Here is a 57,671-nt window from a genome sequence, read left to right on the forward strand (position 1 = left end):
CCCGGTGTAGAACGGGATCTCCTCGCGGACGTGCATGCGGGCCTCGGAGCCGCGCAGGTGGCGCATGAGGTCGACGATGCGGTCCAGCTCGTCGGGGCGAGCCGGAACCAGCTGCGCCAGTCGTCGGGAGCCGCCTCCGTCTCGGCCTTGCGGCGGGCGAAGACCTCGTCGGCCGAGTCACGGTCGATGCGGCCGCTGGGGGTGCGCTTCAGCTCGTCGACGGGCAGGCCGCCCTCGGCGTCCAGTTCGGCGGCGAGCTGGTTGGCCCGGCGGACGAACTGGGTGTTCTTCCACAGGAACCACAGGCCGATCGCCGGCAGCACCAGCACCGCCACACCGAGGGTGACGGTGAGCGGGGTGCCGGCGTCGATGAGCATCACGCCGCGGCTGCCGACCAGGACGAAGTAGAAGACCAGGACGACGGCCGTGATGAGGTAGGTGATCTTCGCGCGCATGGCTCAGCCCAGGTCCAGGAAGTGTTCCAGGCCGAAGGTGAGGCCCGGAGTGGTCACCACGCGCCGGGCGCCGAGCAGGATGCCCGGCATGAAGCTGCTGTGGTGCAGGGAGTCGTGCCGGACGGTGAGGGTCTCGCCCTCGCCGCCGAGCAGGACCTCCTGGTGTGCGAGCAGGCCGCGCAGGCGGACCGCGTGCACGGGGACGCCGTCCACGTCCGCGCCGCGCGCTCCGTCGAGGGCGGTGGCAGTGGCGTCGGGCGCCGGAGCGGCGCCTGCCTTCTGCCGGGCCTCGGCGATGAGCTGCGCGGTGCGTGTGGCGGTGCCGCTGGGGGCGTCCACCTTGTTCGGGTGGTGCAGCTCGACGACCTCGACGGACTCGAAGTACGGGGCGGCGATCTGCGCGAACTTCATGGTCAGCACGGCGCCGATGGAGAAGTTGGGCGCGATGAGCACGCCCGTCTCCGGGGAGGCGTCGAGCCAGCCCTTGAGCTGCGCGAGGCGCTCGTCGGTCCAGCCCGTGGTGCCGACGACGGCGTGGATGCCGTGCCGCACGCAGAACTCGAGGTTGTCCATGACCGACGCCGGGGTGGTCAGCTCGACCGCGACCTGCGCGCCGCTGTCGGTCAGCGCGTCCAGCGAGTCGCCGCGGCCCAGGGCGGCGACCAGTTCCATGTCCTCGGCGGCCTCGACCGCCCGCACCGCCTCGGAACCGATCCGGCCCTTGGCGCCGAGGACGGCCACGCGCAGCTTGCTCATGTCTTCTGACTTCCTTACCGGGGGTTAGGCGACGGCGTCGTGCAGCCGGGACGCCTGCTTGTCCTTCAGCGGGCCGATGACCGACAGCGAGGGCCGCCGGCCCAGGACGTCGCGGGCGACGGCGCGGACGTCGTCCGGCGTGACCGAGGCTATCCGGGCCAGCATGTCGTCGACGGACATCTGCTCTCCCCAGCACAGCTCGCTCTTGCCGATACGGTTCATCAGCGCGCCGGTGTCCTCCAGGCCGAGGACGGTGGAGCCCTGGAGCTGGCCGACGGCGCGGCCGATCTCCTCGTCGGACAGCCCGTTCTCGGCGACGTGGTCGAGTTCGTCGCGGCAGATCTTCAGCACGTCGTGGACCTGGGAGGGCCGGCAGCCCGCGTACACACCGAACAGGCCGCAGTCGGCGAAGCCCGAGGTGTACGAGTACACGCTGTAGGCCAGGCCGCGCTTCTCGCGGACCTCCTGGAACAGGCGCGAGGACATGCCGCCGCCGAGGGCGGTGTTGAGGACGCCCAGTGCCCAGCGGCGCTCGTCGGTGCGGGCCAGGCCCGGCATGCCGAGGATGACGTGGGCCTGCTCGGTCTTGCGGCCGATCAGCTCGACGCGGCCCGCGGTGCGCAGGGTGCGCCGGCCCTCGCGCGGGGCGACGGGCGCGGCCACCGGGTCCTTGAAGGCGCCGGCCTTCTCGAAGGCGGCGCGGACCTGGCGTACGACCTTGTTGTGGTCGACGTTGCCGGCGGCGGCGACGACCAGGTGGGTGGGGTCGTAGTGCTTCTTGTAGAAGCGGCGGATGCGGTCGGCGGTGAGGGCGTTGACCGTGTCGACGGTGCCGAGGACGGGGCGGCCGAGGGCGTTGTCGCCGAACATGGTGTGCGCGAACAGGTCGTGCACGCAGTCGCCGGGGTCGTCCTCGGTCATCGCGATCTCTTCGAGGATGGCGCCGCGCTCGACGTCGACGTCCTCCTCGCGGATCAGGGAGCCGGTCAGCATGTCGCAGACGACGTCGATGGCGAGCGGCAGGTCGGTGTCGAGCACGCGCGCGTAGTAGCACGTGTACTCCTTCGCCGTGAACGCGTTCATCTCGCCGCCGACCGCGTCGACGGCGGAGGAGATGTCCAGGGCGGACCTGCGGTTCGTGCCCTTGAAGAGCAGGTGCTCCAGATAGTGGGTGGCGCCGTTCAACGCGGGCGTCTCGTCGCGGGAGCCGACGTGCGCCCAGATGCCGAAGGTCGCCGAGCGGACCGAGGGCAGCGTCTCGGTGACGATGCGCAGGCCGCCCGGGAGGGTGGTCTTGCGGACCGTGCCGATGCCGTTCTCGCCCTTGATCAGGGTTTGGGTACGGGCGACGGCCCGCGCCTCCGAGGAGGTGCGGGCCGTCGCCTTGTTGCCACGGGACGTCACTGGTCGGCGTCGTCCTTCTTCGTCTCGTCGCCTTCCTCGCCCTCGATCACGGGGATCAGGGAGAGCTTGCCGCGGGAGTCGATCTCGGCGATCTCGACCTGGACCTTCTGGCCCACGCCGAGGACGTCCTCGACGTTCTCCACGCGCTTGCCGCCGGCGAGCTTGCGGATCTGCGAGATGTGCAGCAGACCGTCCTTGCCGGGCAGCAGGGAGACGAACGCGCCGAAGGTGGTCGTCTTCACGACCGTGCCCAGGTAGCGCTCGCCGACCTCGGGCATCGTCGGGTTGGCGATGCCGTTGATCGTGGTGCGGGCGGCCTCGGCGGCCGGGCCGTCGGCGGCACCGATGTAGATCGTGCCGTCGTCCTCGATCGTGATCTCGGCGCCCGTGTCCTCCTGGATCTGGTTGATCATCTTGCCCTTGGGGCCGATGACCTCACCGATCTTGTCGACGGGGATCTTCACGGTGATGATCCGCGGCGCGTTCGGGGACATCTCGTCCGGCGTGTCGATCGCTTCCATCATCACGTCGAGGATGTGGAGGCGGGCGTCACGGGCCTGCTTGAGGGCGGCGGCCAGGACGGAGGCGGGGATGCCGTCCAGCTTGGTGTCGAGCTGGAGGGCGGTCACGAACTCCTTGGTGCCGGCGACCTTGAAGTCCATGTCGCCGAAGGCGTCCTCCGCACCGAGGATGTCGGTGAGGGCGACGTAGTGCGTCTCGCCGTTGATCTCCTGGGAGATCAGGCCCATGGCGATGCCGGCGACGGGGGCCTTCAGCGGCACACCGGCGTTCAGCAGCGACATGGTGGAGGCGCAGACCGAGCCCATGGACGTCGAGCCGTTGGAGCCGAGGGCCTCGGACACCTGGCGGATCGCGTAGGGGAACTCCTCGCGCGTCGGCAGCACCGGCACGATGGCGCGCTCGGCGAGGGCGCCGTGGCCGATCTCGCGGCGCTTCGGGGAGCCGACGCGGCCGGTCTCACCGACGGAGTAGGGCGGGAAGTTGTAGTTGTGCATGTAGCGCTTGCGGGTCACCGGGGAGAGGGTGTCCAGCTGCTGCTCCATGCGGAGCATGTTGAGGGTGGTGACGCCCAGGATCTGGGTCTCGCCACGCTCGAACAGGGCGGAGCCGTGGACCCGCGGGATGGCCTCGACCTCGGCGGCCAGGGTGCGGATGTCGGTGACACCGCGGCCGTCGATGCGGGTCTTCTCCTTGATGACGCGCTCGCGGACCAGGGACTTGGTCAGCGCGCGGTACGCGGCGGAGATCTCCTTCTCGCGGCCCTCGAACTCCGGCAGGAGCTTCTCGGCGGCGAGCGCCTTGACGCGGTCCAGCTCGGCCTCGCGCTCCTGCTTGCCGGCGATGGTGAGCGCCTGGGCGAGCTCGGGCTTGACCGCGGCGGTCAGCGCCTCCAGGACGTCGTCCTGGTAGTCCAGGAAGATCGGGAACTCGCCGGTCGGCTTGGCGGCCTTCGCGGCGAGGTCGGCCTGGGCGCGGCACAGCACCTTGATGAAGGGCTTCGCGGCCTCGAGACCGGCGGCGACGACCTCCTCGGTGGGGGCCTCGGCACCGCCCTCGACCAGCTTGATGGTCTTCTCGGTGGCCTCGGCCTCGACCATCATGATCGCGACGTCGCCGTCCTCCAGGACACGGCCCGCGACGACCATGTCGAAGACGGCGTCCTCGAGCTCGGTGTGCGTCGGGAAGGCCACCCACTGGCCGCGGATCAGCGCGACGCGGACGCCGCCGATCGGGCCGGAGAAGGGCAGGCCGGCCAGCTGCGTCGACGCGGAGGCGGCGTTGATCGCCACGACGTCGTACAGGTGGTCGGGGTTGAGCGCCATGATCGTGGCGACGACCTGGATCTCGTTGCGCAGGCCCTTCTTGAAGGACGGGCGCAGCGGGCGGTCGATGAGGCGGCAGGTGAGGACGGCGTCCTCGGACGGCCGGCCCTCGCGGCGGAAGAAGCTGCCGGGGATCTTGCCGGCGGCGTACATCCGCTCCTCGACGTCCACCGTGAGCGGGAAGAAGTCGAGCTGGTCCTTGGGGTTCTTGGAGGCGCTGGTGGCCGACAGCACCATGGTGTCGTCGTCCAGGTACGCCACGGCGGAACCGGCGGCCTGCTTGGCCAGGCGGCCCGTCTCGAAGCGGATGGTGCGGGTGCCGAAAGCGCCGTTGTCGATCACGGCTTCGGCGTAGTGGGTCTCGTTCTCCACTAGTGTTTTCTCCTCGTCTTCGTCCCTCCTCGCCCGTGTGGCGGGGGGACGGTGGCGGAGAAGCGCTCCGTCCTGTGCGGGCCGGTCTTCGATCGAAGCACCCGGGATTCCTCTCCCGGGGGCCACTACCGAGGACCGGCGGCGGCGAGGCGCGCTTCTCCTCGTTTCGTTCGGTGTGCGTGGTGTGCGCCGCCTGTGCGGGCGCCCCTCACGCTGTGTCGTACGTCCTGCGTTGTGTTACCACACTACAAAGCCGCGGTGACACCTCGCACGTACAGCAAAGGGAGCGGCCCCCGAACGATGGGAACCGCTCCCTCCACGGCGTCTTACTTGGCGCCCGCCGCACCGCGGCGGATGCCGAGGCGCTCGACCAGCGCACGGAAGCGCTGGATGTCCTTCTTGGCGAGGTACTGCAGCAGCCGGCGGCGCTGACCGACGAGGATCAGCAGGCCACGGCGGGAGTGGTGGTCGTGCTTGTGCGTCTTCAGGTGCTCGGTCAGGTCGGAGATCCGACGGGACAGCAGCGCGACCTGGACCTCGGGGGAGCCGGTGTCGCCCTCCTTGGTACCGAACTCGGAGATGATCTGCTTCTTGACGGCGGCGTCGAGCGACACGCGTACTCCTCTTTGGACTGTGACTGGCCTTCGAGTGCCCCCGGTCTGCTTCTCGGGGGATCTTCCGTGACTCGGAAGGCGGGGATCCGCTGGGCGCGGCCTCCAGGGCACTGGGCTCCGGGGGCGCGTACACAAACGGCCGTCACACAGCGTACCAGCCTGGGCGGACGCCGTTGTCCGCGGCCTCCGCGGCCGGGGCGTCACCCGTGTCGGTACGGACATCGGCAAACCGCTGAGCTGGGAGAACCCCGCGAAGTAGGGTGACCGCGCATCCGTTGGCACGCAGGAAGGACCGAGCCCGATGGCCGACGCCGAGAACACCGGGAACGCCGAAGTGAAGGCGCGCAAGGAGCGGGAGAGGGACGAGCTGTACTCCCTCGACATCTCCGGCGTCGAGTGGCACAGCGCGCCCGGCACCGAGGAGCACGAGGAGCGGGTCGAGATCGCCCACCTTCCCGGCGGCGCCGTGGCCATGCGGTCGTCGCTCGACCCGGACACCGTGCTGCGGTACACCGAGGCGGAGTGGCGGGCGTTCGTCCTCGGCGCGCGGGACGGCGAGTTCGACCTGGAGCCGGCGCCGGGCAACGGCGCGGGGTGAGGCGGGCGGGGCGGCACGGTGTGCGCCGCCCCTCGGACCGGGGCGGGGTGCGCGCCCCGCTCCCCGCGGCGGGCGCCGGTCAGTCGCTCGTCATCGACCGCGCCGAGGCGTAGACGTCGAAGACCGCCAGCGCGAGGGGGATCAGGGTCAGGAGGACGAAGGCCTCCGCGATCTCCGTGAAGCGGCCCCAGAACGGTGTGACACCCCGCCGGGAGGTGATCAGGCCGATGGCCGTGACCAGCACGACGGCCGCAGCGACGGCCGCAGCGAGCCACACGCTGCGGATGTCGAGGGCGGCGGTGTCGCCCTGGAGCGCGTCACGCCAGTACTCCACGGGCGGGTTCATCGCGAGCCCGAGCCCGAGGAAGACGAGCGAGCCGAGTCCGGCGGCCAGCGTGGCGGCGACCTGTGTGGTGTAGCGGAACAGGTGGGCGCGCATCAGCATCGCGATGCCGGTGGCCAGGGCGAGGAGCTGGGCCCAGACGTCGGCGGAGAAGCTGAGGACGATCGCCGCGCCGACCGCCAGGAGCGCGCAGCCGCCGACCAGCCCCGCGAGGAGTTCGTGACCGCGGCGGGCCTGTGCGGCGACGCGTTCGGCGTCGACGGGCTCCGGGGAGACCGTCTCGTCCGTCGTGTAGGAACCGCGCGAGCCGTTGGGCAGCTCGAAGCCGATGGGCAGCCGGGCGAAGCGCATGGACAGGCCGGGCAGGAAGGCCAGGGCGCACACCGACAGGGGGGCGCAGATCGCGGCCGTCTCCCTGGGCTCGAGGTGCGTCAGCATCGCGATGAAGGTCGTGAGCAGACCGATCGCGGCGGCGAAGACGAACGCCACGAAGGGGCTGTCGCCGCCCGGGGACACCAGCGTCAGCACGACGGCGGCGATCAGGACCGCCGCGCAGGCGAGCAGGAACTGGAGCCGTCCGATGCCCTGGCCGTCGGCGAGCGGCACGAGTCCCGAGCCCGCCACGGCGATGTTCGGGAGGGCGCCGAGGCCCAGGGCGACCGCGGAGCCGCGGTCGTCGTACACCCGGGCGCGGACGCACGCGAAGGTGACCAGCAGGACGCCGGTGACCGCGGCGATGATGCCCTGGAGGCTGTGCATGTCGTGGCGGACCTGGGAACTCCACGCCACGAAGGCGAGCAGCACCGGCAGGACGCCTGCCCCGACCAGGCCGGCGGTGCGCGTGAGCTCGCCGTCCCACAGGGCGCGGTCGCGTGTGACGGCCGAGGCGACCGCCTCCGAGACGTCGTCGATGACGGCGGGGGGCAGCGACGCGGCGAAGGGCCGCAGCGTGAGCAGTTCGCCGTCCAGGATGCGCTGGGCCGCGAAGGACCGGGCGCTGTCGAGGACGGTGCCGTCACGGCGTACGAGGTGGTAGCCGACCGGCGCGCCCTCGGCGGGGCTCTGCTGGGAGAACCTGAGAATCTCCGGGTAGAGGTCGGCGACCGGTACGTCGTCGGGAAGCGCCACGTCGATGCGGCTGTCGGGAGCCACGATGGTGACCCGGCAGAAGCCGAGTCCCGTGCCTGACCCCGCTGGGACTGTGCTGCCCGCTCCGCCGGCCGCGCCGGCCGGCGCGGAGGCCGTCATGCTCACCTGCTGTTCCCCCTCGTCGGTAATACGGGCTCTCGTCGGTGATGCGGGCTGGGCGCGGTAGCGTGGCGCCTCGTCCGCCGGTGGCCGTCGTGTCCGGCCGTCCCGCGCCGCCGCGATCCCCGGCCGATTCGCAACTGTTCACACGTCTCACGGGCACCCTATCGTCCGCCGTTGTCAGCGGGAGTCAGTAGGATCGCCCTTCGCGATCGACGTGCGCCGGACACGGGGCGGCGGGCGGAACGGATCGGCCGGGCAAGGGAATTGGTGCGAAGTGAGTCACATCGTCGTCAAGCGCCCACCACGGGCACTGCCGAAGGACGTGCCCACGCAGGAAGTCGTGCTGCAGCCACCGCCCGAGCTGCCGCGGGGGCAGCAGGAAGGCGCCCTGATGCAGCTCCTGCCCATGCTCGGCATGGGCGGCTCCGTGGTCTTCTTCTTCAACCCGCAGGCCCAGCCGTTCATGAAGATCATGGGCATGGTGATGGTGGCCTCCACGATCGCCATGGGCATCGCGATGCTGGTCCGCTACCGCCGGGGCAACCAGGGGCAGATGGCCGACATGCGCCGGGACTACCTGCGCTACCTGTCCCAGACCCGGGAGTCCGCGCAGACGACCGCGCGGGTCCAGCGCGACGCCCAGTACTACCTGCATCCTTCACCGGAGCAACTGTGGGCGCTGGTCGCCGAGGGCAGCCGGGTGTGGGAGCGGCGCGCCGGTGACGAGGACTTCGGCCAAGTGCGGGTGGGCCTCGGTCCGCAGGCCCTGGCCACTCCCCTGATCGCGCCGGAGACGGCCCCCGTCGACCAGTTGGAGCCGCTCACCACGGGTGCCATGCAGCGCTTCCTCGCCACGCACGGCACCCTCGACGACCTGCCGATGGCGATCTCGCTGCGCGCCTTCTACCACGTGACGGTCAGCGGTGAGACCGGCCCCGTGCGCGCCACCGCCCGCGCCGTCACCGCCTCGCTCGCCTCGCTGCACTCCCCCGACGACCTGGTCGTCGCCGTCGCCACCGGCCGGGAGTCCGCCGGGGAGTGGGAGTGGGCCAAGTGGCTGCCGCACGTGCAGTCCCGGGGCGCCGCGGACGGCGCGGGCAGCATCCGTCTGATCACGACCGACCCGGTGGAGCTGGAGGACCTGCTCGCCGACCGGCTCCAGGGGCGTCCCCGCTTCCACCCTGACGGCCAGCCCGTGCCCGACCAGCCGCACCTGGTCGTCGTGCTCGACGGGGTCTCGCTGCCGCCGACGTCGCTGCTGGCGAGCCCGGAGGGCATGCAGGGCGTCACGGTGCTGGAGGTCATGCCCGGCAGCCTCACCAGCGGACGCGGCGACCTCTCGATCGTCGTGCACCCCAAGGAGCTGCGCCTGGAGTCGGCGCACGGCATGGTCTACGAGGGTACGCCCGACGGCCTGTCGTACGAGGCCGCCGAGGCGCTGGCGCGGCAGCTCGCCCCGCTGCGCATGGCGTCGGGCGGCGACGACGACGAACCGCTGCTCGCCAACCTGGAGTTCACGGATCTGCTCAACCTGGGCGACGCGGCCTCCGTCGACACCCGGCGCACCTGGCGGCCCCGCTCGCAGTCGGAGCGGCTGCGGGTGCCGATCGGCGTCGGCGAGGACGGCCGGCCCGTGATGCTCGACCTGAAGGAGGCGGCGCAGGAGGGCATGGGCCCGCACGGCCTGTGCGTCGGCGCGACCGGTTCCGGCAAGTCCGAGCTGCTGCGCACGCTGGTCCTCGGTCTCGCCGTCACCCACTCCTCCGAGACCCTCAACTTCGTGCTGGCGGACTTCAAGGGCGGTGCCACCTTCGCGGGCATGGCGCAGATGCCCCACGTCGCGGCCGTCATCACCAACCTCGCGGACGACCTGACACTCGTCGACCGGATGGGCGACTCGATCCGCGGCGAGCTCAACCGCCGCCAGGAGATGCTCCGGGACGCGGGCAACTACGCCAACATCCACGCCTACGAGAAGGCCCGCGCCGCCGGTGCCCCGCTGCAGCCGATCCCGTCGCTCGTCCTGGTGATCGACGAGTTCAGCGAACTCCTCACGGCCAAGCCGGACTTCATCGAGATGTTCGTGCAGATCGGCCGTATCGGCCGGTCGCTGGGCGTACACCTGCTGCTCGCCTCGCAGCGCCTGGAGGAGGGCCGGCTGCGCGGGCTGGAGACCTACCTCTCGTACCGGATCGGTCTGCGCACCTTCTCGGCGGCCGAGTCGCGGGCCGCGCTCGGCGTCCCCGACGCCTACGAACTGCCGAACGTGCCCGGCTCCGGCTTCCTGAAGTTCGGCACGGACGAGATGGTCCGTTTCAAGGCCGCGTACGTCTCGGGCGTGTACCGCACGAGCGCCCAGCAGACGGCGTCCTACGGGTGCCCGCTCCCCGTGGACCGCCGGCCCGTGCTGTTCACCGCCGCCCAGGTCCCCGTGCAGTACCTGCCGGTGCCCGCGCAGCGCGAGGAGACCCGGGAGGAGCCCGACGAGGCGCTCGCCGACACGGTCCTCGACGTCATCGTGCGCCGCCTCGAGGCGCAGGGTCCGGCCGCCCACCAGGTGTGGCTGCCGCCGCTGGACAGCCCGCCGTCGCTGGACACGCTGCTGCCGGGCCTCGCGGAGGTTCCGGGCCGCGGCCTGACCCAGCCCGGCTACGAGGGCGCGGGCCGGCTGGTGGTGCCCGTCGGTCTCGTCGACAAGCCGTACGAGCAGCGCCGGGACCCGCTGTGGCTGGACTTCGGCGGCGCGGCCGGCCACATGCAGATCCTCGGCGGCCCGCAGTCCGGCAAGTCGACGCTGCTCCGCGCGATCATCGCCTCCTTCAGTCTCACCCACACTCCGCACGAAGTGCAGTTCTACGGCCTGGACTTCGGCGGTGGCGGCATGTCGGCCGTGGCCGGGCTCCCCCACGTGGGCGGTGTCGCCTCGCGCCTCGACCCCGAGCAGGTACGGCGCACGACGGCCGAGGTCTACGGCGTCATGACCCGCCGCGAGGAGTACTTCCGCACCGCCGGCATCTCCTCCATCGCGGAGTTCCGCAGCCGCCGCGCGCGGGGCGACATCTCCGTGACCGACCAGCCGTGGGGCGACGTCTTCCTGATCATCGACGGCTGGGGCAACTTCCGCACGGACTACGAGGCCCTGGAGCCGTACGTCCTGGACATCGCGGCGCGTGGTCTCGGCTACGGCATCCACCTGATCCTCACGGCGTCCCGGTCCATGGAGGTCCGCAGCAACGTCAAGGACCAGCTGGGGAACCGGCTCGAACTGCGGCTCGGCGACCCCATGGACTCCGAGTTCGACCGAAAGATCGCGGCCAACGTGCCGACGGGTGTGCCCGGCCGGGGCCAGACGCCGCAGAAGCAGCACTTCATGGCGGCGGTGCCGCGCATCGACGGCCTGTCCTCGGACACGGACCTGGCGGAGGCGACGCAGGCGCTCGCCACCGAGGTCTCCCGGCACTGGCAGCAGCCCGGCGCGCCCGCGGTGCGGCTGCTGCCGAGGGAGTTCCCGGCCCGCCAGCTGCCGCCCGGCGACCGGTTCCCCCGGCGCGGAGTCTCCTTCGCGCTCGACGAGGACAGCCTCGAGCCGGTGTTCGTGGACTTCGACCAGGACCCGTTCTTCCTCGTCTTCGGCGAGAGCGAGTCCGGCAAGTCGAACCTGCTGAAGCTCCTCGTCCAGCGCATCACCGAGCGCTACGACGGGGACCACTGCAAGCTGTTCGTCGTCGACAACCGGCGCTCCCTGCTGGGCGTGACCCCGTCCTCGCACCTGGCCGAGTACGTCCCGATGTCGAACCAGATGCAGCACCACATGGACGCGCTCGCCGAGCTGATGCAGCGCCGTACGCCGACCGCCGACGTCACACCGGAGCAGCTGCGTGACCGCAGTTGGTGGAACGGCCCGACGATCTACATCGTCATCGACGACTACGACCTGGTGGCCACGTCCAGCGGCAACCCGCTGGCGGGCCTGACCGAGATGCTGCCCTTCGCCCGGGACGTGGGCGTGCGCTTCATCATCGCCCGCTCCACCGCGGGCGCGGGCCGCGCCGGTTACGAGGCCTTCATGCAGCGCATCAAGGAACTCGGCGCCCAGGGCGTCGTCCTCAGCGGCGACCCGGCGGAGGGCGACCTGCTCGGCGGTGTCCGCCCGCGCCAGATGCCGCCGGGGCGGGGCGTGTTCGTGTCGCGTCGGCGGGGGAAGCCGCTGGTTCAGGTGGGGTTGGTGGAGGACGGGGGCGGGCAGTGAAGATCGTCCGCAGGATCGGTCTCTTCTGTGTACTGCCGCTGGTACTCGCGCTCGCAGCCGCCTACACCTGGTATCGGGTGAGTGACACGGGCCGGGTTGACGCTACGAGGACAAGCTCGCGAGGTACTGCGGTGGCCTGATCCCGTACGACGAGTCGGCGGTCTTCACCAGCCTCGACACCGAGGTCGGCCTCTCCCGGACGGGGAGTACGGGTACGGCGAGACGCCCTTCCGTGTGTGCCAAGTGGCTGACCTCACCGTGTCCGTCGGGCTGATCCCCGCCGACGCGGCCCCCTCGGGCACGGGGGACGACATGCTGAGCATGCTGGGCGGCGGCTCCCCGAACAACCTGCCCGTGGCACTGGGCGGCGGTTGGCGCGGTTACACGGACCTGCGGAACACGGGCGTCGTACTGCCCTGCACCAACAAGGACGCGTCCCTGGTGGTGAGCGTCGCGGGCGACGAGTCCCACGAGAACACCGAGGGGGGTCGCGCGGTGGGGCAGCTCGCCACGGCCGTCGCCCGCAAGGCAGCGAGTCATGCGTCGTGTTGGCGGCCTTCGGCAGCTCCCTGCCCGAGCTCCCGCCCTCGAAGGGGAAGACGGCGCTGCTGAGCGCGTCGGGCACGTGCGCCGGCATCCGGCTGTCGGATTCCGTACCGGACGACTGGATCGACTGGATCGACTGGATCGAGGAGACCAAGGCATCGGACAGCGCCCCGCTGGAGCAGTGCCTCCTCGGCGAGACGGGGGGAAGGGACGAGGTCCTCTACTCCCTGGATGCGGCGTTCGGCCCGTACGCCCAACGGCTGCGGCCGGAGGCGGGCGGCGACGACCCGGACTGGCCTCAGCCCGGCATCACACGGGACAGCGCCAGGGCGACGGCGTCGTGCCCGGGCAGCACCGTGCCGGCGGTGTTCAGCATCGACGCGACGGTCTACGGCTCCGACGGGTGAGTTCCTGGCCTCGGCCCTGCGCATGTTCGCCGAGCGGTCGGCGACGCGGCACGGATGCGGGGAGCTTCGGCTGCCGGGCTGAGACCGTGCCGTTCAGAAGCAGGTGAGGGCGTAGACCGAGCTGTCGCTCATGTAGAAGACGCGGTTGCCGTCGGCGGCCATGCGCAGGCGGTATTGGAACAGGGGAGACACCTGGTAGCCCCATGCCGACTCGCCGTCGGCGGTGGTGACCGTGTCGATGAACAGCCGTTCGTCACCGGTGATGTCAGCCCTCACGACCGACCAGACACCGTGCCCCTGCACCAGCAGAGGGCTCGCGGTGGTGGCATCGCGGTCTCCCCGCCAGACCTCTTCGCCGTTGCTCTTGTCCAGTCGCCTCGGGTAGAAGCCGCCGACGGCGTACACGGCCTCATCGGTGACCACCGGCTGCCCCCACTGGTCCGCGGCGTCCTGGTCCGCGTCGAGCTTCGTACTCCAGAGCGCCTCCCCGTCGCTGAGGCGGCGTGCGTCCAGTGTCTTGCCGTTGAGGTAGACCACGTCGTTCTCGACGGCGGGGCGTACCGAGACGCCGACACGGTCGGTGCGTCGCCACATCGGACGGCCGTCGCTCGTGCGCACGACGAGAACGTTGCCGTCCGTCGTGGGGAGGACCAGCCGGCCCCGCCCGACGACGGCGTACTCGTTGAGCTTCTTGCGGAAGTCGCCAGGCAGGGTCACCGTCCAGACGACCTTGGCGTCCGCGCGTCGCACGCTGCGCAGCCGGTCGTCGTCGGTGACGACGTACACCGCCTCGTCGTCGGCGGCTAGCAGCCACTTCGCCTCGGCCCCGGGGCAGGTCCATCGTGCTGTCCCGGTGGAGGGCACGCGGGTGCGCAGCACGCCATTGTCGTCGGCCCCCGCCACCAGGCGGTCCGAGAGCGACAGATACCCGCGCTTCGGCTGAAGGTCCGGCGCGCTCCAGCGTCGTGTGCCGTCCTTGACGTCGTAGGCGGCGATACCGCCGCTCGCGGCGCCGAGGACGAGGACGTCCCGCACCGGCAGGAGCTTCGGTGAGAAGAGGTCTGCTTCGTCCTCCAGCGACCAGATGGTCGTGGGCTGGTCACCGTAGACCGCGTCAAAGTCGACTGTACCGAGCGGTTCCTCGGGGGTCGGCACGGCGGGTGGGATGTCGAACGGGTCGGTCTTCCTGACCTGGGGAGGTGCCTTCTCCTCCCGGCTGCCGAACCACCATGCCGTCGCACCACCCCCCGCGGCCAGCACCGCGCCCGTCGTGACGAACCCGGTGAGCAGGCGGCGCCGGGTGACGGGAGGTGTGGCGCCACTGCTCGTCAGTGCGGCCTGGCTCGTCAGCTCACGTGAATCGGCTTCGCGCTGCTTGATGGCGTCGGCGAGCTTGCCCTTGCGCCACACCCGGTCAGCACCCTTGGGCGCGGACATGGCTTGCACGATCTGCGGCGGGGTGGGACGCACGGCCGGGTCCTTGGCCAGGCAGGGGGCGATCAGCTCCCGCAGCCGTGGCTCGATGCCGTCGAGCAGGGGCTCGCCGTGGACGACCTGGTACTGGAGTTCCGCAACGTGCCCGCCGTCGAAGGCCCGTCGCCCGGTGGCCGCGTACACGAGCACCGCGCCCAGCGAGAACACGTCGGCCGACGGGGCGACCCGTCGCCCGAGCACCTGCTCCGGCGCTCCGTATCCGGGGGTGACGGGCACCTGACCGGTGCTGGTGAGGGTGAGTCCGTGTTCGGGCCGGGCGATACCGAAGTCGATGACGCGTGGACCGGCCGAGGTGAGGACGATGTTCGGGGGTTTCAGGTCACGGTGGACGAAGCCGGCCGCGTGGATGTCGCCGAGGGTGCGGGCGAGGGAGGCCGCGAGCGCTCTGAGTGCGGGTTCGTCGAGGGGGCCGTGCGTGTCCACCGCGTGGTCGAGTGTGACGCCCGCGAGGTACTCGGTGGCGATCCACGGCCGTGCCGCCTCGGTCTGGGCACCGAGCACTGCCGCGACACCGGGGCTGCGCACCGCCTGCGCCGCCTGCGCCTCACGGACGAAGCGCTGGGCGAGGTCGGTGTCGTGGGCGAGTTCGGGGCGCAGGACCTTGACGGCGGCCAGGCCTCCGGCGGTGTCCTGTCCCACGTACACCTTGCCCATGCCGCCTGCTCCGAGGACGCCGAGGAGGCGGTAGGGACCAAGACGAATCGGGTCTCCGGTACCGAGGGGGTCCATGCGAGGTCCTTCTACTGAGGGGAGGCGGGAGATGTCTGTGTGGGACGTGGCCGGCTAGACGAGCAGGTAGGCGGACACGTGATCGGCGTCCACGGCGAGGATCAGCCCCAGGTGCGCCTCCACGTGGAACTGCTCGCCGCTCGTCTTGTAGGTGCGCTCCGTGGTGTGCGACGACAGGCCGACGGCCCGCAGGTGAACGCCGCTGCGGTAGTACGCCCGCTGGTCGCCGATCAGAGGACGCCAGGCGGTGTACGCGCCTTGTGCCTGGTCCGTCTTCTCGGTCCAGAGCGACGTGCCTCGGACGGCGTCCACCGCTTCGATCCCGCCCTCCTCGGCGACGGCGTACACCACGCCTCTCTTCACCGTCGGCGGGCTGTACCGACGCCCCTGTCCGCTCGCCCACACCTGCGCCCCGTCGGTCAGCCGGAAGGCCCTGAGTCCCGTGCCTCCGACGTAGACACGCTCCTGGTCGACGGCGATCGGACTACGCAGGGGCTCGGGGTCGTCGGCGTCGTGGGGCTTGTCCCAGAGCACGGCTCCGGTACGGGTGTCACGGACCACGAGGCGCACCTTTTTGTCGTTGGCTTCCTGGAACGTCACGAGGCGTGTGCCGACGACCGCCGCGGAGAGGATGTACAGGCGGGTGCTCTTGTCCGGTCTCTTCGGCAGGGGCTGTTTCCACAGAGTCCGGCCGGTGGAGAGGTCGGCGGCGCGCAGCGTCCAGGTCTGCGAGGCGGAGAAGGTCCCGTCGTAGTCCGAGGTCCCTTGCCCCAGCACCATGTACGCGGTGGTACCGACGACGGTGAGGAGCTGGTGGCCGCGTAGATCGTAGTTCGTGTCCGGGAAGTAGGTCCCGGTGGGTTTCACGTAGTGCTGCTGCGTGTCATAAGTGGCGACCTCGACCGGGACTCTCTGGTCCTGGGGGTGATCGAAGTCGTTCGAGAGCCGGTAGTCGGTGTTCTCGACGGATGCCACCTGCCACCACTCCCCCGAGATCGCGATCGTCTGCCGCAAACCGGTGTAGGAGTTGAGACGCACGGTCTGGGCACGCATGGCGAGGTCGATGTGACCATTGGCCGACTGGGGGATGATCAGGCTCCAGTTCAGCATCATCATCTGGTTCGAGTTCTCGTACTGCCACAGCGGGTCAAGGTTGCGCGTCGGCGCGGGTGCGATCGCGCCCTGACGCCTGTCGGTGTCCCTGCTCCCCCACCACGCCCCTCCGGCCGCGGCCGCGCCGCTCGCAGCCACGGCTCCGCCCCACATCAGGAACCGACGGCGGGACGGTGCACGCCGTGCTTCTTCCGGAGCCGCCTCGTACGTGTCCGGAACCGCGGGTGGAGCCGCACGCTGCGGCATCGGCTGCCACACGTCAGCCGCGCGCCGGCCGATGTCCGCGAGCAGCGCCTCAGGCAAGTGGTCGGCGAACTCCCCCGACCCGTCGTGGAGTCGGACGGCCAGGTCTTCGGTGCGGGGACGCTCCAGCGGATCCTTGGACAGACAGGGGGCGAGCGCCTGCGCCAGCGCAGCCGACACTCCTTCGAGGTCGGCTTCCGCGTACCGGACCCGGTACAGAAGATCCGCGGCCTGTCCGTGCCCGAACGGGGCGCGGCCGGTCGCCGCGAACACCAGCACGCCAGCGAGCGCGAACACGTCACCGGGAGCTCCGTGGTCCTGCCCCGTGGCCTGTTCCGGCGACATGAACGCCGGTGTGCCCACGGTCGCACCGGCGCGCGTCAGACGGTCGTCGCCGATGGCCCTCGCGATGCCGAAGTCGATGAGCTTGGGACCGTACCCGGCGACGAGGATGTTGGACGGCTTGAGGTCGCGATGGACCACGTCACTGCGGTGCAACTGGCCGAGCGCGCCGCACAGCGCGGCACCCAGCGCCCGCACGGAGGCCTCGGGCAGCGGTCCGGCGATGCCGACGGCCTCGTCGAGCGACGGTCCGAGCACGTACTCGGTGGCCATCCACGGTGTCTCCGCGAGCGGGTCCGCGTCCATCACCCGTGCGCCGAACCGGTCGCCGATGACCCGGGCGGCATCGACCTCCAACCGGAAACGGGTGCGGGCGGCCGGGTCCGCGGCGATGGCCGCGTGCATCGTCTTGAGTGCCACGGTGCGCCCGCCGCCCGAGCGCGCCACGTACACCGTGCCCATGCCTCCACTGCCCAGCCGGGCGATGAGCCGGTAGGGCCCGAGGGCGCTGGGGTCGTCGTGGGTGAGGGGGGTCGGCATGGGTTTCTCGTCATCGAAGTCGTGCGGAACACCGGGCAGTTGTGCCAGTTCGGACGGCTCGCGGACTTACGTCACTGCCGCCACTTCGGCGGCCAGTACGGACGCCGACTGATGGGCGATGGCGGCTATGACCCGAGGGGGCAGCCAGCCCGGACCGAGGAAGGCCTCGGCACGTGTGACGGGACCGAACCCGGTTGGGCTCGGTAGTGCGGGATCGTCGGCCAGCACGCGGATCATCTCGGCGATCGACGGGCGGCGTGCCGGGTCTCTGGACAGGCTCCGGCCGATGAGTGACCCCAGGAAGGGCGGCAGTTCGCCCTGCTCGGGCGTCGTGTAGCCGGTGGCCGCGTAGGCCACGGTCGCGCCGAGCGCGTAGACGTCGCCCAACGGCCGGGGCCGGCCGCCCGCCGCCTGTTCGGGCGGCAGACTCCCTGCGTCCAGTCCCGGTGCGTCGTGCCGCGGAACACCGTCCTGCGCTGCGGCGCGGACCGCTCCGAAGCAGGAGAGCCGGGGTCCGTCGGCGGCGATCAGTACCGCTGCGGGGGACAGTCCCGCGTGCGTGACGTTCTGCCCGTGCAGCACGGCGAGGGTCTCGGCCAGGGCGACGGCGAGAGCCCTGACGGTGTGCTCGGGGAGGGGACCGCCGTGGAGGGCCAGCACGGCGGGGAGGGGAAGCGCGGGCACGTAGGTGTGGGCGGCCCATGCCTCGGCTCCGGGAGCGGCCACCTCGACGATCGGCAGGACCCAGGGGCCCAGGAGGTAGCGGGAGAATTCGGCCTCGGCCAGAAATGCCGCCGGCTGGACGGCCGTCAGCGGCTTGCTGAGGAAGACGGTGCGTTCACCGTCGGCGCTGCGGGCGATGAAGCGCGACATCGGGGCGGGGCGCGAGTAGGGGTCGGCAACGGATCCGCGCGCGTCGAGACGCGTGAGTGCCGTGTAGGGACAGCGGGGTACTCGTGCGCCGCTGTCGGACCCTGTCATGTTTTCTGTCATCGTCCGTCGTCGTGTCAGGTGGCGCACAGCAACAGGGTGGGCGTCTCCCGCGCACGCCCACCCTCGTTCCTGCTGCAGCCTCGGCCGCCGGTGACTACATCAGGTACCTGGACGCGGCCAGGTCACCCTCCATGTACGTACCGCCCGACTGGCCGACGACGTGGCCGATGCCCATCAGGGCCTGGTGGATGTCCTTGGCCTCGCGGTCCCAGCGCTCCAGCTTGGAGTTGTAGGTGTCCTGGGCCTTACCCACCCAGTACTGCTTGCTGTTCTCCACCATCTTGCGAAGCTGCTGGATGTCCTCGTCGAGCTGCTTCGCCTGGTTGGCGATGTTCGTCGCCGCGATGTCGAGCCCGTCGTACGTTACCTGCAAGCCGTCCGCGTTATTGGCGCCCATGTCCGCCTACCTCGTCTCTTTCCGCCGGTGATTGTTGTCCGCGCCGTGGGTGTCGTTACATCGAGCTGAACGGCGACACCGTGGGGGCACCGTCCTTGACGTTGATCTTGTTGACGGCCGCGCGGACTTCGTCTTCCTTGGTGTCCTTGATGTTGCGCGTCGCCGTCATGGCCTCGATGACCTCGGCGAGGATGCCACCCATGTTCTTCAGCGACGTGTTGATCTCGTACTGCTTGGTGTCGAACGCGGCGCGGCCGATGCCCTGCCACTGACCCTCGAGGCTGTCGATGACACCCTGCAGGCTGTGCACCCGCGCGCGGATGCTGTCGAACTTCTCGTACATGTCCTTCTGCAGCTTGACTACCGCTGCATCTTCAAGCTTCTGGTCGACGGCCATGTTCCGCCTGCCCTCCCTTTTCCGTTTCGGGGTCCAACTGTGCGGCTCAACGCCCTGCGGCAATGAGCACGTTCTCCATGTCCTGGCCTAGCGGCTCAGGGCCCGGGCGGCCGACGTCACGTGGCGCGACGCGATCGCAGGACGATGAAGGCTCCGCCTCCGATCACGACGACGGCGGCGGCAGCGCCGAGGGCGATCCACAGCGTGCTGTTGTCGTCGCTCGAGGACTCGGCCGCCACGTTCTCCGTCTTGTCCGCCTTCGATCCTGCTGCGGCCTTGTCGGCACCTGAAGAGGCTTCCGGTGCTTGTGACGAGCCTGTTGCGGAGGGGGAAGCCGCGGAGGCGGGCGGAATCTCCGTCACCAATTTCTTCCCCTTCTCCTGGTTCCACTTGGCGAGGGGATCGGAGTAGGCGGGGCCGGCGTCGAAGTTCGGGTTCTCGAGCACCTTGTAGGGGCGAACGGTGCCGTAACCGGCGTACTGCGTCGGGTCGTCCTTCGGCCAGTGGCGGCTTGCGGTGTCGATGAGCGCCCGAGTGACTTGGTTCGCCGTCCAGTCGGGGTGCGCGGACCAGATGAGGGCGGCGGACGCCGAGGCGATGGCGGTGGAAGCGCTGGTGCCCTCCAGGTCGTGGCAGTACGACTCAAAGCTGGGACGGCAGTAGCCAGGCATGTCCTCACCCGGTGCTACGAGGTCCACATAGTTCCCGTGCGAGGAGAACTCCGAAATTTTGTTGTCTTTGTTCATCGACGAGATACCCAGTACATACGGAGCCGCAGCCGGATAACCAATGTTGTTCTCGCCGGAGGTGCCGTCGTTTCCAACGCCAGCGATCAGCATCTTGCCTTTCGAAGCGGCGTAGACAGCCGCTTCCTCCACATCCAGATCGAGGTAGGGGAGGCTAAAAGACATACTGATGATCTTCGCATCAGTATCAGCCGCGGCTCTGATCGCCTCGGCAGGCAGGGCAGTCTTCTTCTTGTCCTCGGCCCCAGTCAGGCCCTTCAGGTGAATGCGGTACGGAACGATCTTCGCGCCAGGTGCGAGGCCCTGAATACTGCCATTGACGCCCGTGCCTGCGATGAGCTCCGCCATGCTCGTGCCGTGACCCGTGTAATCGTCGGTCGCACCGTACGCGACGGCTTCAGGGACATCGTCCACCAAAACCTGACCCTCAAGCGCATCGGTCTGGGGGTTCACTCCCGTGTCGATGACCGCTACCTTGACGCCCTTACCAGTGCTGTCCTTCCACATCTGCTCTACCTGCATCGGCTGCAGATACCACTGCTCCGACTGAGCGTCGGACGCCATCGCGTGCGGAGCGAATCCCACACTCGCAGCCACCAAGGCGCCGACCGACGCGCCAACGGCACGCACGCGTCGCTTGCAGTGGCTCCTGCGGAGGCCATTCCGCTCGGCCAGTCGGCTGGTCCCTGGCTTCATAACGTTGTGAGTCCTCGCTAGCACTTAGTTGACGACTGGCGGCACGTCGCGCCGTTGCTGATCGGGCAGGTGGGCCTCTTCGTCCTCGGTGACGTGGGTGGCCCGAGGAGCCTCTTCCCTGTCCTTGCCCGCATCCTTGTCACCCGACTTTGCGCGGCCACTCGGCCCGCGCACAAGGCCGGCGCCTCCACGAGTCATACCGTTCCGCTCAGCAACGGTTGCGGAATTGCGTGCAGCAGGACTGCCAGTGATGGACTTGGACGTGGTCGAGCCGACTCGAGGCCTGTTCGTCGCAGCGGAACCCGCCTTCCCGGCGGAGGTCGGTCCGCCGAAGACACCGCTCTGCCCAAGACGCCGCTCGGCTGACCTGGAGCCGGATGCAGCTTCAGCGCCGATCACCGTGCCTCGAGGAACCTTCGGCCCGTTCTTCGCTGGTGTTGCCGCTCCGGTCACGGGCCGTCCCCCGACCACGCCATTCGCATGGCCGGCACCAGTCGCTCTGCCGCCGTGCGGCCTTGAAGCGGACGGTCCGGCTGGCCTCGCTGTCCCACCGGTCACTCCCGGACCCATGGGCAGGGTCTTCCCTCCTGGAGAAGCGCCCTTGGCAATCGGCTGGCCGGTCGCCGCTGTCCGGCCCATCTGGCTGAGGGGACCGTTGCCTGTGCGTCCCGGCCCCACGTTGGTCATGCCGCTCGTACCGGTTCGCCCGGTTGTGGTGATCGGAGCCCTGAGACCGGTTGGCCCGCTCGTGCCCTTCCCTGGGAGCAGGTTATTGATCGGCCCAAACGCGTTACTGGGTCCGTTGTTCGCAATGTTGCTCCCGCCGGGGGCACCGACGATTGGGGCAATATCCCCATGTGCAGCGGGCGTTACGGGCGGCAGGGTTCCGACGCTGTCAATGGTCGTTTCGACGGCGATGTCAGGATCCACAGGGGGCCGTGCCACGTCGGTCGGACGCAGGGGTACGTCAGCCAAGCCGCCCGTCTCGGCGCGGCCTGCTGTGGCGATCGACGGTGGGTGACTAGTGCCGACCGTTCCCGTACTCGACTGGTGTGTCGCCGACGCACCACTGTCCCCGACATAGATCTTGTCGCCGGAGCCAGGTGCCGGCTTCGGAACGCCCACGTCCGGCATGGCCTTGAACTCTGGGAGCGGCAACTCCTGGAGTTGCAGGTTCGCCACCGCGTAGTAGGAAGACAACCGATTCATCTGGTTGATCGCCTCTTGGCGGTCCTTCTCCACGCGGGTCGCTTCGGCGTACTCGGCGTTGCCCTCGACCTGCTTGGGCGCCGGAAGCTCCCAGGGCTTCACTGCCTGTTGCGCCGCCGGTCTCGTGTCCCGAGGCGGCATGGCCTTGCGTACCGCCGCCAGGCCCACGGCGGCAGCCGTGATCTGATCCCCCGCCCCACCGGCAAAGTCACTCAGCCCATACGTGCTGGTGACCAGCGAGCGCCCCCACTTACGAAAGGCTTCACCCGACTCACCAACCCAATGGACCTTCTCGATGTGGCCATCCAGTTCCTTGGCTGCCTCGGTGATGGCGTCCCGCGCGTCCCACAGGGCCTTACCCGAGGACTCGAGGTCCTCTGGGTTGGTCTGCTCGACCAGGTCGATCATGTCGTTCAGACGGCGCTTCTCGAAGTTGGTGCGCTCTTGCTGCACCCCTCGTGCGTACGGCGTACCCGCCGCCGCATCACGCACCATGTCGTCGATCGCCCGGCGGAGGAACCCGCCGTCACCGCTTGAGGGCTTCTCGGCATGCCGTGTCAGGTCCGTGAACGCGTTCTGCCCGGAGACCCGCTCCAGATCCTGCTCGTGCTTCTTGTCGGTCACGTCAGGCCTCCGGTGGTCTTGTCGCGCTTCGCACGCCGCTCGCCGTCTCCCGCGTCCTGCAGGTCCTTGATCTGCAACTGAATCGCCCAGAAGCGGCGCCGCTGCTCCTCTTCAAGGTTGTCGAAGCCCACATGCGCACCCCGGACAGCGATACCGATCGCCTCGATCTGCAGGTGCAGGGTCTTGGACAGCGAGGTGAGCGTCTCGTGCACCTGGTTGTACTGCAGGTACAGGGCGTGCGCCTCGGGAAAACCGCCTGGGTCCGTCGCCAGCGACGTCGGCTTAATCGTCTGGGCGCCGACTCGAGTCGGGTTGCCGGGCGATCCCTCGAGGTTGGTCAGGACCGCGTCCACCCGCTTCACGAACGTGCTCAGCGCCTCGCCGGTGACCTCCAGGTTCGCCGCCCTGGCTGCTGACACGCCCCCCACCATGTCCGCTGGAAGCACGTCGCTCCCTCCCCGTTCCCCGTAGCTTCATCGCTGTGGCCGGTCGGCCACTCGCCCCCGCGATCGCAAAGCGAGCCGCGCGCGTCTTGCGATCACCACTCTAGTCAACGGGTACGACAGGGCCAACCGTGATGTGTGCTAGCCCAGTTACAAAGACGTCCCGAACATGACACGCCGGTGAGTCCCAGGATATCGGCGCCAGTTGAGCGGTTCGGCTCTGCGGTCGGGTGGTTAAAAGGTGAACGATTAGCGGCGGTGCCGGGCGGACGACCGCGCATCACTCGAAGTAGTGCACCCGCACGATGCCGCCCGTCATCCCCCTCGTACGCGATCTCGTACGCGACCCGGGCGCGCGGCCGATATGCGCCCGCCGGCCCCGCTCGACCCACCGATCCGCAGATCTCCCCAAAAACTTCACCTCCGCAATCACCCCACCTCGGACGCACCCGGTCGCCTGGCTGGCCCCAGTTGCTAACTTGTGGCGGAGTCCGGACACCGCAGGACGCCCACCGGCCGGCACAGGCGGCAGGCAGCCCTGCACACGGGGAGGTTGCCGTCCATGGCATGGAACGAGTGGGAACAGCTCAAGGCCGACGCACTGCAGCGCCAGCAGGGATCTGCGCACATGCAGTTGAACCAGGTGGACGGCGGGGCGCCTCCCAAGCCGAGTTCGTACGGTGACCTCAAGGTCGCGAACGACGGGCTCACCAAGATCGGCACCGCCGCGTTCGAGCTCTACAACGACCTGTGGGACAAGGCACGTGTCGCCGTACCCACCAGCGACTCCGCGGCCGCTGACCTGTCCAAGCAGGGTTTCGCTCTCGGCGCCGGGCTCAAGCACGTGTCGAACCGCTGGGACGAGCAGCTGAAGTCACTGATGGACGCCTGCGCCCACATCTCGAACCACATGCGGGTGACCAAGAAGGTGCATGACGGGGACGAGGGCTACATCCAGCGGCAGATGAGCAGCATCGCCATGCTGGACGCCGGCTTCGACGAGCGCGTCGGGGCGCCGGGTGAGAAGAACAAGATCTACGGAGAGCCGAGCAAGAAGAAGGACGACTGAGGGACGGCCCACAGCGCCCGCAGCTCTGCTCCCACTCACCCCACGGACGGAACCCATGGAACTCGACACGCTCCGCGACGCCAGCTTCAAACTGCTCGACGACGCCGTCAAGGACTGGTCCACCCTCGTCAAGAACCTCGCGACGCTGAAGAAGGACGCCGAGGACAATCTGCACAAGGGCGCCAACAAGGCCGACTGGGCCGGTGTGAACGCCAAGGTGTCCAAGGAATTCATAGGCAAGACCGCCGGTGAGTTCGCGGATGCCCATACCCAGGCCGACACCATCCACAAGATCCTCAGCGACACGGTGGGTGAGTTGAAGGGCTACCACCGGCAGCTGGTCGAAGCCATCGACGGCGGCCGCAAGAAGGGCCTGAAGGTCATCGGCTACGAGGGCGGCTTCACCGTCACCACGGACGCTCCCCCGGAAGCGCGCGGCAAGATGGACCAGGACAACCAGAAGGACATCACCGCGCTCCGGGACGAACTCCAGGGAATCCTCAACAAGGCCAGCGAGAGCGACAACTCCGCCAAGACCGTCCTGCAGGCCATCGCCGACCAGAGCAAGATGGGCTTCTCCGACGCCAGCTACAAGGACCGGGACACCGCGGCCGACGCCGTCAAGAAGGCCGACGAACTGGCCGCCCTCGCGAAGAAGGACCCGGACGACCTCAGCGTCGCCGACTTCGACAAGCTCAACGAGGGGCTGAAGAAGTACGCCAACGACGACCTGTTCGCCGAGCGGTTCGCCACGGCGCTCGGACCGAAGAAGACGCTGGAGTTCTGGGCCGGGGTGAGTGACCCGCAGCGCGGGAACTGGGAACTGGGCCATGAGCGCCTGGACAAGTTCGACGATCTGCAGCGCAGTCTGGGCATGACGCTCGCCAACGCCACGCAGAGCGACTCGGCGGCGATGGCCGAGTGGAAGCGCACGATGATCGACATCGGCGACAAGCCGCTGTACGGCGAGAACCGCGGCGGGCCGATGGGCTTCCAGGTCATGAGCAACCTCATGCGGACCGGTGACTACGACGACCGGTTCCTCACGGACTACGGCACGAAGCTCATGGCCACCGAGCGCAAGCTGACCGGCAACGGGGAGCACGCCAATCTCGCGTGGCAGCGCATGGGCATGGACCCGGTGCTCAACCGAATCGGCGACGACAGCGGCACGGACCCCCTGACGGGCTACCTGAAGGGCCTGTCCAACAGCCCGGACGCCGCCACCGACTTCCTCAACGAGCAGTTCATCTCGAAGGACGACCCGGACAACCCCTTCGAGCGCGACACCGACGACAACGGCAAGAAGGGCAAGGTGTCGCTGTCCAACTTCCAGTACCTGTTCGAGGAGCGGGACTGGCCGCAGGAGTCGAACCTCAAGGGGGACGAACTCCACACCGGGCAGAACAACCTGGCGCTGGCGCTCGAGGCCGCCACCACCGGCCACCCGGCGGGTGAGATGCCGACGGTGGACACCCCCGCGCACAACGCCGGCCAGGCGAAGCTCGTCGAGGATCTGGTCGCCTCCGTCGCAGACGACCCGGGCCGCCTGTCGAAGAACAGCTACATGTCCGACAGCATGGGGCAGATAGCCGCCGAGTACATGCCGGACATCCACCGGGGTCTGCACCCCGGCACGGAAGGCGAGGACAAGCTCTTTCCCGTCGCGGGTTCGGCGGCCAAGCTCGGCGAGACCGACATCACCCGCTTCCTGTACACCGTGGGCCGGAACCCGGAGGGGTACACGGCGGTCAACCTGGGGCAGCACAGCTACACGACGAGCCTGATGCAGTACCACTTCCAGCATCCGGACGCCTACCTGAACGATCCGAACTTCTCCCAGGACGAGAACCTGAAGAAGACGATCGAGGACGTCGCCCGGGTGGCCGGCGAGGTGGAGGGCACCATCGGGGCGGGCCGGGCCTACGAGGGCGAGATCGAGGGCGGGAAGAAGGACGCGGACTACAACGCCGCCATCGAGAAGGTCGGGACCTGGGGAGGAACCGCGGTCGGTATCGGCGTCGGGCTCGGCACCGCCCCGTTCACGGGCCCGGGTGGTGTCGTCGCCGGCGGTGTGGCGGGCACGGCCGCGGACGAGATCATCAGCGCGATCACCGACGGTGCGATGAAGGACAGCTCCGGCGAGGTCATCTACCGCAACGGACAGGACCTTGACGGCACCAAGGACTCGACGTACGCCCTCGTCGAGAGCGCGGCGAAGAAGGCCGGGGAGGGTGCCGACAACCCCTCTCCCGCGATCGTCTCGGCCGCCGCCACGGCGGCGGAGCAGGGCTTCAACAACGCAGGGAAGAACGTCCACGACGCACTCGACGGCGAGGGCGTGCCCCGGCAGCTGGAGAAGGAAGACTGAACGTGAATGCCAGGCGGAGCGGATACGCGATCGCTGTCGTCGCCGTCGTCATCGTGGGCGTGCTCGGTGCCTTGTATCTCTTCAAGGCACCGCCGTTCGCCGAGGACACGGGGGACATCGAGGCCGGTGCCGTGTGCGACTCACTGGGCTCGGGCTCCCGGGCCGCCGACGCACTGAAGACGGTGCTACCGGAGGAGTCGTCGTATGCGTTCAACGACGACGTGAACCTTCGCGTGGACGAACAGGACAGCGGCTACGGCTCGGACTGCTTCGTCTCGGGCGGCGGTGACCAGCTCCTGAGCGCCCGGACGCAGATGATCCGCGACGAGCCGTTCGAGAGCTGGGCCGACGACGAGGTCGCGCAGCACGCGGACGGAAAGGACCGGCTCACGCCCTTCACCACGGGCCTCAAGGGCACGGCCTCCCCCACCGTGGCCGCTGTCCTCGTCCCCTGCACGTCGGCTGGGAAGATCCCCGGCGGCCAGTACGACCTCAGCGTCGTCGTCCATCTCGAGAAGGCGGGCGAGGCGAGTGACACCGACACGCGGGCGGGCCTGATCGACCTGGCGAAGAACGCCGCGACGTACGCACACGCCAAGGCGAAGTGCGACATCGCCCTGCCGTGACCGGCCGACGGCACCCTTTCGTCTGGGCGACGCCCAGCTTCCGACAGGCCCGGCGGAACTCCCGCGAGTCGAGTCGTAATCGATTCCGCGACCGCTGTGGAAGATCACCAGAAGATGCCGCCGCCCCGGGTCGCGGTGGCATGTGCAGGGTGGCGAAGACCACTTCGATGTCGTATGGGACCCCGTCGCCCCGACAAGCGGGCGGCGGGAGAACAGGCCATGGCCGTGGCCAAATACAGTTGTCCCTCGCCGGTTTCGATCTCAGTGACCACCCCGCACCAGACCAGGTCGGGTGCGGGGTGGTGAAGTTCCGCCGCGCGAAGTCAGGGGGCCTACCATTTCTGAGCGGTCTCCGTGACGATCTGTACGGCCCCCTCACGCAACTCCGCATCAGATCCGGCGCCTCTCCGCCCTGACTCCCAACTCCGCCTGCAGTCAAGGTGGTCATGCTACGGGGGCGGGACATCACATCACCGCAACCACTTCACGTACGCAATCAGGCCACATCAGACGCACGCGGTCAGCCTACGGACGACAGTTGCTAACTTATTGCAGAGTCCGGACACCGCAAGGACGCCCACCAGTTAGCGCAGGCGGTCAGGAGTCCCTGCACACGGGGAGGGGTTGCGATCCATGGCATGGGCCGAGCGGGAACAGGTCAAAACCGACGCGCTGCAGCGCCAACAAGGTTCCATATGCATGCAGTTGAACCAGGTGAACGGCAGCTCACCCCTAGGCCGAGCTCCTACGGTGACCTCGAAGTCCCAAATAACGGTCTCACCAAGATCGGTACAGCCGTTTTCGAACCTACGAATGGCGCCGCAACTGCAGACCTCTCAAAGCAAGGCTTCGCAATCGGTACGGGACTCCAGCACGTAAACGGTTGGGACAAGCAGTTGAAGTCCCTGATGGACGCGTGCGCTTAGATCTCCAACCACATACGGATCACCAAGAAGCCACATGACGGAGACGAGGGATACATCCAGCGACAGATGAGCAGTATCGGCACGCTGGACGCCGACTTCAACGCGCGGGGCTGGGCGCCGAGCAAGAACAAGAATGAGTAAGGACCGGAGCAACTCTCAAGACAGCGCAACTCCCCGATTATCCTCCAGGAGTGTTCCATGGAACTCGATACCCTCCGCGACGCCAATTTCAAGCTGCTTGACGACGCAGTAAAGGACTGGTCCGCCCTGGTCAAGAACCTCGAAACACTAAAAAAGGATGCCGAGGACAACCTTGCCAAGGTCGCTTACAAGGCCCAGTGGGCCGGTAAAAACGCCAAGGTGTCCACAGAGTTCATCCGTAAGACTGCCGGTGAGTTTACCGATGCCCATACCCAGGCCGACAGCATTTATAAAATTCTCAGCGACACCGCAGGTGAGCTGAAGGGCTACCACCGGCAACTTGTCGAAGCGATCGACGGCGGCAGGAAGAAGGGCCTCAGGGTCCTTGGCTATGAGGGGGGATTCACCGTTACAACGGACGTTCCTCCAGAAGCACGCAGCAAGATGGACCAAGACAACAAGGCAGACATCACCGCACTCCGCGATGAAATCCAGAGGATTCTCAACAAGGCCACCGAGAGTGATAACTCTGCCAAGACCGTACTCCGTGCCATCGCAGATCAGAGCAAGTTGGGATTCGCCGACGCCAGCTACAAGGACCGAGACTCCGCTGCCAAAGCCATCGCTGACGCCGAAGCCATGGCCAAGTTGGCGAAGAGGGATCCACACGACGTGACCAACACGGAATTGGCCACCCTCAACTCTGCTCTTGTCAAGTACAAAGACGACCCCCTCTTCGCCGAGAAGTTCGCCACGAGTGTCGGACCGAAGGGACTTCTAACTTTCTGGGCAGGAATCGCTGATCCTTACCAGGCGACCTACGACCCGACTCGAGGGGACGAAGCCAAGCAACTTCAGAAGAATCTGGGCATCACCATCGGTCGAGCGACACTCTCTGACAGCTCTGCTATGACTACCTGGAAGAGCTCGATGCTTGAGCTGGGTGAAAATCAGCTCGAAATCGACGACGCAAGTAATCCAACTGGTTTCGCGGTCATGAGTAATCTCATTCGCTTCGGCGACTACGACGACCAGTTCTTGAACGATTACGGCAACAGACTTGTCGCCTATGACAAGCAGCTCAACGGCGAGGGAATCAACCTCTGGATGAATAATGCGAATCAAGGGGACCTAAACTTCTGGGGTTACAAGAACGACCGTGGTCGCGACCCAATGACCGGGTTCCTCGAAGCATTGGGACACAACCCTGACGCTTCGACGGAATTCTTCGCCTCACCCGACGTGACTCTTGACCCGAGCGACAAAAAGTTCGAGGTCAATGAGCACCTCAAGTACCTGACTCAGGAGCGCGTCTGGGTATCCGACGCTACACTCCAAGGCGACGACGACTACGTCGCCGGGCGCAATTCTCTGGGTCACGCTCTGGAGTCAGCAACCACCGGATTCGCATACGACACGGACATCAAGGACATCATTGCAGCCGGCGGCGGACATCGCACTGCCGACACAGCCGCAGTCATGGAGCAGGTGTCGTACACGTACGGGAGTGAGAACGGTCCCAAGATGCTGCATGATCAGCCTGAACTTGCCGACAGCTTGGGAAAGATGGCGGGCGCCTACATCGACGACATCGACCACAGCCTGTCTGGTGTCGGTAATCACGTGCTCGATGAGAAGACATTTCCACCGCAGTACAAAGGGCGTGCGAATTTCACCGAAACTGGCGCTATCAACTTCTTGAGCGTACTTGGCCAAGATGAAAAATCCCACGCCGCCGTCACAGCTGCACAACATCTGTACACGCTTAGTGCGTTGGATGCGCACCCGCCGACGAATGACGACAACATCGGGCGAGCCCATGATGCTCTGGTGACAGGGGCAGAGGCCCGCGGCATCCTCGACAACTCGCGCGTCGGGCAGGCAGAAGCGACCTACAAGGGGGATGCGGAGGAGGCCAACAAGTCGTTGGGTCGGTCCGCTGACTGGGTCAAGCTCGGGGCGGGGGCTGTTGTTGCCGGTGGCATTGCTGCTATCCCGCTCCCAGGGTCCACCGCGGCGGCGCTCGTAATCGCTCCCGTCGCCGCGGATACCGTTGGCGACGCAGTGAATACTTTCATCGGGCATGGAATCGATCACGCAGTGGACGGAAAGGAACAAAAACCCGCAGAGAAGGCTCAGCTGACGAGCAGCGAGTTCTATGGCAAGGGAGCTGATCAACTTGGTTCCGCCTATGCTGCTTACATTGGCGAGAATGAGAAAGTAAACAAGACTGCCGATTCTGGAGATTGGAACCAAGACATCGAGAACGCCTACTACGGTGTTGGTTCCCATGAGAGTGAATACCGCGGTCGCGCCCCTTACGAGGACTGACCCATGAAACTTCTGACACAATCCGTGTCCCGGAAATCGCTGCTTGCAGTCGCGGCACTGACGGTAACTCTGTCCGCTTGCAGCGGCGACGAGCAGCAGAAACCAACCTTGAGCGCGGCACAGGTATGCGCCTCCACACTGGACGAGTCGGCAACTGCGGCACTGGAGCGGATGGGTAACACGAAAAACTTCCGGGAGAACTACAGGGGTACCCCCGAAGGGTTTTCTCTCGCCAGCGTGGCGCGGACACTACACGATGATGCCACGCGGCGTACCGGCTGTTTCGTCTACAAGGCGGACGATGACAGCGGTCATCCACTGGTCGACGTGGACTTCTCTGCCACCGCCATGCACGCCAAGCCGAATTCACCGTCCGAGGCGGCAGACCCAGATAGCATTTTCTACCCCATCGGGCTTTACGCCAAGACTCAGAGCACCAACAGCGCCACGCTATACTTCGCGTGTTCGACAAGGGACGGAAATACCGAGACCCCCTACGTCAAGGCGACGTTGTACAGCTCTCCTGATCAGGTCTCCACCAAGGCTAATGGTAAAGATATTATGACCATTCTGAACGCAATGTCCCGGGCCTTGTCTCGTCACCTGGGTTGTGAGTCGGAGGCAGCACTGCCACCCCAGGTCACCGTAGGCAACTGAGACCGACAAGGCAGGGGCCAGACACCCGTGAATATCGCGGAGTTCTCATGATCAGTCGTAGAATCAGAGACTTTGATGGTCTCCGATGGTGGAATACAACCGTTCGCGCTGCCCCTGTTCATCTAGTTGCTGTCGCCGCTCTGACTACGGTTATGGGCTGTAGCAGCGGGAAAGCCGCTCGCGACTACGCGGTCCCTGGTGCTTTGTGCGGGACGCCTGTGAGCGCGGCGGAGCTCACAGCGTTCCTGCCCGCAGGCAAGCAGATCACGATGAGTGAGGAAGCCCACTCCGGGACGAAGATCTGCAAGGTGGTTGTCGATGGGACCCTGGTGCTGACAGCTACGCAGGCTTGGGTGGCTCAGGGACGAACCACGTCCTACTTCGCCGCAGGGCAGACCCTCAAAAGGGTTGATCGATCAACCGACTCGGGGCGATTTCGCTTTTCCGGAAATGAGGGTTTCGGTAAGACGCGCAAATGCACGGACCGTAGATACAAACAGGAGCTGTATGTGGCAATTCAGGCACAAGGATCGCACCATAGCGATGCAGATGCCATGAAGCGCCTCATCACTTCTTATACCGAGAGGGTCGAGGATTCGGCCGCGTGCACCGCAGACGCGCTATAGCCCTGTCCTGTTCACCGCCGCCGAGATCGGCCCGACCGTGAAGGTTGGGGACGCGTTGCCGGCCGACCCCGTGACGGTGTTCGCGAGGCGGGCCCAGCAGGCTCTCGGCGGGGACGAGCCGTCGGCCGGTTTCGACGGCGTCTGAGGCGCCCTCACCGCCCCCCGTGTCTCCGGCGGGCGTCTCTGATGGCCACCGCTGTGCCCGTCAGGCCTGCTGCCAGGACCAGGCCGCCCACGACCACGTAGGTGCCTACGCGGGTGTTGCGTTCCTCGGCTGTTTCGCCGAAGTGGACCGGGGGGACCGAGGGGGCCTCGGCCGGGAGGACGCCCTTGTCGGGGGTCGGGGATTCCGCCGGGTGGGCCGGGTCCACGTCCGTGAGGGCCTTGACCGGGTCGATGACGCCCCAGCCGACGAGGCGGTCGTGGCCGGGGATGGAGCGTTCGGCCGTCTGCTCGATCTGGGCGACGATCTGGGCGGCCGTCCACTGGGGGTACTTGGCCTTCAGGAGGGCGGCGACGCCGGCCACGTACGGGGCGGAGAAACTCGTGCCGTTGTCCGAGCAGTGGCCGCCGCCGGGGACCGTGGAGATCATGTCGACGCCGGGGGCCGCCACGCCGATGAACTCGTTGGACTGGGAGAAGGACGCGCGTTCGTTGTTGCGGTCGGAGGACGCCACGGCCAGGACGCCCTCGTAGGAGGCCGGGTAGGTGACCTTGATGTTGCCGCCGAGGCCGTCGTTGCCGGCCGAGGCGACGACCACGACCTGCTTGGCCAGGGCGTAGTTCACCGCCGACTCCAGCGTCTCGCCGGGCGCGACGGCGTTGGCCGTGTCCTGGGAGATGTTGATGACGTCGGCGCCCGCGTCGACGGCGTACCGGATCGACTGGGCGAGGGTCTTCGCGGTGCCGTTGCCCTCCGCGTCGTTCTGCTTGACGGGGATGATCGTGGCCTCGGGGGCGAGGCCGACGAAGCCGGTGCCCTTGGCGGGGCGGGCGGCGATGATGCCGGCCACGCGGGTGCCGTGGCCGACGGTGTCCGTGGTGCCCTGCGCGTTGCCCCGGTCGATCTCCTCGCCCTTGGCGTTCTTGGCGGGGAGGTAGTTCTTGCCCTTCGAGGCGTCGACGGCCTTGGTGAGCTGCGGGTTCTTGACGTCCACGCCCGTGTCGATCACGGCGACCTGCACGCCGGCGCCCTTGGACTGCTCCCACAGCTCGTCGAGGTTGACGCGTTGCAGGGACCAGGGGCGGCCCTCGTACTTCTTGGAGGGGAACGTGCACTGGCCGCCGTCGTCGGCCCTGGCCTCGGGCGCCGGGAGGGCGCACACCGCGGTTCCGGCGAGGAGCGTCGCCGCGAGGACCGTCCGGGCGGTGCGGGAGAGGGTGGGGAAGCGGCTTTCGTGCGGCATCAGCATGTCTTCGTCGTTCTTCCTGGTGGCCGCCGTCACGAGCCCTGCGGCTGCCGTGCCGCCGCTTCCGACAGGCGGGGTCCGGTGGGCAGGAACGTCGACCAGTTCGCCGGAACGGGGGACGGTGCGACCTTCTCGTAGCCGAGGCGGGTCTGGGCGATGCGGGCCTCGCTCAGCTGCTGCTCGCGCTGCTTGGCGGAGGTTCCGATGCCCTTGTCGTCCGTGGCGCTGTCGCTGTTGGACTGCAGGGCGTAGCGCAGCCCCGTGTCGGTGACCAGGAAGACGCCGCCCGCGCCGGTCTCGGTGCCCTGGAACTGCCGGTAGAGCTGGCCCGAGCCGGGGGTGACGTAGGCGCTGGAGGAACCGGTGGGGAGCTGGGCGGGGAAGTCCTTGCCCGCCCAGGTGGACAGGGTCGTCGTGCCGTTCTTGCCGTTCACCGAACGCAGCACGTTGCAGACGGTGTTGCGGCCCCCGGTGGCGGAGGAGCCGTCGTTGACCGTCTGGGGCCGGTACGACGGCCAGTTGAGCTCGCCCTCGAAGTCGGTGCTGTCGACGACCGCGCCGGGGCTGACCTGTTGCGCCTCACCGGCCTGTCCGACGCCGACGAGGTCACCGCTGTTGAGGAGCAGGGTGGCGGTGAACTCCGAGATGCGTGCCACGGCGCCCTGCAGGACGACGTAGTACTGCATGCGCCGGCCGTCGTAGGCCTTGATGACCATGCCGACCTTGTCGTACTCGCGGAGCATGTCGGAGGCTCCCGCGTCCGCGCCCGGGGTGCCCTTGATCTGAGGGATGGCGATCGGGTCGCCCTTGTGGAGGGTGTCGAGCCAGTCCTGGGAGACGCGCTGCGGGGCGCGGCCCTGGGTGTCGAGGGCCTTGAGGACCTCCTTGTCGGCCGGGTCCGCGAGCGGATAGGCGTATCCGCGGGAGTCGACGACGTACTGCTTCTTGCCGTCCGGGCCGACGACGTACATCAGCTCTCCGCCGGTGAGCTTGTCCGCGCCCTCGGTCCTGGACCACTCCTTCCGGGCGAGGACGAACGCCGCCTTCTGGATGGCGCGGCCGCCCGGTCCGGGGCGCTCGCAGACCGCCCACCGCATGGCCTTCTCCGCCTCTTCGGGCGAGGGCAGGCGGTCGGGGGCGTAGGGGATGCCGATCGTGGCGCCGTGCGGGGGATCGCCGCGGTCCAGCACGTCCTCGGCGACGGTGATGACGCTGTCCTTGTCGGGGTCCAGGAGGAGCTTGGCGGACGCCATGTTGAGGACCGGGTGCAGCTGTGTCTCCCCGCCCGTCTTCAGGACGACGTACCGGGTCGTGGACTTGCTGGCCACGATCACGTGCGCGCCCGGCTCGTCCCACCCCTTCGGGGCGGTCGGGCTGAACATGCCGATCGCGCCGAACACGGCGAGGATGACGACGCCGACGACGAGGCTCGGCACGACCGCTCTGAGCGGCTTCGGAGCCCCCTCCTCCGAGCCCGAGGGCGACGGTTGCAGGAAGGACGCGAGAGTGCGGCGCTTCGCGAAGGTGTAGGCGTTCAGTTCATCGCGCCGTGATGCCATCTGTGTTCGTTCTCTCCCCGTACGAAGCCATGGAGACCGGCGGAGCGGCAGTGCGGACCACTGGTCTCCGCCCCTTCCCGGTTGCCTCTGGAACCTCGGCTGTCAGACCCGGCCCCTACTATGCCTGTTGCACGGTGGTGCGCGTGGCACGGGTAGGGTGCTGAAGCCTCGCCGCCCTGCTGAGTGCGGTGTTTTTCGGGATAGTTCGGGGGTTTTGCAGTGATGGCTTCCGCACCGCGAACCCGGTCGCGATCGCAATCCGCGGCGCGGCGGGCCGCCGCGGCGCCGGCCGCGGGTGGTGCCGCGGCGTCTCGCGGTTCCTCGGCCGCAGGCGGCTCCTCGGCGACCGGGCGCGGTTCCTCGGCCGCTCGCGGCTCCGTCACGCCGCATCTGCAGGCGCGTTCGGGACGCAGCGGCTCTTTCGCGCTGCAACGGCTGGTGATGCTGGAGCTGGCCGCCGCGCTGGTGGTGTGCGGCTGGCTCGTCGGCCCCGCCGCCCTGGCGCCGGCGGGTGCGGTCGCCGCCGTCCTGCTGCTGCTCGCCGTCGTACGCCGGCGGGGGCGCTCCCTGCCGGAGTGGCTGGGCAGTCAGCTGGCGCTGCGGGCCAGACTGCGCAAGGCCCCGGGGACCGAGCTGCCGCCCGGCGTGGACTCCAGCCTGGTGCCCGCCGTGGAGTGCGAGCCGAATCTGCGGACGTACCAGTACAGCCACCGGGACGACCACGACCGGCGCCCGGTCGGCATGGTGGGCGACGGGGGCTTCCTCACCGTCGTCCTCCAGGTGGAGGCCGACGCCGGTGCCCTGCGCGCCGAGCGCGGGCGCACGCCGCTGCCGCTCGCCCTGGTGCGGGACGCGCTGGACGTGGACGGCATCCGGCTGGAGTCGGCGCAGGTCGTGGTGCACACGCAGCCCGCGCCCGCACCTCATCTGCCGCAGCAGTCGGTCGTGGTGACGAACTACGCGCAGCTTCAGGCGGAGACGGTCTCTCCCGCGGTCCGCATCATGTGGATCGCGCTGAAGCTCGACCCCGAGCTGTGCCCGGAGGCGGTCGCCGCGCGCGGCGGCGGGCTCCTCGGGGCGCAGAAGTGCCTGGTGCGTTCGGCGGGACATCTCTCCAGCAGGCTGACGGGCGCCGGCTTCCGGGCCAACGTGCTGACGGAGGAGGAGCTCGCCTCCGCGATCGCCACCTCGGCGTGCGCCAACCCGATGGTGACCTCCCAGCCCGGCCAGGGCGGCGACTCGCCACGGCGCCGGACCGAGGAGTCCAGCCGCAGTTGGCGCTGCGACAACCGGCGGCACACCACTTACTGGGTGCGGCGCTGGCCGCAGCTCGGCGGCTCCGGCGTCTCGCTGCCGCAGCTGGTGGCCCAGTTGACGGCGGTTCCCGCGCTGGCGACGACGTTCAGTCTGACGCTGGCCCGCAGCGGACAGCAGGACGTGGCGATCACCGGGCATCTGCGGGTCACCGGCCGCAGCAGCACCGAACTGTCCGACGCGCGCCGGGCCCTGGAGCGTGCCGCGCGGCAGGCGCGGACGGGGATCGTCCGTCTCGACCGCGAGCAGTTGCCCGGTGTGCTCGCCACGCTGCCGCTCGGAGGTGCCCGCTGATGGCCATGACCACGTCGACGACTCCCGCCGCCCCCGCCGGCGACCGGCCGGCCGGCGGTATGCGGGAGCGGCTGCGCACCGGCTTCGGGCTGCTGGGGCCGCGCCATCCGCGGCACACCCTGTCCCTCTCCCAGATCGACACCCTCGCCCTGCCCGTCGGGGACGACGGGGTCGTGGTGGGCGTGGACGCCGAGGGGCAGCCCGCCGTCCTCGGGGTGAACCGCCCGACACCGTTCGACATCCTCTTCATCGGCGGCCTGTGGACGGCGCAGGTGCTGGCGCTGCGCGCGGCGGCGACGGGTGCGCGGGTCACGGTGGAGACCGGCAGACCCGGGCACTGGGCGCAGGTCGTCCAGGCCGTCGGCGGCGGCCAGTCGGGGATGACGGTGCACGACGTGGGCCGGGTGCCTCCGCAGGGCGCCTCGGCGATGGGGCCGGTCCTGGTGATCCGGGACTGCGGTATGCGGCCTCCGCGCGGGCGGGTGGCGTCGGCGCCGTGGCAGTCGGTGCTCACGCTGCTGCCGTATCTGAGTCCGGTGGCACCGCGGTTGATGCGTCAGGCGCGTCTCGTGGGTGTCCAGCGGGTATCGCCGGACGAGGCGGTGGAGATCGGCCGCGCCGCGCGGCTGCCCCGCGCCGAGTACGAGGCCCTCCCCACGCTCGCCGACGGCGTCACCCTGTGGTGTACGGAACGGGACCGGCAGTACGTGATGACGCAGCCGACGGATGCCGAGGTCGGTCTGCTGGGCACGCCTCGCCGGATGGACTGACTGACCGTCTTTCGACCGTTTTGGTGTGTCATATCGCCTGTTCCCGCCCACCGTGGCGACGGGGGATGTCCGGGTCGGCGGTCATCGAGTGCCGGGCGGGGCTGCCGGGGTGGTGCCTGTGGTGATTAGGCTGGGCACCGGCGCGACGCCAGAACCCGTGGACGGGGCGTCGGCGTCCCAGGGGGAGAGCCGGTGGATCGGACGACCTCGAACGACCTCGGACAACTGCGAATGACAAGCAAGGGTCGCCCCAGCACGGCGTGAGGGTGCTCGACCACACCAGGAGGAACTGTGAGCAGCGATCGGGACGGGATCCGCGGGGGCTGGGCGACACCCGGCGATGACCAAACCGACGCGGAGTCCGCAGTCGAGACGACGGGCGAGTTCACCATCGACTACGCCCCGCCCGCCTGGTACACGCAGAACGCGTCCGGGGACTCGGGGCGGGGACAGGGACAGGCGGCCGGTTCGCCGGACGGCGCCGCGTCTGCGTCCACGCCTCCCGCTCCCCAGCCCGTGTCCCCGCCGGCCGCGCCCTTCGCTCCGCCGCCTCCGCCGGCGACGGGCACGCCCTACGCCCCGCCCGCGCCTCCCACGGCCGGGTCGGCCGGGGTGCCCGGTCTTCCGGTGGGGAGCGGCTTCGAACCCCAGCAGCCGGCCCAGGCGGCGCCCCTCGCCGAGCCGGACCCGGAACCCGAGGTGCGGCAGCCGGCTCCGGCGGAGTCGCGCGTCGAGCCCGAGCGCGGCAACGGCGACCTCGAGAGCGGCGCCACCATGCGGTTCTCGGCCGCCGCTCTGAAGCGCGAGTTCGCGGAGCTGGCCGCCGCTGACGAGGCGCGGCAGCGCGAGCAGCGGGAGGAGCACGAGGGCGGCGGCGACGATGCGGTGAGCGCGGCCGCGGAGGCCGACGGCGAGCCGGTCCCCTCCGGTGCGCCCGCCCACGCCGAGACCCACGCCGAGACCCACGTCGAGACGCACGCCGAGGGCGAGGGCGAGACCGACGGTGGGACCGGCGAGGGAGCCGACGACGCGGCCGGTGCGGGCGATGCCCCGTCGGGGTCCGCCTCGGTGGACGACGACGCCGCGGAGCCCGAGCACACCGAGGCCGACGGCGACGACGGAGCCCTGGCCACGGCCGACGGGGACGGCGACGACGAAGCCCTGGCCACGGCCGACGGGGACGGCTCTGCCGGTGACGACGGTCTCTCCGCCGGTGTCTCCGGCGCCCCGGAGACGGAGGGGGACGTCGAGTCGGCCGCGGAGGCCGGCCCGGAGGCCGCCGCCGATCCCGGTGCCGCGACCCCCGTCACCCCGGCGCCGCAGGACGGCGCGGCCCAGGACGGCGCCCCGCAGGGCACGCCCCCGCAGACCCCCGCACCCGCCGACGTACCTCCCCCCGCGCCGGGCGGTGTGCCGCCGTTGCCTCCGTCGTACCCCCCGGCCGCGCCCGCCCCGGCGCAGCAGTGGCCCGCGCAGCCGCAGCCGGCGCCCGCCGCACCGGGCCGTCCGGACGGGCCGGCTCAGCAGCCCTCCTTCCAGCCGCATGCACCGCAGCCCGCGCCCGCCGCTTGGCACGCACAGGCCGGTACGCCCATGCCGCCGGACCAGGCGCCGGGGCAGCCCTCGGCCCCGGCGGGTTACGGCTTCCCGCCGCAGGGTGCCACTCCCCCGGCGGCGGCCCAGCCCCAGGGACCGCAGCCGGGCCATCCGGGCGCCATGCCCGCCCCCGCCGGCTACGGCTTCCCGCAGCCGGGAGGCCCGGCCCCGCAGCCCCAGCCCCAGCCCCAGCCGGGCGGCTACGGCTTCCCCCAGCCCCCCGCACCGCACGGCCAGCCGCAGCAGCCCGGCGTACCGCACCAGGCGCAGCAGATCCCGCCGCAGGCCCAGCCCGGCGGCCAGGTCCCGCAGCAGACGCAGACACCCCAGCCGGCCCAGCCCGACCAGCAGCAGCACCAGCCGCCGCACCAGGCCGTGCCCCAGCCGCACCCCCAGCAGCCGGCCGACCCCCGGCTCGGTACGGCCTGGCCGCAGCCCATCCAGCACGATCAGCGCCAGCCCACCAACCCCGGTGCGGCGCCGCTCGGTTACACGGCGGCCGTGGAGCTGTCCTCGGACCGGCTGCTCAACAACAAGAAGCAGAAGGCGAAGAGCAGCCGCCCGGCGGCCGGAGGTTCGCGGTTCAAGCTGGGCGGGAAGAAGGAGGAGGCCGAGCGGCAGCGCAAGCTCGAGCTGATCCGCACGCCGGTGCTGTCCTGCTACCGCATCGCCGTCATCAGCCTCAAGGGCGGTGTCGGCAAGACGACCACGACCACCGCGCTGGGCTCCACGCTCGCCACCGAGCGGCAGGACAAGATCCTCGCGATCGACGCCAACCCGGACGCCGGTACGCTCGGCCGCCGGGTGCGCCGCGAGACCGGGGCGACCATCCGCGACCTCGTCCAGGCGATCCCGTACCTCAACTCGTACATGGACATCCGGCGGTTCACGTCCCAGGCGCCGTCCGGGCTCGAGATCATCGCCAACGACGTCGACCCGGCCGTGTCCACGACCTTCAACGACGAGGACTACCGGCGGGCGATCGACGTCCTGGGCCGGCAGTACCCGGTGATCCTGACCGACTCGGGCACCGGTCTGCTGTACAGCGCCATGCGCGGGGTGCTCGACCTCGCCGACCAGCTGATCATCATCTCCACGCCCTCCGTGGACGGTGCGAGCAGCGCCAGCACGACGCTGGACTGGCTGTCCGCGCACGGGTACGCCGACCTCGTGTCCCGGTCCATCACCGTGATCTCGGGGGTCCGCGAGACCGGCAAGATGATCAAGGTGGAGGACATCGTCGGCCACTTCCAGACGCGCTGCCGGGGCGTCGTGGTGGTGCCGTTCGACGAGCACCTGGCGGCCGGTGCCGAGGTCGACCTCGACATGATGCGGCCGAAGGTGCGGGAGGCGTACTTCAACCTCGCGGCGATGGTCGCGGAGGACTTCGTCCGCCACCAGCAGTCGCACGGCCTGTGGACGTCCGACGGCAACCCGCCGCCGGTCGCCGCGCCGCCCATGCCGGGCGCCGAGTTCCCGGGCCAGGGCGTTTCCGGCCAGCAGCCCTACCCCGGCCAGCCGTACCCGGGACAGCAGCCCGTACAGCCGCAGCAGTACCCAGGACAGCAGCCCGTACAGCCGCAGCCGTACCCCGGCCAGTCCCAGCCGTACGGGCAGCCCGCCCAGCAGCCTGGGCAGGCGTACCCCCAGCACCACCCCGGGCAGCCGTATCCGCAGCAGCCCGGACACCCCCAGCAGCCGCAGCCCTCGCAGGGCCAGACTCCGCCGCCGCCCCCGCCACAGCAGTGAGCCGGCGGCCCTGAGGCCCGCGTCGTCATCCGACGGCGCGGGCCTTCGCGCGTTCGCGGTCAGAACCGGCGGAAACGCGCCGCCACCCTCTCACCAGCAAGGCGTCAGTGGTCTCCACCAATGTGGCCGAACCCACGGTGAACTCGCCGTTTCCGCAGGCCACATGGGGTTTGACACACCGTTGACGCGCGCAGACTGCCGCTGATAGACACACTCTTCATTCCGTCGGCGTCAACCGATCAAGCTCCACGCAAGGCTGTTCAAAGACCGTTCACATCCGTTCGCACCTGTTCAAGCCCGCCCCGTGTGGCACGCCGAGCGAGCGTCCCGCGCGAGTGATGACGCGAGGTCTCCGAACCATGAACACACAAGATCAGCACGGCAGAGGACGTCCCGGCCCCCGTCCGAGGAAGGCGCGGCTGCTGGCCGCCGCGGGCGCCGCCGCCCTCGTCCTCGCGTCCGGCGTCGCGACCCCGTCGGCCTCGGCCGGACCGCGCAGCGCCCCGGTGCAGGCCGGGGAGGGCGAGCAGGGCGGCAAGGTCCTCACCGTCGCGGTCGCGCAGAGCGTCGACTCGCTCAGCCCGTTCCTCGCGGTGCGGCTGGTCAGCACGAGCATCCTCCGGCTGACGTACGAGTACCTGACGGCCTACGACCCCAAGGACAACCACGTCGTCCCCGGCCTGGCCACCCAGTGGCAGTCCTCCCCGGACAAGCTCACCTGGACCTACACGATCCGCTCGGACTCCAAGTGGTCGGACGGGCAGCAGGTCACCGCCGAGGACGCGGCGTGGACCTTCAACAAGATGATGACCGACGACGGCGCGGCCACCGCCAACGGGAGCTTCGTCACCAACTTCGAGAAGGTCACCGCGCCCAGCCCCACCCAGCTGGTGATCAGGCTGAAGACGCCGCAGGCCACGATGACCGCGCTCGACGTGCCGATCGTGCCCAAGCACGTGTGGGAGAAGGTCGACGACTTCTCGGAGTTCAACAACGACAAGACCTTCCCCCTGGTGAGCGACGGGCCGTTCGTCCTCACCGACTACAAGCCGGACAGCTATGTGCGGCTGAAGGCCAACAAGGACTACTGGCGGGGCGCCCCGAAGTTCGACGAGCTGGTCTTCCGCTACTACAAGGACCAGGACGCCGCGGTCGCCGCCCTGCGCAAGGGCGAGGTGTCCTTCGTCGCCGGCTCTCCGTCGCTGACCCCGGCCCAGGCGGCCTCGCTCAAGGGCGACGAGAACATCCACGTCAACGACGCGCCCGGCCGCCGTTTCTACGCCCTCGCCACCAATCCGGGCGCTCAGTCCAAGGACGGCACGAAGTTCGGTGACGGCCACCCGTCGCTGCTCGACCAGCGGGTGCGCAACGCGCTGTTCATGGCGGTGGACCGCAAGACGATCGTCGACAAGGTCTTCCAGGGCCACGCCGTCCAGGGCGAGGGGTACATACCGCCGCGCTTCTCCTCGTACTTCTGGAAGCCGTCGGCGGACCAGGAACTCGCCTACGACCCGGCCGCCGCGGGAAAGCTGCTGGACGAGGCGGGCTACAAGAAGAACGCGGACGGCAAGCGCGTCGGCAAGGACGGCAAGCCACTCAACTACCGCGTCCTGTGCCACGCCACCGACCCCAACGACAAGGCGGTCGGCAAGTACCTCCAGGAGTGGTGGGGCGAGCTCGGCATCGGGACGACCCTCAACTGCCTGGACAACGTGACCGATCCGTGGCTCGCGGGCAAGTACGACCTCGCCTTCGACGGCTGGTCCGTCAACCCGGACCCCGACTTCGTGCTCTCCATCCACACCTGTGCGGCCCGTCCGCAGACGCCCAAGGACACCGGCGCCACGGACAACTTCATCTGCGACAAGACGTACGACGACCTCTACGCCAAGCAGCTCGCCGAGTACGACCCGGGCAAGCGGGCGGAGCTCGTCAAGCAGATGCAGTCACGGCTGTACGACCTGGGCTACATGAACGTCATGGCCTATCCGAACGCCGTCGAGGCCTACCGCACGGACCAGATCAAGTCGATCACCACGATGCCGTCCGACGCGGGCAACATCTACGGCCAGGACGGCTACTGGAGCTGGTGGTCGGCCGTCCCCGCGGACTCCGGTGACTCCTCGGACGGTTCGTCGTCGACCGGCGTGGTGATCGGGATCGTCGCGGGCGTCGTCGTGCTCGTCGGCCTCGGAGCGCTCGTCGCGGTGCGCCGCCGGTCCACGGCGGAAGAGCGTGAGTAGGCGCTCATGACCGCGGAAGCGACATCCTCCTCCCTCGGGGGAGCGGCCGCGGCCGGTCCGGTGAAGTCCGGGCCGGCCGGGGCGGGGCGCGCCCCACGGGCCGGGGCCGGGGCCGCGTATCTGCGGTACGTGGCCGGGAAGCTGGCCGGTGCGGTCGTCTCGCTGTTCGCCGTGCTCGTCACCAGTTTCTTCCTCTTCCGGCTGATCCCGGGCGACCCGGTGAAGTTCATGACCGGCGGCCGCCCGGTGTCGGCGGAGCAGATCGCCTCCTACCGCCGGGAGTTCGGCCTCGACCTGCCGATGTGGCAGCAGTTCACGCAGTACTGCGGCAAGGCGCTGACGGGTGACCTGGGAACCTCGTACCAGTTCCACGGCCCCGTCGTGGACAAGATCACCGAGGCGCTGCCGAACACCCTGCTGCTCACCGGCACGGCCTTCGTGCTCTACACGGCACTCGGCATCTTCCTCGGCACCCGCTCCGCGTGGCGGCACGGCCGGCTCGGCGACCGGCTCAACACGGGGCTGGCGCTGACGCTGTACTCCATCCCGTCCTTCTGGCTGGGGCTGCTGCTGATCATCGTGCTGTCGGTCGGCGTGGGCCCGATCCCGGGCATGTTCCCGACCGGGGGCATGGAGTCCGGCGGCGAGCAGGGCTTCGCCTACGTCGTGGACGTCGCCCACCATCTGGTCCTGCCGGTGGTGACGCTGGTCGCGGTGGAGTACGGGCAGACGCTGCTGGTGACCCGGTCGGCGCTGCTGGACGAAATGGGCGGCGACTATCTGACCACGGCGCGCGCCAAGGGCCTGAGGGACGACCTCGTACGGCGCCGGCACGCGGTGCCGAACGCGCTGCTGCCGACCGTGACCCTGATCTTCGTCAACCTCGGCCGGACCGTCGCCGGTGTCATCCTGGTGGAGACGGTCTTCTCCTGGCCGGGGCTCGGCGGGCTGTTCTACCAGGCGCTGAGCGTGCCCGATCTGCCGTTGGTGCAGGGGCTGTTCTTCGTCTTCGCCTCGGCGGTGATCCTGATGAACACCCTGGCCGACCTCCTGTATCCGCTGCTCGACCCGAGGGTGGGCCGATGACCGCCGAGACCGCTCCGCCGCTCGGCCCGCGCATGCTGGCGTGGCAGCGCCGCCGGGCCTCCGCCGCACGCTTCTGGAAGGAGTACCGGCGGCATCGCGCGGGCCTGTTCGGGCTCGGCGCGCTGATGCTGTTCGGGCTGCTCGCGCTGACCGCGCCGCTGACCGTCGGCTCGGACGTGCAGAGCGTGACCGACGCCCCCGGGCAGCCGCTGGAGGCCCCCAGCGGCCGGTTCCCGCTGGGCACCGACCAGTTCGGACGCAGTCTGCTGGGACTGCTGATCTGGGGGTCGCGCGTCTCGCTGCTGGTCGGGCTGCTGGCGGCCGTGCTCTCGGTGGCCATCGGGGCGCTGATCGGCATCACCGCCGGGCACTTCCGCGGCTGGTACGCCACCGTGGTCATGCGGGTCACGGACTGGTTCCTGGTGATGCCGACGCTGGTGCTGGCCATCGTGCTGGCGACGGTGATGTCCCGTTCGCTGGGCACGATCGTGCTGGCGATCGGCGTCACCACCTGGCCGACGACCGCGCGGCTGGTGCGCGCCCAGACGCTGGCGGTGGAGTCACGGCCGTACATCGAACGCGCGAAGGCGCTCGGCGGCGGACACGGGCACATCATGTCCCGGCACGTGCTGCCGAACGTGATGCCGCTGATCCTCGCCCAGACCACGCTGATCATCTCCTCCGCGATCCTCGCGGAGGCCACCCTGGCGTTCCTGGGGCTCGGGGATCCGTCGGTCGTGTCGTGGGGCGGGCTGCTCCAGGACGCGCGGGAGGCGGGGGCCGTCAGTTCCGGCGACTGGTGGTACCTGGTGCCGCCGGGCATCGCGATCGCGGTCGTCGCGCTGGCGTTCACGCTGTGCGGGCGTGCGGTCGAGTCCGTTCTCAACCCCAGGCTGGGGGTGTCCCGTTGAGTCTGCTCGACGTCCGGAACCTGCACGTCACCTACCCGGGCGGGGCGGCCGCCGTGCGCGGGGTCGACCTGAGCCTCGGCGCGGGCGAGAAGCTCGGCATCGCGGGCGAGTCGGGCTGCGGCAAGTCCACGCTGGCGCTGGCGCTGCTGCGGCTGCTGCCGGCCGGGGCCCGGGTCGGCGGCGAGATCCTCCTCGAGGGGGAGGACGTGCTGACGATGAAGTGGGGCCGGGTGCGGGCGGTGCGCTGGGCCGGGGCGTCGATCGTCTTCCAGGGCGCGATGCACTCCCTCAACGCCGTGCACCGTGTCGGTGACCAGATCGCCGAACCGATCCTGCTGCACCGCAGGGCGACACCCGCGGGCGCCCGGAAGAGGGCCGGTGAGCTGCTGGAGCAGGTGGGTCTGCCGGCGGCGCGGGCGTCCGCCTACCCGCACGAGCTGTCCGGCGGGCAGCGGCAGCGCGTGATGATCGCGATGGCGCTGGCCTGCGATCCCCGCCTGATCGTCGCCGACGAACCCACCACCGCGCTGGACGTGATGGTGCAGGCGCAGATCCTCCGGCTGATCGAGGAGCTGGTGAGCGAGCAGGACGTGGGCCTGGTGATGATCAGTCACGACCTGGCCGTGCTCGCCGACACCTGCGACCGGCTCGCGGTGATGTACGCGGGCCGGGTGGTCGAGGAGGGCCCGGCACGGCAGGTCTACGACGACGCCCGCCACCCCTACGGCAGGGCCCTGTCGGAGGCGTTCCCGAGGATCGGCGACCCGGGGTCGCGGTTCGCACCGCGCGGGCTGCCCGGGGACCCGCCCGACCCCGCCGCGGTGCCGTCCGGCTGCGCCTTCCACCCGCGCTGCCCCGTCGCCCTGGACGTCTGCGCCACCGACGACCAGGTGCTGCGTGCGGCGGGCGCGGACCGGAGGGCGGCGTGCGTGCACGTGAGCGCGGACGCCTCCGCGGCCACGGAGGAAGCGGAAGTGAGGAGCAGCACCGCATGACGACCACGCCACCGCTGCTGAGCGTCGAGGGCCTGCACGTCACCTTCCCGGGCCGGCACGGCGCGCCGCCCGCCCGGGCCGTGGACGGGGTCGACCTCGACATCCGGCCGGGCGAGATCGTGGCGCTGGTCGGCGAGTCCGGCTGCGGCAAGACGACGCTGGCCCGTTCCCTGCTCGGCCTGGTCCCGCCGACCGCGGGCCGCGTCGCCTTCGACGGGGCGCCGCTCGACTACTCCTCGCGCGCGCTGAAGGCGTACCGCAAGCGCGCCCAGCTGGTCCTCCAGGACCCGAGCGGCTCCCTCAACCCGCGCCACACGGTCTACGACGCCGTCGCCGAGGGACTGCGCATCCACGGGTACGGCGGTGACGAGCGGGCGGCGGTAGCCGGTGCGCTGGCGCGGGCCGGGCTGCGGCCGCCGGAGCGTTTCTTCCTGCGTTACCCGCACGAGCTGTCGGGCGGCCAGCGCCAGCGGGTCGTCATCGCGGGCGCGCTGGTCCTGGAGCCCGAGCTGCTCGTCGCCGACGAGCCGGTGGCGTCCCTCGACGCCTCCGTGCGCGGCGAGATCCTCGCGCTGCTGCTGCGACTGCGCACCGAGCTGGGGCTGTCCGCGCTGGTGGTGACCCACGACCTGGGCCTGGCCTGGAACATCGCCGACCGGGTCGCGGTGATGTACCTCGGCCGGATCGTGGAGACGGGCGAGGTCGAGCAGGTGCTGACGGCGCCGCGGCATCCGTACACCCGGGCCCTGCTGTCCGTCCTGCCCGAGGCGCCCGGGGCCCCGGTCGTCCTCACCGGGGAGGCCCCGGACCCGTCCCGCGTCCCCGCCGGCTGCCGCTTCCACGCCCGCTGCCAGGTCCTGGCGAGCGGGGAGGCGGCCCGCGCGGGCGTCGACGAGGCGTGCCGCACCCGTGACCTGGAGATCCTCGCCGGCGGCGGGGAGGCGCAGGTGGCTTGCCACTGGGCACGGTCACGGGCCGGGACGGAGGCGGCGGGTACGCCGGGGGCGGGGAGCGGGGCGGCCTGATCACACCCCCACCGGGGTGCCGCCCTCGGGGCTCCCGGGGCGCGGCCGGCCGCCGGGGGCAGGCGCGGGGCCGGGTATCCGGACCGGTACCGCGGGGATCTGGACCGGTACCGGAGTCCGGTGCGGCACCCGAGTCCGGTGCGGTACCGGAGTCCGGTGCGGCACCCGAGTCCGGTGCGGTGCCCGAGTCCGGTGCGGTGCCCGAGTCCGGTGCGGTATCCGAGTCCCGTGCGATACCGAGGGCGCCTGGACCGCCAGGGGCTTGGCGCGGGGCGGAGCGGCGCCGGGGTCGCCCCGCATGGCGCCCGGCCGTGCGGGGGCGGGGCGGATCGCGCGGTATCGGATGCCGTCGACCGCCCGAGGTCCCGCACGGTGCGCGGCAGCACGGGGCGACCCCGCATGGCGCCCGGCGGTGCCGGGGGTGCCGTCGGCCGCCGGAGGCCGCGCGCGGTGCCGGCCGGTGTCAGGGCCGGGTCAGGTCTGCCGGCCGCCGGCCGCCGCGATGATCTCGCGGCACTCCTTGACGTCCTCGGCCATCCGCTCCAGGAGCGCGTCCAGCGTCTCGAACTTCGCCTGGCCCCGGACGAAGGCCAGGAAGTCCACGGCGACGTGCAGCCCGTACAGGTCGAGGCCGACGCGGTCGATGGCATACGCCTCCACCGTGCGCTCGGTGCCCTCGAACTGCGGGTTGGTGCCGACGGAGATCGCGGCCGGCATCGCCTCGCCCTGGGCGTGCAGCCACCCGGCGTAGACGCCGTCGGCGGGGATCGCGGTGTGCGGCAGGGTCTCGACGTTGGCCGTGGGGAAGCCCAGCTCCCGGCCGCGCTGAGCGCCGCGGACGACCACGCCCTCGACACGGTGCGGACGGCCCAGGATCTCGGCGGCGCCCCGCACGTCGCCCTCGGCGACCAGGCGCCGGGTCAGGGTGGAGGAGAACGGCTCGCCGCCGCCCGCCTCACCGGACACGTACAGGTCGACGACCTCGACCTCGAAGTCGTAGGTCCGGCCCTGCTCGGCGAGGAAGTCCACATTCCCGGCGGCCTTGTGGCCGAAGCGGAAGTTCGGCCCCTCGACGACGGCCTTGGCGTGCAGCTTGTCGACGAGGACCTTGACCACGAAATCGGCCGCGGACAGCTTCGAGAACTCCTTCGTGAACGGAAGGATCAGCACCGCGTCCACGCCCAGATCGGCGCAGAGTTCCGCGCGGCGGTGGTGCGGGGCCAGCAGCGGCGGGTGGCTGCCGGGGCGGACGACCTCGCTGGGGTGCGGGTCGAAGGTGACGACTACGGCGGGAACGCCCAGCTCACGGGCGCGGTCCACGGCGTGCTTGATGATCAGCTGGTGTCCGCGGTGGACTCCGTCGTAGGAGCCGATGGTGACGACGCTGCGTCCCCAGTCCTCGGGGATGTCCTCCAAGCCACGCCAGCGCTGCACTGTGTCTGCTCCTTGTCGCACACTCGTCGGAGTCGAAGCCTTCGATGCAGGTCTAAGAGTGCCATGCCGGGCGCCTCCCGCCCTCATCGGCATGGGTCCTGTGACCGGCCGCACGCCGCGCCGCGGCCGGACCGCGGTCAGGCCGGGACGCGGGTGCCCGCCAGGCTCTCGATCGTGCGGTGTGCGCTCGGCCCGATCAGTGCCGCCCACTCGGCGGGGGCGTCCGCCAGCCAGCCGGTCACCCGGCCGGCGAAGCCGGGGAGGTGGCGGGCCAGGTCGACCAGTGCGCGGTCGAGCCGGGTGGCGCCGTCCGGGGTGCGGACCAGGAGCAGGGCGGTGCGGTGGACGAGGGCCCGCCGGCCGTCGCCGCCCTGGGACGCGGCGGCGCGCAGCAGCGCGTCCAGGACGGCGGGCTCCGCCTCGTGGGCCAGGAGGTGGTCCCGCAGTTCCCGGCGGAGGGAGCCGGAGGCGGGGGCGCCGTCGGTGGCGAGGACGCCGGCCAGTGCGGCCCGTACCGGCTCGGGACCGCCGTCCAGCAGCCCGGTGACCAGCGGGAGCAGCACGCCGCGGGCGGCGGGGCCCTGGTCCAGGCGCCGGTCGCAGTAGGCGGCGACGTGTCCGGCGGTCTCCGGCCGGTCCGCCACGGCCTCCCCGATCAGTACGGCGACCCGGCGGGCCAGGTGGGGCGTGGTGGCGTCGAGGAGTCTGCGCAGCGCCTCCCCGGCATCCGGGCCGCGCAGCCGGACCCGGAAGGCGTCGAGGACGCGCTCCGGGTGGGTGGGGAGGGCGGCGGCCACCGCGCTCGGCGGCAGATACGGGTCGCCCGCCGCGAAGTGCTCGAGCGCTCGTGGCAGGTGCCGGTCACGGCTGCCCGGGTCCTGGACGAGCAGGGCGAGGGCGCCACCGTGCAGCAGACCGTCGGCGGGGCGGGTGAGCAGGACGAGGGCCGCGTGGCGCAGCAGGGTGCGGTCGGCCGCGGTGCGCGCGTGGGGCGCGGTGCGCAGCCCGTGGGTCACGGCCGCGGTGTGCCGGGCCGGCCGCTCGTCGCGCGCCCACCGGTCCACGGCCCGGCAGACGGCGGACGGCTCCTCCTCGGCCAGGACGGCGAGCAGTTCGTCGGCCCGTCGGTGCGTGCTGTCGGCGAGTACCTCGGTGAGGCCGTCCAGACCGCGGTGGCGGTGGGTGTGCAGCAGCGCCTGGGCGGCGGTCGCCACGGTGGCGTGCGGGGTGGCGGGCAGCGGGCGTTCGTCGTCGAACCAGCGGACGAGGAGCGGCTGGACGGTCGCGGGGTCGGCGGCGAGCAGGCGGGCGACGGTGTCGAGGTGGCGGGGGCCGGGCTCGTGCGGGGCGCCGTCGGCGAGGAGCAGCCGGCGCAGCAGGTCCAGCCGGGTGGCCGCGGGCAGCCGCAGGGCCGTCCAGAAGGCGGGCCCGAACCCGGCGGGCACGGGGCGTCCTTCGCCGCGCCGCTCCGCGATGCCGTCGGCGAGCAGCCGCAGCACCTCGGTGTACGGCGTCGCGTCGGGCACGCGTGTCAGCGTCCCGGCGAGGAGCCGCCCGGCCCACCAGGAGTGCGGCTCGGCGTCCAGGGCGTTTACCAGCTCCTCCAGCGTCAGGGCGAGCTGGGGGACGCCGTACTGGCGGCCGAGGTGCAGCAGGGCCTCGACGACGGGGCCGATGCGGTGGTGCGGGACGGCGGGGGTGTCCCGGGGGTCGTGACGGTCGTGGACGAGGACACGCAGGGCCTCGTCCAGGTCGAGGTGGGTGCCCTGGATCCAGTCGGCGAGCTCCTCGTGCGCGAAGCGGTAGCCGTCGCCGGCGGGCACGAAGAGGCCCTCGGCGAGTACGGCGTCCGCCCAGCCGGTGCCGCCGCCCAGCCGGGCCGGCGCCGGGCCCCGCGGGAACACCGCCGCGAAGGACTCCCGGTCCAGCTCCCCCTGCCCGGGGCCGAGGCTGCGCCGGGCGGCCTCGTGGACCCGCCCGGACACGCGTGCCGCGAGCCGGCGCACGGCGGTGCCGTGCAGGCCGTTCTCCCCGGCCAGCCGGTTCGCGACGCGCAGGCACATCAGGTCCAGGTAGGCCCCGAGGACGGCGTCGCGGTCGACGCGGACGGACGACAGGACGCCCTGGAGGGCAGCCTGGACCTCGGAGAGCAGCCGGAGGGTGAGGGGGTGACGCCCGTCGCCGTCCGACAGCGTGCCCTCGGCGATCCCGTACCGCGCCCGCGCCTCCCGCGCCTCGTCGTCCCGCAGGTCCCCGAGGCGCACACAGGGCGGCAGCGCCCCGCACCCGGCATCGACCGTCCCGGGGCACCCGGCCCCCTCGGCCGGCCGGGGCTCCGGAGGAACGAACCCGGCCCACGCGAACCCCAGGCCGAGCGCGCCCCGCTCCTGCCCCTGCCCCTGCCCCCACGGACGCAGGTCCCCCGCGTCCACGGTCCACGGCCGCTCCCCCGGTCCGCACACGGCCGCCGGTTCCCCGGCCGACGGCTCGTGCAGCACCTCCCGGGGGAACTCCGCGCCCGCCCGCTCCCAGTACTCCTCCCGGCACGCCACGACCAGCCGTGCCCCCGTCTCCTCCAGCCACGACGTCGTGCCCTCGGTCCACTCGGCGAGGCGCTGGGCCAGGGCGGGCGGCATCTCCTCGGGGCCGTCGAGGAGGATCAGCAGGGGGCGCCCGGCGGACCCGGCGAGGCGGGCCAGGCGCTCGGGGGTGATGTCGCCGGGATCTGCCGGACCGGCCCCCTCGGCGGTGGCCACCTCGCGCGCCGCGCGGGCCAGTGTCCGGCGCACCGCGTCGGCCACCGACGCGTCGTCGTCGCACAGGTCGGCGCCGCGCAGCCGCAGCGTGGGCGCGGGCCGCGGGCGCAGGGAACGGCGGGCGGCGAGGGCCTCCAGCGCGGTCGTGCGGCCGCTCCCGGGCGGGCCGACGAGGCCGAGGACGTGGGCCGGCCCGTCCGTGCGTGCGGCGAAGGCGGCCAGCTCGCGGGCGGGTACGTCCCGGACGACCGGCTCGGCGTGACCGGCACGGCCCGACGCGACCGGGCCGTCCCGCCGCGCCGATGCCGCCGTGAGCGCGAGGACTCCCGCCGGATTGAGGTCGGCGCCGTACGCCGGGACGGTCTCCGCGTTCTCGGCGAGCAGGTCGGCGAGGGGTCCTGAGGCGGCGCGCAGGGGGACGGCGAAGCCGACGTCGCGGTGCCCGGACGTCAGGGCGGTGCCGAGGACGCCGAGGACGGCACCGGTTCCGACGTCGACCACGGGTCCGCCGGCGGCGCCGCCGCCCAGCCGCAGCGCGTCCCGCCCGGACATGCCGAGGGCCAGCTCCAGGGCGTCGCCGAGGCGGTGGAAGCGGTCGGTGGCCGTGTAGGTGACGTCGGTGGTTCCTAGGACGCGCGCCTCGCGCCAGCAGCCGGCGAAGATCCGGACATAGGTGCCCGCCTCGATCCGGTCCCGCACGCTGACGGTCAGCGGGGCGGTGTCCAGCCCCTCCGCACGCACGAGCGCCAGGCCGAGGCCGGGCAGCGGGGTCACGTCGGCGGCGGCCACGACGAGGCGACGGTCGTCGGCGGTGCGCAGGACGAGCCGGGTCAGGCCGTCGACCGCTTCGTGGCTGGTGATCACCGTGCCGTGGTGGTCGGCGGCGAAGCCCGTGCCCCGGGGGCGGCCGGCCAGGTCGTGGATGTGGACCAGGGCGGCGTCCGCGCCGTCCGGCGACGGCAGGGATTCGTCCTGCGTGCCCGGGAGGCCGTGGTGCGGCAGTCGTCGTGCGCTGCCGTCCGTCTCCCGGGACCGGTTTCGCGACGTCATCGCCGCACCTCCCCGCCCTGCCGCCGTACAACCGTGCTCTGACTCGACGGTAGGCAGGTGAAGATCGGCGGGACAGATCTCCTCGCGAAAGCGCCCCCTTCCACTCCCCCGGTTCACTCCGAGCGCCTGCCCGGACGGGTGAACAGAAGGGAGGGCTTGGATAGACCCTAGGGGGTGGGGGAACCGAGGGGGACCGTGGAGCGGCGGACGTGGCAGTCCCCGTGACCGCCGCTCCACGGGCGGGAGTTGACGCGTCGTCGGCTCAGCCGAAGACGGCCAGGCTCTTGGCCTTGCCCTTGTGTTCCTCCACGAGCGCGAGGAAGCGGCCCTCGGGATCGAAGACGGCCACGGCACCGGCGCCCGCGTAGGTGTCGGGCATCTCCAGCCGCACCCCGTTGAGGAGCAGCCGGGCCCGCCTGGTGTCCACGTCCCAGCGCGGGAAGGCGGCGCCGGCCGCGTCCGCGACGGGCATGACGGTGAGGTCCTGCTGGAGCTGGTCCAGCGTCTTCGCCGTGTCCAGCTTGTACGGGCCCACCCGGGTGCGGCGCAGCGCGGTGAGGTGGCCGCCCACACCGAGGTCGTTGCCGAGGTCGCGGGCGAGGGCGCGGATGTAGGTGCCGGAGGAGCAGACCACCGAGACCACCAGGTCGAGGACCGGGGTGCCGTCCTCGGCGACGGCGTCCCGGACGTCGTACACCGCGAAGGAGGAGACGGTGACGGGACGGGCGGGGATCTCGAACTCCTCGCCCTCGCGCGCCCGCTTGTAGGAGCGCACGCCGTTGATCTTGATGGCGCTGACCTTGGACGGCACCTGCATGATCTCGCCGGTCAGCTTGGCGACGGCGGCGTCGATCGCCTCCCGGGTGACCTTCGAGGCGTCCTGCGACCTCGTGATCTCGCCCTCGGCGTCGTCCGTCAGCGTCGTCTGCCCGAGCCTGATGGTCCCCAGGTACTCCTTCTCGGTGAGGGCGAGGTGCCCGAGGAGCTTGGTGGCCCGCTCCACGCCGAGGACCAGGACGCCCGTGGCCATCGGGTCGAGCGTGCCGGCGTGCCCGACGCGCCGGGTGCGGGCGATGCCCCGCATCTTGGCGACGACGTCGTGCGAAGTGAAGCCCGACGGCTTGTCGACGATGACGAGGCCGTCGGGCGTGGGGTGCTTGTCGGTCATTCCGCGGTGTCGTCCGTCTCGTCGTCCTCGGCGCCCGGCTTCTTGTACGGATCCGGCTCACCGGCGTACGCGGCGCCCGCGGACACCTCGCGCACCTTGGCGTCGGACTGGCGCGCCTTGTCGAGGAGGTCCTCGATGTTCCGGGCGGTGTCCGGAAGCGCGTCCATGACGAACGTCAGGGTCGGCGTGAACTTCACGCCGGCCGCCTTGCCGACCTCGGAGCGCAGGATGCCCTTGGCGCTCTCCAGCCCGGCGGAGGCGGCCTTGCGCTCCTCGTCGTCCCCGTACACCGTGTAGAAGACGGTCGCCTCCCGCAGGTCACCCGTGACCCGGGTGTCCGTGATGGTGACGTGCGAGCCGAGTCGCGGGTCCTTGATCCCGCGCTGCAGCTTCTGGGCCACCACCTCTCGGATGAGGTCCGCCAGCCTTTTCGCCCGCGCGTTGTCGGCCACTGGTCCGTCTCCCGTTCTTTCTTCTCTGCGTTTCGTGGGTCAGTCGTCTTCGCCGTGGAAGCGCCGTCTGACGGACAGCAGCTCCACCTCGGGCCGGCCGGCCACCAGCCGCTCGCACCGGTCCAGTACGTCGCCGAGGTGGCCGGCGTCGCCGGACACCATGGCCAGGCCGATGACGGCCCGGCGATGGAGGTTCATGTGGTCCACCTCCGCCGCGCTCACCGCGTACTTCCGCTGGAGTTCGGCGACGATCGGGCGGACGAGTGAGCGCTTCTCCTTCAGCGAATGTACGTCGCCGAGGAGGAGGTCGAAGGACAGCGTCCCCACATACATGTGTAACCGGTTCACCCGCCGGTTCGGGATCGATGGCCCCGCCATCCACGGGCGGGGACATCAGCACCGTACAACGAACGGCCGGGGCCGATCGACGGATATTGCTCTCCGCCGACCGGCCCCGGGCCGCACCGTCTGAAGAAGTCGGGGTGTTACACCCGCGGCTTCTCGCGCATCTCGTACGTCGCGATGACGTCGTCGACCTTGATGTCGTTGAAGTTTCCGAGGTTGATACCGCCCTCGAAGCCTTCGCGGATCTCGGTGACGTCGTCCTTGAAGCGACGCAGACCCTCGATGTTGAGGTTCTCCGCGACCACCTTGCCGTCGCGGATGAGGCGCGCCTTGGTGTTGCGCTTGACCTCGCCGGAGCGGATGAGCACACCCGCGATGTTGCCCAGCTTGGACGACTTGAAGACCTCGCGGATCTCCGCCGTACCGAGCTCGACCTCCTCGTACTCCGGCTTGAGCATGCCCTTGAGGGCCGCCTCGATCTCCTCGATCGCCTGGTAGATGACCGAGTAGTACCGGACGTCCACACCCTCGCGTTCGGCCATCTGGGCGGCGCGCCCGGCGGCGCGCACGTTGAAGCCGATCACGATGGCGTCGGAGCCCATCGCCAGGTCGATGTCGGACTCCGTGACCGCACCGACGCCGCGGTGCAGGACGCGGATGTCGACCTCTTCGCCGACGTCCAGCTGGAGCAGCGAGGACTCGAGGGCCTCGACCGAACCGGAAGCGTCACCCTTGATGATCAGGTTCAGCTGCTGGACCTCGCCGGCCTTGAGCACCTTGTCCAGGTCCTCGAGGGAGACGCGGCGCGTGCGCTTGGCGAACGCGGCGTTCCGCTCGCGGGCGGCGCGCTTCTCCGCGATCTGGCGGGCCGTACGGTCCTCCTCGACCACGATGAAGTTGTCACCGGCACCCGGGACGTTGGTCAGGCCCAGGACCTGGACCGGCGTCGACGGACCGGCCTCGGCGACGTTGTTGCCGTTGTCGTCGAGCATGGCGCGGACGCGGCCGTAGGCGTCGCCCACCACCATCGTGTCGCCGACCCGCAGGGTGCCTCGCTGGACGAGGACCGTCGCCACGGCACCGCGGCCGCGGTCGAGACGGGACTCGATCGAGATGCCCTGCGCGTCCTGGTTCGGGTTGGCCCGCAGGTCGAGCGAGGCGTCGGCCGTGAGGATCACGGCCTCCAGCAGCGAGTCGATGTGCAGACCCTGCTTGGCGGAGATGTCGACGAACATGGTGTCGCCGCCGTACTCCTCGGCCACCAGGCCGTACTCGGTCAGCTGACCGCGCACCTTGGTCGGGTCGGCGCCCTCGACGTCGATCTTGTTGACCGCGACGACGATCGGCACGTCGGCCGCCTTCGCGTGGTTGAGCGCCTCGACCGTCTGCGGCATGACGCCGTCGTTGGCCGCGACGACCAGGATCGCGATGTCCGTCGACCGGGCACCACGGGCACGCATGGCGGTGAACGCCTCGTGACCCGGGGTGTCGATGAAGGTGATCTTGCGCTCTTCGTCGTTGACCTCGGTCGCGACCTGGTAGGCACCGATGTGCTGGGTGATGCCGCCGGCCTCGCCCGCGATGACGTTCGTCTTGCGGATGGCGTCGAGCAGTCGGGTCTTACCGTGGTCGACGTGACCCATGACGGTCACGACCGGCGGACGGACGACCAGGTCCTCCTCGGAGCCCTCGTCCTCGCCGAACTCCAGGTCGAAGGACTCGAGCAGCTCGCGGTCCTCCTCCTCCGGGCTGACGATCTGAACGTCGTAGTTCATCTCGCCGGCGAGGAGCTGGAGCGTCTCGTCGGAGACGGACTGGGTCGCGGTGACCATCTCGCCGAGGTTCATCATGACCGCGACGAGCGACGCCGGGTTGGCGTTGATCTTCTCCGCGAAGTCGGTGAGCGACGCACCGCGCGACAGGCGAATGGTCTCGCCGTTGCCGCGAGGCAGCATCACGCCGCCGACCGACGGGGCCTGCATGGCCTCGTACTCCTGGCGCCTCTGCCGCTTCGACTTGCGACCGCGACGCGCGGGACCGCCGGGACGGCCGAAGGCGCCCTGCGTGCCACCACGGCCGCCGGGACCGCCGGGACGACCGCCGAAGCCGGGACGGCCACCGCCGCCGCCGAAGCCGCCGCCACCGGGACGACCGGCGAAACCGCCGCCGCCACCGGGACGACCGGCACCGCCGCCGCCACCGGGACGACCGGCGAAGCCGCCGCCGCCCGGACGACCGCCGCCGGGACGGCCGGCACCGGCCGGGCCGCGACCGCCGGGGCCGCCACCGGGACGCGGGCCGGCAGCCGGACGCTGCGGCATCATGCCGGGGTTCGGACGCGGGCCGCCGGGACGGGGACCGCCGGGACCGCCCTGCGGACGCGGCATCGAGCCCGGGGTCGGGCGGTTGCCGCCCGGAGCCTGGGGACGCGGACCGCCGCCCTGGCCGGGAGCCTGCGGACGGGGACCGGCGCCGGGGGCACCGGGACCGCCGGGGCGCGGGGCGCCCTGCGGACGGGGCGCCTGCGGGCGCGCCATGCCGGCGTTGCCGCCGGAGGTGAAGGGGTTGTTGCCCGGACGCGGACCGCCGGGACGGCCGCCGGGGCGCTGTGCCGGGGCACCGGGACGCTGGCCGCCGGGACGGCCCTGGCCGCCCTGGGGACCGCGGTCCTGACCGGGACCGGCGGGACGGCCGCCGGGCTTCGGGGCACCGGGACGCGCACCGGGCCGGGGGCCGGACGGCGCCGGGGCGGCGGGAGCCGCCGGGGGCGCGGTGAACTCCGGCGCGGCCGGAGCCGGACGCGGGGCCGGCTTGGGGCCCGGCGTCGGACGCGGACCGGGAGCCGCCGGCGCGGGCGCCGACGGAGCCGCGGGCTGCTCTACGGCCGGGGGCTTGGGTGCGGCCGGCCGCGGCGCAGCCGGACGTGCCGCCTGCGCCGGGGAGGGCGCGGCGGGCCTGGGGGCCGCCTTACGGGGGGCGGGCTTGGCGGACTTGCCGTTGCCACCGCCCTGCTGGAAGGCGTCCGTCAACTTGCGTACTACGGGCGCTTCGATGGTCGAAGACGCCGAACGGACGAATTCACCGAGTTCCTGGAGCTTGGCCATGACGACCTTGCTCTCGACACCGAACTCCTTGGCGAGTTCGTAGACCCGGACCTTAGCCACTTCGCTCCTCTGAGGTCCGGGTTGCGTCCGGACCGTCGCTAGTTCATGGGCGTACTCATCGCGTACTCATCGAGTGCTCATCGCAATCTCGACCTGCTTTCGACTCGCGAGGTACCAGACCGCACGGGGTTCCGTACGGTATGTCTTCCTTACCACGTTGCTCACGCGCCGCTTTCAGCGGCCGTGCTGCAACCTTGTGCCTGCTCGACGTAATGGCGCAACGCCTTTACGTCGAGCGGACCCGGGACGCGGAGCGCCCGCGGGAACGCCTTGCGGCGCACTGCCTGGTCGACACAGACCGTGGCCGGGTGCACGTACGCACCCCGGCCGGGCAGCGTACCGCGTACATCGGGGACGCACGCGTCCTCGATCACCACGGTCCGCAGCAGCTCGCTCTTGCCTGCTCGCTCCCGGCACCCCACGCAGGTGCGCTCAGGGCGTGCGCGGCTAGGTGTCCGGCCAGACACTCCTAAGTCTACCTCCCCGGACCGACCTCACCCCTTTGGGGCAAGAATCGAACACACGCCGCACGCAAGACTGTCGTGATCTCAGCGCCGTGCGGCTTGGATCTATTCCCCGCGCGCTATTCCGCGTGGTCCGCCGACGGCTGCTCGGTGTCCGGCCGGATGTCGATCCGCCAGCCGGTCAGCCGGGCCGCGAGCCGGGCGTTCTGGCCTTCCTTGCCGATCGCCAGCGACAGCTGGTAGTCCGGCACGATCACCCGCGCGGAGCGGGCCGCCAGGTCCACGATCTCGACCTTGGAGACACGGGCCGGGGAGAGCGCGTTCGCCACCATCTC

Annotated in this window: 40 protein-coding genes and 2 pseudogenes (1 of these 42 running past the window's edge); 17 read left to right on the forward strand and 25 right to left on the reverse strand. The window is 70.3% G+C overall.

Translation table 11 applies throughout. The annotated features are described in order from the left end of the window. The 6 genes and pseudogenes from AB0E77_RS19465 to rpsO all read right to left on the reverse strand — a co-directional run. Positions 1–66: hypothetical protein (locus AB0E77_RS19465; RefSeq protein ID WP_361572449.1), on the reverse strand; the 66-nt coding region annotated here is incomplete at its 3' end. 29 nt (positions 67–95) lie between these two features. Further along, a pseudogene (locus AB0E77_RS19470) lies at positions 96–455 on the reverse strand (hypothetical protein); the annotation flags it as partial. Positions 456–458: 3 nt separating this feature from the next. After that, positions 459–1,211: a 4-hydroxy-tetrahydrodipicolinate reductase gene (gene dapB / locus AB0E77_RS19475; protein ID WP_361572162.1), complete on the reverse strand. Its 753-nt coding sequence runs from the start codon at positions 1,209–1,211 to the stop codon at positions 459–461. Positions 1,212–1,235: 24 nt separating this feature from the next. Next, positions 1,236–2,615 (reverse strand): pitrilysin family protein, encoded by a 1,380-nt coding sequence (locus AB0E77_RS19480; RefSeq protein WP_361572165.1) that lies wholly within the window; start codon positions 2,613–2,615, stop codon positions 1,236–1,238. Beyond that, a complete protein-coding gene (locus AB0E77_RS19485; RefSeq protein ID WP_361572168.1) occupies positions 2,612–4,831 on the reverse strand; it encodes a polyribonucleotide nucleotidyltransferase in 2,220 nt (739 codons plus the stop codon). Before AB0E77_RS19485 ends, AB0E77_RS19480 begins: the two co-directional genes overlap by 4 nt. Positions 4,832–5,157: 326 nt before the next feature. Continuing rightward, positions 5,158–5,445, reverse strand: a complete 288-nt coding sequence (gene rpsO / locus AB0E77_RS19490; protein ID WP_006130415.1) for a 30S ribosomal protein S15 — start codon at positions 5,443–5,445, stop codon at positions 5,158–5,160. 301 nt (positions 5,446–5,746) lie between these two features. Between rpsO and AB0E77_RS19495 the strand changes: the two genes are divergently transcribed. After that, positions 5,747–6,043 (forward strand): DUF397 domain-containing protein, encoded by a 297-nt coding sequence (locus AB0E77_RS19495; RefSeq protein WP_361572171.1) that lies wholly within the window; start codon positions 5,747–5,749, stop codon positions 6,041–6,043. Positions 6,044–6,122: 79 nt separating this feature from the next. Here AB0E77_RS19495 and eccD read toward each other — a convergent pair whose 3' ends face one another. After that, the gene (gene eccD / locus AB0E77_RS19500; RefSeq protein ID WP_361572452.1) at positions 6,123–7,634 is read right to left on the reverse strand and encodes a type VII secretion integral membrane protein EccD; all 1,512 of its coding nucleotides are present in this window, start codon (positions 7,632–7,634) and stop codon (positions 6,123–6,125) included. Positions 7,635–7,911: 277 nt separating this feature from the next. Between eccD and eccCa the strand changes: the two genes are divergently transcribed. Continuing rightward, positions 7,912–11,886 (forward strand): type VII secretion protein EccCa, encoded by a 3,975-nt coding sequence (eccCa, locus tag AB0E77_RS19505; protein ID WP_361572174.1) that lies wholly within the window; start codon positions 7,912–7,914, stop codon positions 11,884–11,886. Positions 11,887–12,431: 545 nt separating this feature from the next. Further along, positions 12,432–12,839, forward strand: a complete 408-nt coding sequence (locus AB0E77_RS19510; RefSeq protein WP_361572177.1) for a hypothetical protein — start codon at positions 12,432–12,434, stop codon at positions 12,837–12,839. 93 nt (positions 12,840–12,932) lie between these two features. On the opposite strand, the gene AB0E77_RS19515 is transcribed toward AB0E77_RS19510, so the two are convergent. The 8 genes from AB0E77_RS19515 to AB0E77_RS19550 form a co-directional block, all read right to left on the reverse strand. Next, on the reverse strand, positions 12,933–15,062 hold the full coding sequence (locus tag AB0E77_RS19515; protein ID WP_361572180.1) for a serine/threonine-protein kinase: 2,130 nt from the start codon (positions 15,060–15,062) through the stop codon (positions 12,933–12,935). A 54-nt stretch (positions 15,063–15,116) separates the two neighbouring features. Beyond that, positions 15,117–17,300, reverse strand: a complete 2,184-nt coding sequence (locus AB0E77_RS19520) for a protein kinase (RefSeq protein ID WP_361572183.1) — start codon at positions 17,298–17,300, stop codon at positions 15,117–15,119. Between the two features lie 66 nt (positions 17,301–17,366). Next, positions 17,367–18,173 carry a serine/threonine protein kinase gene (locus AB0E77_RS19525; protein WP_361572186.1) on the reverse strand — a complete coding sequence of 269 codons (807 nt, stop codon included), beginning with the start codon at positions 18,171–18,173 and terminating at the stop codon, positions 17,367–17,369. A gap of 214 nt (positions 18,174–18,387) precedes the next feature. Beyond that, positions 18,388–18,690 carry a WXG100 family type VII secretion target gene (locus AB0E77_RS19530; protein WP_361572189.1) on the reverse strand — a complete coding sequence of 101 codons (303 nt, stop codon included), beginning with the start codon at positions 18,688–18,690 and terminating at the stop codon, positions 18,388–18,390. Positions 18,691–18,745: 55 nt separating this feature from the next. Beyond that, entirely contained in the window at positions 18,746–19,087 is a 342-nt protein-coding gene (locus AB0E77_RS19535) for a WXG100 family type VII secretion target (protein ID WP_361572192.1), read from the reverse strand. Between the two features lie 116 nt (positions 19,088–19,203). After that, complete coding sequence (locus AB0E77_RS19540) at positions 19,204–20,397, reverse strand: S8 family serine peptidase (protein ID WP_361572195.1); 1,194 nt, start codon at positions 20,395–20,397, stop codon at positions 19,204–19,206. 156 nt (positions 20,398–20,553) lie between these two features. Continuing rightward, positions 20,554–22,362: a hypothetical protein gene (locus tag AB0E77_RS19545; protein ID WP_361572198.1), complete on the reverse strand. Its 1,809-nt coding sequence runs from the start codon at positions 22,360–22,362 to the stop codon at positions 20,554–20,556. Continuing rightward, positions 22,359–22,808 (reverse strand): hypothetical protein, encoded by a 450-nt coding sequence (locus AB0E77_RS19550; RefSeq protein ID WP_361572201.1) that lies wholly within the window; start codon positions 22,806–22,808, stop codon positions 22,359–22,361. The genes AB0E77_RS19545 and AB0E77_RS19550 overlap by 4 nt, the downstream gene beginning before the upstream one ends. Positions 22,809–23,367: 559 nt before the next feature. Between AB0E77_RS19550 and AB0E77_RS19555 the strand changes: the two genes are divergently transcribed. The 6 genes and pseudogenes from AB0E77_RS19555 to AB0E77_RS19580 all read left to right on the forward strand — a co-directional run bounded on the left by AB0E77_RS19555 (position 23,368) and on the right by AB0E77_RS19580 (position 30,926). Continuing rightward, positions 23,368–23,874 carry a hypothetical protein gene (locus AB0E77_RS19555; RefSeq protein ID WP_361572203.1) on the forward strand — a complete coding sequence of 169 codons (507 nt, stop codon included), beginning with the start codon at positions 23,368–23,370 and terminating at the stop codon, positions 23,872–23,874. Between the two features lie 55 nt (positions 23,875–23,929). Beyond that, a complete protein-coding gene (locus tag AB0E77_RS19560) occupies positions 23,930–26,245 on the forward strand; it encodes a hypothetical protein (protein ID WP_361572206.1) in 2,316 nt (771 codons plus the stop codon). A gap of 2 nt (positions 26,246–26,247) precedes the next feature. After that, positions 26,248–26,871 carry a hypothetical protein gene (locus AB0E77_RS19565; RefSeq protein WP_361572209.1) on the forward strand — a complete coding sequence of 208 codons (624 nt, stop codon included), beginning with the start codon at positions 26,248–26,250 and terminating at the stop codon, positions 26,869–26,871. A gap of 633 nt (positions 26,872–27,504) precedes the next feature. Further along, positions 27,505–27,938 (forward strand): annotated as a pseudogene (locus AB0E77_RS19570) (hypothetical protein). Positions 27,939–27,995: 57 nt separating this feature from the next. Then, entirely contained in the window at positions 27,996–30,269 is a 2,274-nt protein-coding gene (locus AB0E77_RS19575) for a DUF6571 family protein (RefSeq protein WP_361572211.1), read from the forward strand. A gap of 3 nt (positions 30,270–30,272) precedes the next feature. Continuing rightward, a complete protein-coding gene (locus AB0E77_RS19580; RefSeq protein WP_361572214.1) occupies positions 30,273–30,926 on the forward strand; it encodes a hypothetical protein in 654 nt (217 codons plus the stop codon). Between the two features lie 778 nt (positions 30,927–31,704). On the opposite strand, the gene mycP is transcribed toward AB0E77_RS19580, so the two are convergent. After that, positions 31,705–32,958: a type VII secretion-associated serine protease mycosin gene (mycP, locus tag AB0E77_RS19585; RefSeq protein ID WP_361572217.1), complete on the reverse strand. Its 1,254-nt coding sequence runs from the start codon at positions 32,956–32,958 to the stop codon at positions 31,705–31,707. A 35-nt stretch (positions 32,959–32,993) separates the two neighbouring features. Further along, on the reverse strand, positions 32,994–34,520 hold the full coding sequence (eccB, locus tag AB0E77_RS19590; RefSeq protein WP_361572220.1) for a type VII secretion protein EccB: 1,527 nt from the start codon (positions 34,518–34,520) through the stop codon (positions 32,994–32,996). A 222-nt stretch (positions 34,521–34,742) separates the two neighbouring features. Between eccB and eccE the strand changes: the two genes are divergently transcribed. The 8 genes from eccE to AB0E77_RS19630 all read left to right on the forward strand — a co-directional run bounded on the left by eccE (position 34,743) and on the right by AB0E77_RS19630 (position 46,503). Next, on the forward strand, positions 34,743–36,128 hold the full coding sequence (gene eccE / locus AB0E77_RS19595; RefSeq protein ID WP_361572223.1) for a type VII secretion protein EccE: 1,386 nt from the start codon (positions 34,743–34,745) through the stop codon (positions 36,126–36,128). Beyond that, positions 36,128–36,898, forward strand: a complete 771-nt coding sequence (locus AB0E77_RS19600; protein WP_361572226.1) for a hypothetical protein — start codon at positions 36,128–36,130, stop codon at positions 36,896–36,898. Before eccE ends, AB0E77_RS19600 begins: the two co-directional genes overlap by 1 nt. 291 nt (positions 36,899–37,189) lie before the next feature. After that, positions 37,190–40,243, forward strand: a complete 3,054-nt coding sequence (locus AB0E77_RS19605; RefSeq protein WP_361572229.1) for an SCO5717 family growth-regulating ATPase — start codon at positions 37,190–37,192, stop codon at positions 40,241–40,243. 359 nt (positions 40,244–40,602) lie between these two features. Beyond that, on the forward strand, positions 40,603–42,486 hold the full coding sequence (locus AB0E77_RS19610) for a peptide ABC transporter substrate-binding protein (RefSeq protein ID WP_361572232.1): 1,884 nt from the start codon (positions 40,603–40,605) through the stop codon (positions 42,484–42,486). A 6-nt stretch (positions 42,487–42,492) separates the two neighbouring features. Beyond that, positions 42,493–43,572 (forward strand): ABC transporter permease, encoded by a 1,080-nt coding sequence (locus AB0E77_RS19615; RefSeq protein ID WP_361572235.1) that lies wholly within the window; start codon positions 42,493–42,495, stop codon positions 43,570–43,572. After that, a complete protein-coding gene (locus AB0E77_RS19620) occupies positions 43,569–44,483 on the forward strand; it encodes an ABC transporter permease (RefSeq protein WP_361572238.1) in 915 nt (304 codons plus the stop codon). Before AB0E77_RS19615 ends, AB0E77_RS19620 begins: the two co-directional genes overlap by 4 nt. Then, positions 44,480–45,478 (forward strand): ABC transporter ATP-binding protein, encoded by a 999-nt coding sequence (locus AB0E77_RS19625; protein WP_361572241.1) that lies wholly within the window; start codon positions 44,480–44,482, stop codon positions 45,476–45,478. Before AB0E77_RS19620 ends, AB0E77_RS19625 begins: the two co-directional genes overlap by 4 nt. After that, the gene (locus AB0E77_RS19630; protein WP_361572244.1) at positions 45,475–46,503 is read left to right on the forward strand and encodes an ABC transporter ATP-binding protein; all 1,029 of its coding nucleotides are present in this window, start codon (positions 45,475–45,477) and stop codon (positions 46,501–46,503) included. Before AB0E77_RS19625 ends, AB0E77_RS19630 begins: the two co-directional genes overlap by 4 nt. A 474-nt stretch (positions 46,504–46,977) precedes the next feature. Here AB0E77_RS19630 and AB0E77_RS19635 read toward each other — a convergent pair whose 3' ends face one another. The 8 genes from AB0E77_RS19635 to nusA all read right to left on the reverse strand — a co-directional run. Further along, positions 46,978–47,937 (reverse strand): bifunctional riboflavin kinase/FAD synthetase, encoded by a 960-nt coding sequence (locus AB0E77_RS19635; RefSeq protein ID WP_361572246.1) that lies wholly within the window; start codon positions 47,935–47,937, stop codon positions 46,978–46,980. Between the two features lie 137 nt (positions 47,938–48,074). Next, positions 48,075–51,743 (reverse strand): trypsin-like peptidase domain-containing protein, encoded by a 3,669-nt coding sequence (locus tag AB0E77_RS19640; RefSeq protein ID WP_361572248.1) that lies wholly within the window; start codon positions 51,741–51,743, stop codon positions 48,075–48,077. A 262-nt stretch (positions 51,744–52,005) separates the two neighbouring features. Continuing rightward, the gene (gene truB / locus AB0E77_RS19645; RefSeq protein ID WP_361572251.1) at positions 52,006–52,911 is read right to left on the reverse strand and encodes a tRNA pseudouridine(55) synthase TruB; all 906 of its coding nucleotides are present in this window, start codon (positions 52,909–52,911) and stop codon (positions 52,006–52,008) included. Continuing rightward, positions 52,908–53,363 carry a 30S ribosome-binding factor RbfA gene (rbfA, locus tag AB0E77_RS19650; protein ID WP_189233134.1) on the reverse strand — a complete coding sequence of 152 codons (456 nt, stop codon included), beginning with the start codon at positions 53,361–53,363 and terminating at the stop codon, positions 52,908–52,910. The genes truB and rbfA overlap by 4 nt, the downstream gene beginning before the upstream one ends. Before the next feature lie 39 nt (positions 53,364–53,402). Then, complete coding sequence (locus tag AB0E77_RS19655) at positions 53,403–53,696, reverse strand: DUF503 domain-containing protein (protein ID WP_161165447.1); 294 nt, start codon at positions 53,694–53,696, stop codon at positions 53,403–53,405. Positions 53,697–53,848: 152 nt separating this feature from the next. Next, positions 53,849–56,872: a translation initiation factor IF-2 gene (infB, locus tag AB0E77_RS19660; protein ID WP_361572254.1), complete on the reverse strand. Its 3,024-nt coding sequence runs from the start codon at positions 56,870–56,872 to the stop codon at positions 53,849–53,851. 161 nt (positions 56,873–57,033) lie between these two features. After that, complete coding sequence (locus tag AB0E77_RS19665) at positions 57,034–57,339, reverse strand: YlxR family RNase P modulator (protein WP_361572257.1); 306 nt, start codon at positions 57,337–57,339, stop codon at positions 57,034–57,036. Between the two features lie 116 nt (positions 57,340–57,455). Further along, positions 57,456–57,671, reverse strand: partial view of a transcription termination factor NusA gene (gene nusA / locus AB0E77_RS19670; RefSeq protein WP_361572259.1) — the 3' portion only. 783 nt of this gene lie beyond the right edge of the window; the window shows 216 of its 999 coding nt (coding positions 784–999); the start codon falls outside the window, past its right edge — the gene reads right to left on this strand; its stop codon occupies positions 57,456–57,458.

The organism is Streptomyces sp. NPDC032940 (assembly GCF_040636935.1).
Lineage (GTDB): Bacteria > Actinomycetota > Actinomycetes > Streptomycetales > Streptomycetaceae > Streptomyces.

Coding starts and splice junctions, on each gene's coding strand:
- eccD (WP_361572452.1), bottom strand. CDS start 7,634: ATGACGGCCTCCGCGCCGGCCGGCGCGGCCGGCGGAGCGGGCAGCACA.
- AB0E77_RS19525 (WP_361572186.1), bottom strand. CDS start 18,173: ATGTCGCGCTTCATCGCCCGCAGCGCCGACGGTGAACGCACCGTCTTC.
- AB0E77_RS19520 (WP_361572183.1), bottom strand. CDS start 17,300: ATGCCGACCCCCCTCACCCACGACGACCCCAGCGCCCTCGGGCCCTAC.
- AB0E77_RS19655 (WP_161165447.1), bottom strand. CDS start 53,696: ATGTATGTGGGGACGCTGTCCTTCGACCTCCTCCTCGGCGACGTACAT.
- eccB (WP_361572220.1), bottom strand. CDS start 34,520: ATGGCATCACGGCGCGATGAACTGAACGCCTACACCTTCGCGAAGCGC.
- eccE (WP_361572223.1), top strand. CDS start 34,743: ATGGCTTCCGCACCGCGAACCCGGTCGCGATCGCAATCCGCGGCGCGG.
- AB0E77_RS19610 (WP_361572232.1), top strand. CDS start 40,603: ATGAACACACAAGATCAGCACGGCAGAGGACGTCCCGGCCCCCGTCCG.
- AB0E77_RS19540 (WP_361572195.1), bottom strand. CDS start 20,397: ATGGCGTCCGACGCTCAGTCGGAGCAGTGGTATCTGCAGCCGATGCAG.
- AB0E77_RS19515 (WP_361572180.1), bottom strand. CDS start 15,062: ATGGACCCCCTCGGTACCGGAGACCCGATTCGTCTTGGTCCCTACCGC.
- AB0E77_RS19600 (WP_361572226.1), top strand. CDS start 36,128: ATGGCCATGACCACGTCGACGACTCCCGCCGCCCCCGCCGGCGACCGG.
- truB (WP_361572251.1), bottom strand. CDS start 52,911: ATGACCGACAAGCACCCCACGCCCGACGGCCTCGTCATCGTCGACAAG.
- AB0E77_RS19620 (WP_361572238.1), top strand. CDS start 43,569: ATGACCGCCGAGACCGCTCCGCCGCTCGGCCCGCGCATGCTGGCGTGG.
- AB0E77_RS19530 (WP_361572189.1), bottom strand. CDS start 18,690: ATGGGCGCCAATAACGCGGACGGCTTGCAGGTAACGTACGACGGGCTC.
- AB0E77_RS19535 (WP_361572192.1), bottom strand. CDS start 19,087: ATGGCCGTCGACCAGAAGCTTGAAGATGCAGCGGTAGTCAAGCTGCAG.
- dapB (WP_361572162.1), bottom strand. CDS start 1,211: ATGAGCAAGCTGCGCGTGGCCGTCCTCGGCGCCAAGGGCCGGATCGGT.
- mycP (WP_361572217.1), bottom strand. CDS start 32,958: ATGCCGCACGAAAGCCGCTTCCCCACCCTCTCCCGCACCGCCCGGACG.
- AB0E77_RS19630 (WP_361572244.1), top strand. CDS start 45,475: ATGACGACCACGCCACCGCTGCTGAGCGTCGAGGGCCTGCACGTCACC.
- AB0E77_RS19560 (WP_361572206.1), top strand. CDS start 23,930: ATGGAACTCGACACGCTCCGCGACGCCAGCTTCAAACTGCTCGACGAC.
- AB0E77_RS19580 (WP_361572214.1), top strand. CDS start 30,273: ATGAAACTTCTGACACAATCCGTGTCCCGGAAATCGCTGCTTGCAGTC.
- AB0E77_RS19615 (WP_361572235.1), top strand. CDS start 42,493: ATGACCGCGGAAGCGACATCCTCCTCCCTCGGGGGAGCGGCCGCGGCC.
- AB0E77_RS19640 (WP_361572248.1), bottom strand. CDS start 51,743: ATGACGTCGCGAAACCGGTCCCGGGAGACGGACGGCAGCGCACGACGA.
- AB0E77_RS19575 (WP_361572211.1), top strand. CDS start 27,996: ATGGAACTCGATACCCTCCGCGACGCCAATTTCAAGCTGCTTGACGAC.
- AB0E77_RS19555 (WP_361572203.1), top strand. CDS start 23,368: ATGGCATGGAACGAGTGGGAACAGCTCAAGGCCGACGCACTGCAGCGC.
- AB0E77_RS19495 (WP_361572171.1), top strand. CDS start 5,747: ATGGCCGACGCCGAGAACACCGGGAACGCCGAAGTGAAGGCGCGCAAG.